The 57,671-nt window shown below is 60.9% G+C and carries 45 protein-coding genes and 1 pseudogene (1 of these 46 running past the window's edge); 16 read left to right on the forward strand and 30 right to left on the reverse strand.

Annotated features, from left to right (window positions below; genetic code table 11):
- From BFL40_RS25210 to BFL40_RS25220, 3 genes are all read right to left on the reverse strand, one after another.
- Positions 1 to 517 (reverse strand): N-acetylmuramoyl-L-alanine amidase (locus BFL40_RS25210; RefSeq protein WP_071486478.1); only part of this gene is annotated, 517 nt, incomplete at its 3' end.
- A 122-nt stretch (positions 518 to 639) separates the two neighbouring features.
- Positions 640 to 1,959: an ATP-binding protein gene (locus BFL40_RS25215; protein WP_071486479.1), complete on the reverse strand. Its 1,320-nt coding sequence runs from the start codon at positions 1,957 to 1,959 to the stop codon at positions 640 to 642.
- On the reverse strand, positions 1,959 to 2,654 hold the full coding sequence (locus BFL40_RS25220; protein WP_071486480.1) for a response regulator: 696 nt from the start codon (positions 2,652 to 2,654) through the stop codon (positions 1,959 to 1,961). Before BFL40_RS25220 ends, BFL40_RS25215 begins: the two co-directional genes overlap by 1 nt.
- 162 nt (positions 2,655 to 2,816) lie before the next feature.
- Here BFL40_RS25220 and dsbD point away from each other — a divergent pair, with 162 nt between their 5' ends.
- Genes dsbD through dsbG form a run of 3 tightly spaced genes read left to right on the forward strand, consistent with a single transcriptional unit; the run spans position 2,817 to position 6,132 of the window.
- Entirely contained in the window at positions 2,817 to 4,544 is a 1,728-nt protein-coding gene (gene dsbD / locus BFL40_RS25225; RefSeq protein WP_071486481.1) for a protein-disulfide reductase DsbD, read from the forward strand.
- Positions 4,544 to 5,395, forward strand: a complete 852-nt coding sequence (locus BFL40_RS25230; protein WP_071486482.1) for a TlpA disulfide reductase family protein — start codon at positions 4,544 to 4,546, stop codon at positions 5,393 to 5,395. Before dsbD ends, BFL40_RS25230 begins: the two co-directional genes overlap by 1 nt.
- A complete protein-coding gene (dsbG, locus tag BFL40_RS25235) occupies positions 5,371 to 6,132 on the forward strand; it encodes a thiol:disulfide interchange protein DsbG (RefSeq protein WP_071486483.1) in 762 nt (253 codons plus the stop codon). The genes BFL40_RS25230 and dsbG overlap by 25 nt, the downstream gene beginning before the upstream one ends.
- A 906-nt stretch (positions 6,133 to 7,038) precedes the next feature.
- Here dsbG and BFL40_RS25240 read toward each other — a convergent pair.
- Positions 7,039 to 19,947 carry a non-ribosomal peptide synthetase gene (locus BFL40_RS25240; RefSeq protein WP_071486484.1) on the reverse strand — a complete coding sequence of 4,303 codons (12,909 nt, stop codon included), beginning with the start codon at positions 19,945 to 19,947 and terminating at the stop codon, positions 7,039 to 7,041.
- Between the two features lie 64 nt (positions 19,948 to 20,011).
- On the reverse strand, positions 20,012 to 20,764 hold the full coding sequence (locus BFL40_RS25245; RefSeq protein ID WP_071486485.1) for a thioesterase II family protein: 753 nt from the start codon (positions 20,762 to 20,764) through the stop codon (positions 20,012 to 20,014).
- 303 nt (positions 20,765 to 21,067) lie between these two features.
- Between BFL40_RS25245 and BFL40_RS25250 the strand changes: the two genes are divergently transcribed.
- Positions 21,068 to 21,619, forward strand: coding sequence for an RNA polymerase factor sigma-70 (locus BFL40_RS25250; RefSeq protein ID WP_071486486.1), 552 nt, complete (start codon positions 21,068 to 21,070; stop codon positions 21,617 to 21,619).
- A gap of 43 nt (positions 21,620 to 21,662) precedes the next feature.
- Here the strand turns inward: BFL40_RS25250 and BFL40_RS25255 are convergent, their stop codons facing one another.
- The 3 genes from BFL40_RS25255 to BFL40_RS25265 all read right to left on the reverse strand — a co-directional run bounded on the left by BFL40_RS25255 (position 21,663) and on the right by BFL40_RS25265 (position 24,259).
- Complete coding sequence (locus tag BFL40_RS25255; RefSeq protein ID WP_071486487.1) at positions 21,663 to 22,676, reverse strand: GNAT family N-acetyltransferase; 1,014 nt, start codon at positions 22,674 to 22,676, stop codon at positions 21,663 to 21,665.
- 68 nt (positions 22,677 to 22,744) lie between these two features.
- Positions 22,745 to 23,542, reverse strand: a complete 798-nt coding sequence (locus tag BFL40_RS25260; RefSeq protein WP_074851575.1) for a substrate-binding periplasmic protein — start codon at positions 23,540 to 23,542, stop codon at positions 22,745 to 22,747.
- A 93-nt stretch (positions 23,543 to 23,635) separates the two neighbouring features.
- Entirely contained in the window at positions 23,636 to 24,259 is a 624-nt protein-coding gene (locus BFL40_RS25265) for a TetR/AcrR family transcriptional regulator (RefSeq protein ID WP_071486489.1), read from the reverse strand.
- Between the two features lie 154 nt (positions 24,260 to 24,413).
- On the opposite strand from BFL40_RS25265, the gene BFL40_RS25270 reads away from it, so the two are divergent.
- The 8 genes from BFL40_RS25270 to ppnP all read left to right on the forward strand — a co-directional run bounded on the left by BFL40_RS25270 (position 24,414) and on the right by ppnP (position 33,870).
- A complete protein-coding gene (locus BFL40_RS25270) occupies positions 24,414 to 26,192 on the forward strand; it encodes an acyclic terpene utilization AtuA family protein (RefSeq protein WP_071486490.1) in 1,779 nt (592 codons plus the stop codon).
- A 12-nt stretch (positions 26,193 to 26,204) separates the two neighbouring features.
- A complete protein-coding gene (locus BFL40_RS25275; RefSeq protein WP_071486491.1) occupies positions 26,205 to 27,077 on the forward strand; it encodes an SDR family oxidoreductase in 873 nt (290 codons plus the stop codon).
- A gap of 3 nt (positions 27,078 to 27,080) precedes the next feature.
- Positions 27,081 to 28,697 carry a geranyl-CoA carboxylase subunit beta gene (atuC, locus tag BFL40_RS25280; RefSeq protein WP_071486492.1) on the forward strand — a complete coding sequence of 539 codons (1,617 nt, stop codon included), beginning with the start codon at positions 27,081 to 27,083 and terminating at the stop codon, positions 28,695 to 28,697.
- Positions 28,698 to 28,746: 49 nt separating this feature from the next.
- On the forward strand, positions 28,747 to 29,904 hold the full coding sequence (atuD, locus tag BFL40_RS25285) for a citronellyl-CoA dehydrogenase (RefSeq protein ID WP_071486493.1): 1,158 nt from the start codon (positions 28,747 to 28,749) through the stop codon (positions 29,902 to 29,904).
- Positions 29,901 to 30,662, forward strand: a complete 762-nt coding sequence (locus tag BFL40_RS25290) for an enoyl-CoA hydratase/isomerase family protein (RefSeq protein ID WP_071486494.1) — start codon at positions 29,901 to 29,903, stop codon at positions 30,660 to 30,662. The genes atuD and BFL40_RS25290 overlap by 4 nt, the downstream gene beginning before the upstream one ends.
- 360 nt (positions 30,663 to 31,022) lie before the next feature.
- Positions 31,023 to 32,906, forward strand: a complete 1,884-nt coding sequence (locus tag BFL40_RS25295; RefSeq protein WP_071486495.1) for an acetyl-CoA carboxylase biotin carboxylase subunit — start codon at positions 31,023 to 31,025, stop codon at positions 32,904 to 32,906.
- 73 nt (positions 32,907 to 32,979) lie between these two features.
- Complete coding sequence (locus BFL40_RS25300) at positions 32,980 to 33,522, forward strand: 3'-5' exonuclease (protein WP_071486496.1); 543 nt, start codon at positions 32,980 to 32,982, stop codon at positions 33,520 to 33,522.
- 63 nt (positions 33,523 to 33,585) lie between these two features.
- Complete coding sequence (ppnP, locus tag BFL40_RS25305; RefSeq protein WP_010208796.1) at positions 33,586 to 33,870, forward strand: pyrimidine/purine nucleoside phosphorylase; 285 nt, start codon at positions 33,586 to 33,588, stop codon at positions 33,868 to 33,870.
- Between the two features lie 65 nt (positions 33,871 to 33,935).
- Here ppnP and BFL40_RS25310 read toward each other — a convergent pair whose 3' ends face one another.
- Together BFL40_RS25310 and BFL40_RS25315 are read right to left on the reverse strand one after the other, a co-directional pair.
- On the reverse strand, positions 33,936 to 34,742 hold the full coding sequence (locus tag BFL40_RS25310) for an MOSC domain-containing protein (RefSeq protein ID WP_071486497.1): 807 nt from the start codon (positions 34,740 to 34,742) through the stop codon (positions 33,936 to 33,938).
- 39 nt (positions 34,743 to 34,781) lie between these two features.
- Entirely contained in the window at positions 34,782 to 35,717 is a 936-nt protein-coding gene (locus BFL40_RS25315) for a chemotaxis protein CheV (RefSeq protein WP_017134971.1), read from the reverse strand.
- 553 nt (positions 35,718 to 36,270) lie between these two features.
- Here BFL40_RS25315 and BFL40_RS25320 point away from each other — a divergent pair.
- The 3 genes from BFL40_RS25320 (at position 36,271) to BFL40_RS25330 (ending at position 38,637) form a co-directional block, all read left to right on the forward strand.
- On the forward strand, positions 36,271 to 36,720 hold the full coding sequence (locus BFL40_RS25320; protein ID WP_174555571.1) for a hypothetical protein: 450 nt from the start codon (positions 36,271 to 36,273) through the stop codon (positions 36,718 to 36,720).
- 367 nt (positions 36,721 to 37,087) lie between these two features.
- A complete protein-coding gene (locus BFL40_RS25325) occupies positions 37,088 to 37,981 on the forward strand; it encodes a sensor histidine kinase (RefSeq protein ID WP_071486498.1) in 894 nt (297 codons plus the stop codon).
- Positions 37,978 to 38,637, forward strand: a complete 660-nt coding sequence (locus BFL40_RS25330) for a response regulator transcription factor (RefSeq protein ID WP_071486499.1) — start codon at positions 37,978 to 37,980, stop codon at positions 38,635 to 38,637. The genes BFL40_RS25325 and BFL40_RS25330 overlap by 4 nt, the downstream gene beginning before the upstream one ends.
- On the opposite strand, the gene yegS is transcribed toward BFL40_RS25330, so the two are convergent.
- From yegS to flhA, 17 genes are all read right to left on the reverse strand, one after another.
- A complete protein-coding gene (gene yegS, locus BFL40_RS25335) occupies positions 38,596 to 39,516 on the reverse strand; it encodes a lipid kinase YegS (protein ID WP_071486500.1) in 921 nt (306 codons plus the stop codon). The two genes, BFL40_RS25330 and yegS, sit on opposite strands and share 42 nt — an antisense overlap.
- 91 nt (positions 39,517 to 39,607) lie before the next feature.
- Positions 39,608 to 40,153 (reverse strand): hypothetical protein, encoded by a 546-nt coding sequence (locus tag BFL40_RS25340; protein WP_071486523.1) that lies wholly within the window; start codon positions 40,151 to 40,153, stop codon positions 39,608 to 39,610.
- A gap of 6 nt (positions 40,154 to 40,159) precedes the next feature.
- A complete protein-coding gene (locus tag BFL40_RS25345; RefSeq protein WP_071486501.1) occupies positions 40,160 to 40,513 on the reverse strand; it encodes a hypothetical protein in 354 nt (117 codons plus the stop codon).
- A gap of 541 nt (positions 40,514 to 41,054) precedes the next feature.
- Positions 41,055 to 41,447: a DUF2802 domain-containing protein gene (locus BFL40_RS25350; protein WP_071486502.1), complete on the reverse strand. Its 393-nt coding sequence runs from the start codon at positions 41,445 to 41,447 to the stop codon at positions 41,055 to 41,057.
- Positions 41,448 to 41,930, reverse strand: a complete 483-nt coding sequence (locus BFL40_RS25355) for a chemotaxis protein CheW (RefSeq protein WP_010564003.1) — start codon at positions 41,928 to 41,930, stop codon at positions 41,448 to 41,450. It lies immediately after the preceding gene.
- A gap of 80 nt (positions 41,931 to 42,010) precedes the next feature.
- Positions 42,011 to 42,823, reverse strand: coding sequence for a CheW domain-containing protein (locus BFL40_RS25360; protein ID WP_071486503.1), 813 nt, complete (start codon positions 42,821 to 42,823; stop codon positions 42,011 to 42,013).
- Positions 42,823 to 43,611, reverse strand: a complete 789-nt coding sequence (locus BFL40_RS25365; RefSeq protein ID WP_071486504.1) for a ParA family protein — start codon at positions 43,609 to 43,611, stop codon at positions 42,823 to 42,825. The genes BFL40_RS25360 and BFL40_RS25365 overlap by 1 nt, the downstream gene beginning before the upstream one ends.
- Before the next feature lie 51 nt (positions 43,612 to 43,662).
- Positions 43,663 to 44,550: a flagellar motor protein MotD gene (motD, locus tag BFL40_RS25370; protein WP_071486505.1), complete on the reverse strand. Its 888-nt coding sequence runs from the start codon at positions 44,548 to 44,550 to the stop codon at positions 43,663 to 43,665.
- A gap of 31 nt (positions 44,551 to 44,581) precedes the next feature.
- Positions 44,582 to 45,322: a flagellar motor protein gene (locus BFL40_RS25375; RefSeq protein ID WP_071486506.1), complete on the reverse strand. Its 741-nt coding sequence runs from the start codon at positions 45,320 to 45,322 to the stop codon at positions 44,582 to 44,584.
- Entirely contained in the window at positions 45,322 to 46,458 is a 1,137-nt protein-coding gene (locus tag BFL40_RS25380; protein WP_071486507.1) for a protein-glutamate methylesterase/protein-glutamine glutaminase, read from the reverse strand. The genes BFL40_RS25375 and BFL40_RS25380 overlap by 1 nt, the downstream gene beginning before the upstream one ends.
- Positions 46,459 to 46,507: 49 nt before the next feature.
- The gene (locus tag BFL40_RS25385; protein WP_071486508.1) at positions 46,508 to 48,697 is read right to left on the reverse strand and encodes a chemotaxis protein CheA; all 2,190 of its coding nucleotides are present in this window, start codon (positions 48,695 to 48,697) and stop codon (positions 46,508 to 46,510) included.
- An 11-nt stretch (positions 48,698 to 48,708) separates the two neighbouring features.
- Positions 48,709 to 49,497 carry a protein phosphatase CheZ gene (locus BFL40_RS25390; RefSeq protein ID WP_025855886.1) on the reverse strand — a complete coding sequence of 263 codons (789 nt, stop codon included), beginning with the start codon at positions 49,495 to 49,497 and terminating at the stop codon, positions 48,709 to 48,711.
- 18 nt (positions 49,498 to 49,515) lie between these two features.
- Positions 49,516 to 49,890: a chemotaxis response regulator CheY gene (locus BFL40_RS25395; protein WP_003192908.1), complete on the reverse strand. Its 375-nt coding sequence runs from the start codon at positions 49,888 to 49,890 to the stop codon at positions 49,516 to 49,518.
- A gap of 172 nt (positions 49,891 to 50,062) precedes the next feature.
- Positions 50,063 to 50,803 (reverse strand): RNA polymerase sigma factor FliA, encoded by a 741-nt coding sequence (gene fliA, locus BFL40_RS25400; RefSeq protein ID WP_065909829.1) that lies wholly within the window; start codon positions 50,801 to 50,803, stop codon positions 50,063 to 50,065.
- Complete coding sequence (fleN, locus tag BFL40_RS25405) at positions 50,800 to 51,633, reverse strand: flagellar synthesis regulator FleN (protein ID WP_003192912.1); 834 nt, start codon at positions 51,631 to 51,633, stop codon at positions 50,800 to 50,802. Before fleN ends, fliA begins: the two co-directional genes overlap by 4 nt.
- A 106-nt stretch (positions 51,634 to 51,739) precedes the next feature.
- Entirely contained in the window at positions 51,740 to 53,056 is a 1,317-nt protein-coding gene (gene flhF / locus BFL40_RS25410; RefSeq protein ID WP_071486509.1) for a flagellar biosynthesis GTPase FlhF, read from the reverse strand.
- A gap of 11 nt (positions 53,057 to 53,067) precedes the next feature.
- Complete coding sequence (gene flhA / locus BFL40_RS25415) at positions 53,068 to 55,182, reverse strand: flagellar biosynthesis protein FlhA (protein WP_218176657.1); 2,115 nt, start codon at positions 55,180 to 55,182, stop codon at positions 53,068 to 53,070.
- A 224-nt stretch (positions 55,183 to 55,406) separates the two neighbouring features.
- On the opposite strand from flhA, the pseudogene BFL40_RS34380 reads away from it, so the two are divergent.
- Positions 55,407 to 55,592: pseudogene (locus tag BFL40_RS34380) on the forward strand (DUF6124 family protein); the annotation flags it as partial.
- Positions 55,593 to 55,625: 33 nt separating this feature from the next.
- On the opposite strand, the gene BFL40_RS25425 reads toward BFL40_RS34380, so the two are convergent.
- The 3 genes from BFL40_RS25425 to fliR form a co-directional block, all read right to left on the reverse strand.
- Positions 55,626 to 55,826, reverse strand: a complete 201-nt coding sequence (locus BFL40_RS25425; RefSeq protein ID WP_071486512.1) for a DNA-binding protein — start codon at positions 55,824 to 55,826, stop codon at positions 55,626 to 55,628.
- A gap of 160 nt (positions 55,827 to 55,986) precedes the next feature.
- On the reverse strand, positions 55,987 to 57,123 hold the full coding sequence (gene flhB, locus BFL40_RS25430) for a flagellar biosynthesis protein FlhB (RefSeq protein WP_071486513.1): 1,137 nt from the start codon (positions 57,121 to 57,123) through the stop codon (positions 55,987 to 55,989).
- Positions 57,124 to 57,126: 3 nt separating this feature from the next.
- Positions 57,127 to 57,671, reverse strand: the 3' portion of a protein-coding gene (gene fliR / locus BFL40_RS25435) for a flagellar biosynthetic protein FliR (RefSeq protein WP_071486514.1). It continues 241 nt past the right edge of the window; only the last 545 of its 786 coding nucleotides appear in the window; the start codon falls outside the window, past its right edge; the stop codon is at positions 57,127 to 57,129.

Genomic DNA, 57,671 nt, shown 5'->3' on the forward strand with positions numbered 1-57,671 from the left:
CCCCCGCCTCATACAAACACCGCCACGGCAGCCGAGGCCCTGGATCACTCTTACGCCAATACGCCACGTCCGAATGCCCAAGGATGTCAGTCGGCCCAATCTGCGGGTATCGCCCCAGAACGTCGCGAACCAACGCGATCAATACATCGACCTGTTCCGCACCGTACGCCGGAAAGGTAAACACGCCCCCATCATCCCGCGCCAGATTGACGATCTCGACGCCAATCGACCGGCTATTGAGATTATCCCGCCCAGCCCAATGACTCACCCCGGCATGCCAGGCACGCTTGCCCTCTTCCACAAGTCGAAACACCCGCAGTTCGTCATAACCAGCAGCGCGATAGCTGGGCTCATCAAGATCAGGCAACAGATAGTGCGCACTGACGCCATCCTGAGTCAGGGCACGCAGGGATGACGCAAAAGGCGCCGCGGTGTAATGCAGGATCACCTGCTGCACAGGCTCGCCATTACGCTCGTTAAAGCCCTTGGCAGAAAAACTGGTATCGATCACCAACATAAAAGCTGTCCTTTTCAATACAGGCCGAGTCATTCGGCCCGTTCAAGCGCAAAAAATTACCGCCATCCTGAAGGGTTAAACTTCAGGAGGGCGGTAACTATTTGCCACCTGAGAAAAGGTGATCAGCGCCGCAGCGGCATCCCAAGATCGACCCGCAAACCATCCGGCTGGCTGTCGAATTTCAACGAACAAGAGCAGCGCTGGACGATCGCCTGCACAATCGCCAGTCCCAGGCCACAGCCCTCGCTGCTGCCATTGCGCCAGAAGCGTTGGGTCAGGTGTTGCAGGTCCTCACTGGAAATCTGCTTGCCGTGGTCACGCACACGGAACACCACATTGTCGGCGGCGGTCATCACGCTGAGCTCCACCCGGGTATCCGCCGGGGTGTGGCGCAAGGCGTTGTCCAGCAGGTTGCGCAGAGCCGCAACAGCCAGGCCAACCGGCATTTCCACCGGGGTGGCTGTGAGGTTATCCGCCAGAATCAGGTCGATACGTGAGTTGTCGCCGGCATTGGCATCCTGGATTGCCAATAGCGCGACTTCTTCAGCGCTGGAGTGCATACCGTCGTCGAACGACAGGTTGCCCTCCACCCGCGCCAGCAGCAGCAATTGTTCCAGGGTACGGTGCAGGCGGTCAGCACCTTCCTCGGCATGGGCCAGGGACTGGTCGCGCGCAGCGCCGTCGGTCATGCGTGCCACTTGCAGGTGGGTCTTGATCGCCGTCAATGGGCTGCGCAGTTCATGAGCAGCATCGCCAGTGAGGCGGCGCTCACGCTCAATGGTCTTGGCGATGCGCTGCAAGAGTTGGTTCTGGGTGTCGAGCAGTGGTTTCAGCTCGCTGGGCAATGGGTGAATCTGCAACGGTTCGAGGGAGTCGGCACTGCGGCGCATCAACGCATCGCGCATACGGTTGAGCGGCACCAGGCTCTGGCCGATACCCAGCCATAGCAGGCACAGGCAACCCAGCAGGGCCACGCCCACCGGCACCGACGCCGCCAGCAAGATCGACAGGTTCAGCGCTTCACGCTCCACCTGGCGGTCGGCGGTGGTGATCAGCAAATCGCCACGGGACAAGGTGAAACTGCGCCAGCCCACGCCGTCGATGACCTGGTCACGAAAACCACTCTTGCGCGACTCCAGGCCTTCGTCCGGGGTCATGTGGCTGCGCGCCAGGATCTCCCCACGCAAGGAGCTGACCTGGCAGGCCATGCCTCCCGGCACATTCAGTTGTTCGGTGCGCAAATGCGTACCACCGCTCACACTCGCCAGGCCCGGCATCTGCTCAGTCAGCCCCGCGACCATGCGTGCCGACGCAACCAGGCGTTGGTCGAGGGAGAACATCATCTGGTTACGTAGATCGTTAAGCATCCAGGTCGCCGCCAGGACCCAGATCAACACAAAAGCGGCGCCCAGTTTGAACGTCAGGCGCAGGCGCAGGCTCATCACGAAGCGTCCTCTCCATCATCAACCAGGCCACCATCAGCGGTACCCAGGCGATAGCCGAGGCCGCGCACGGTCTCGACAATGCCGTTGCCCAATTTTCTCCGCAGATGGTGGATGTGCACGTTCAGGGCGTTGCTTTCCAGTTCGTCGTTAAAACCGTAGACGCTGTCCTTGAGCTGTTCGCTGGACAGAACCCGGCCCTTGTTATGCAACAGGGCTTGCAACAGCGCTTGCTCGCGACGGGACAGGTCTACCGGCTGGCCGGCCAGGAAGGTCTCGCGGCTGCTGGGGTCGTAGGCCAAGCGGCCGTGTTCGATCAGGTTGACGCTGCGCCCCGCCACCCGCCGCAGCAGGGTTTGCAGGCGTGCGGCGAGTTCGCGCAGGTCGAAGGGCTTGAGCAGGTAGTCATCGGCGCCGGCTTGCAGGCCGTCGACGCGGTTGGTCACTGAATCCCGCGCGGTCAGGATCAGCACTGGGATTTCCAGGCCTAGGCTGCGCTGTTGCTGCAGCAGCTTGAGGCCGTCTTCGTCGGGCAAACCGAGGTCGAGCACCATGATGTCGAACGTGGCCGCCTTGAGCATCGCGCGCGCGGCAGCGGCCGTGCCCACGCGCTCAACGGTAAAACCCTGGGCGGTGAGACCGGCCACGATGCCGCTGGCGATCAGTTCATCGTCTTCACAGACCAGTACGTGCATGGTTAACCCTTAATGAAAGATGGGGGAATTAAAGGTGCAACGGATTAAGCGCAGATTATGCCGCTAAAACATGCACACACCCTCTAGAATAGCCGCGGTTAATCATCGGTTAATCAACACCACACATTGTGTGCCTAACTTGCATCGAACTAAGGCTGGACCATGCGGTATCTGTTTACCTTTCTGCTGGTGTTGTTCGCAGGGTTTGCCCAGGCCGCGCCGGGCAATCCATTCGAAACCAAACCCGATTTCCTCCCGGTGGGCAAAGCCTTCACCTTTACCTCCGAGCGTCTTGAAAGTGGCGAGACCCAGCTGTATTGGCAGATTGCCGACGGATATTACCTGTACCAGCAGCGCATGAAGTTCGACGGCCTGGCCGAAAAGCCGGTATTACCGCAGGGTGAAGCCCATAGCGATGAGTTTTTCGGCGAGCAGCAAGTCTATCGCCAAGGCCTGGAAGTGAAGATCCCAGCCGGTGTCACCGGCCAGGTCAAGCTGGGCTGGCAGGGTTGTGCGGATGCGGGCCTGTGCTACCCGCCGCAGTCGATCACCGTGGACCTGGGTGGTAACCCGGCCGTTGCGGCTACCGCGCAAGCCCAGGACCAAAGCCTGGCCAGCGGCCTGCAACAACGCAGCTTGGGCTGGAGCCTGCTGGTGTTCTTTGGCTTGGGCCTATTGTTGGCATTTGCGCCGTGCTCATTGCCGATGTTGCCGATTCTCGCAGGCCTGGTAGTGGGCAGTGGCGCCAGCCCGCGTCGCGGTTTTGCCCTGGCCAGCAGCTATGTGGTGTGCATGGCCCTGGTGTATGCGGCGCTCGGCGTGTTGGCCGCGTTGCTCGGCGGCAACCTTGCCGCGCTGCTACAAACACCCTGGATTCTGGGCAGTTTTGCCGCGCTGTTTGTAATCCTCTCCCTGCCGATGTTCGGTTTCTTTGAACTGCAACTACCGGCCTTCCTGCGTGACCGCCTGGACAACGTCAGCCGTCAGCAAAGCGGCGGCAGCCTGGTGGGTGCCGGGGTTCTTGGCGCGCTGTCCGGCCTGTTGGTCGGCCCGTGCATGACCGCGCCCCTGGCCGGTGCGCTGCTCTACATCGCTCAAAGCGGTAACGCGCTGCACGGTGGTTTGATCCTGTTCGCGATGGGCATCGGCATCGGCATTCCGCTGTTGCTGCTGGTCACTGTGGGCAACCGCTTCCTGCCTAAACCGGGCACCTGGATGAACGTACTCAAGGGCATCTTCGGTTTCCTGTTCCTGGGCACCGCCGTACTGATGATTCGCCCGGTGGTAGATGAAACCCTGTGGATCGGCCTGTGGGGCGCATTGGCGCTGTTGATGGCCTACTGCGGCTGGACGCTGGCCCGCGAATACGGCCTGGCGGCCAAGGTGTTTGGCGCCGGTTCCCTGGTGTTGGGGTTATGGGGCGCGGTGCTGGTGGTGGGCGCGGCCGGAGGCAGCGACGACCTGTGGCAACCGCTGAAGGTTTACAGCGGCTCGCGGGTTGCAGCGGCACCGAGCGCCCACGACGCCTTCATGACCATCAACGATCCAGCCGTGCTGCAAAGCCAGCTCGACAGCGCCAAGGCCCAGGGCCAATGGGTGCTGGTGGACTACTACGCCGACTGGTGCGTGTCGTGCAAGATCATGGAAAAACAGGTGTTCGGCAAACCCGAAGTGCTGGACGCCTTGAAGGACGTGCGCCTATTGCGCCTGGACGTCACCGCCGACAACGCCGCCAGCCGCGAACTGCTCGGCCGCTACAAAGTGCCGGGGCCACCGAGCTTCGTGTGGATCGGCCCGGACGGCGAAGAACGCCGTGCCCAACGTATCACCGGCGAAGTGGATGCCGCCGCTTTCCTGCAACGCTGGACGCAAACCCGGGACGCGCGCTGATGCTAACCCTGACCATCGGTACCTTCGCCATCGCCCTGAATCACATCCTGCTGATCGGCGCGCTGATTCTCGCCACCCTGGTGGGCTGGCGTGTGGCCAAGCGTGGCGGTGAAAACCCGGAATCGGTGCTGTTCAGCCTGTTCCTGCTGGGCATGCTGGTGGCACGTATCAGCTTTGTGTTGATGTATTGGAGCGATTACCGCCACGACCCGCTGCAGATGGTCGATTTGCGCGACGGCGGTTTTCTCGCCTGGCCCGGCGTGATCGCGCTGGTGCTGGGTGCGCTGTTGTACGGCTGGCGTCGCCCAGCCCTGCGCACACCGCTGAGCGCCGGGGTAATTACCGGGCTGGTGTTCTGGGGGCTGACCAGCTTGTCCCTGAGTCTGTATGACAAGGGCGCGCAACTGCCGGATATCACGCTGCGCAATGCTAATGGCGACGTGGTGCAACTGGCCGATTTCAAAGGCGGCCCGCTGGTGATTAACCTCTGGGCCACCTGGTGCCCACCGTGCCGCCGGGAAATGCCGGTGCTGGAGCGTGCGCAACACCAACGGCCCGACGTGACCTTCCTGTTCGTCAACCAGGCCGAAAGCATGCAAAGCGTCAGCACCTTCCTCGCCACCCAGGGCCTGACCCTCGACAACGTACTGTTTGACGCCAGCGGGCGCCTCGGCCAGGCCGTGGGCTCCATGGCTTTACCGACGACGCTGTTCTACAGCGCCGATGGACGCCTGATCAACAGCCACTTGGGCGAGTTGTCCCAAGCCAGCCTGGCCCGTGCCATGGAACCCTTCGACATCGCCCCTGCCGCCACAAGGAAACCGACATGCCTCGCCTCCGCCACCTGCTGACCCTGCTGCCACTTGCCCTGGCGGCCACCCTGGCCCAGGCCGAAGACTGGCCGGCACCGATCAAACAGATCGAGGCCAAAGGCGCCAAGATTCTTGGCAAATTCGACGCGCCCAGTGGCCTCACTGGCTATGCCGCGCAGTACCAGAACCGTGGCATGGCCCTGTACCTGACGGCCGATGGCAAAAGCGTGCTCGCCGGTAACCTGTACGACGCCCAAGGCAATGACCTGAGCAGCGCGCCCCTGGAAAAACTGGTGTACGCGCCGATGGCCAAGGAAGTCTGGGCCAAGATGGAACACAGCAACTGGATTCAAGACGGCGACAAAAACGCCCCGCGCACCGTCTACCTGTTCAGCGACCCCAACTGCCCGTACTGCAACATGTTCTGGGAGCAGGCGCGGCCGTGGGTGAAGGCCGGCAAGGTGCAATTGCGCCACATCATGGTCGGCATTATTCGCGAAGACAGCCCAGGCAAATCTGCCGCACTGTTTGCCGCCCAAGACCCACAGAAAGCCCTGGAAGAACACGAAGCCGCCGGTAAAGGCAGCAAATTGCAGGCGCTGGACAAGATCCCGGCGGACATCGAGGCCAAGCTCGATGCCAATATGAAATTGATGGATGAGCTGGAGTTGTCGGCGACACCGGCGATTTTCTATCTGGATGACAAGGGTGGGTTGCAGCAACAGCAAGGGGCGCCGTCGCCGGAGAAGCTGGCCAAAATTCTCGGGCCTAAGTAAGCGGCGCCTGGCCGGGCGTCATCACGATTAGCATAGGCGTCTGTTGTGGCGGGGCTGCTGGGTACATATCCGTTATTTGGGTAACGGCCGCGTATGGTTCCGCTCTTACAGCGGGTCACTTTTGGAAAAGAGCCCGGAATGCCGGCCCAGCCAAAAGTAACCAAAAGGGCTCTTGCCCCACTACTCGGCACCTCGCTGTGGCTCGGTGTGCCCGCACTCCGGCACGGCTGCGCGGGTCGCCGCGATGGGCCATCCCTGGCCCAGCGCGGCTAAACCGGCATCCTTGCCGGTTTACCCGCTCCACCGTGCCTACTTGCGGCCAGCGTGGTTTAACGGGGCGCCTAAGATCAAGATCAAAATCAACAGCACGGCGGCCTGAAAGCCGACCTGAGTGGTGTAGATCAAAAGCGGTAAAACATGTGCGCGAGCAAGCCCGCTTCCACATTTTTAATTTCCATACATCAGGGAAACTGCAACCCGCCCTGCTTCTGATCTGGCTTTTGCTCCACACCACTCAGGTCGGCTTTCAGGCCGCCGTGCTCTGCTTTTGATCTGCTGTTGATCTTGATCTCAGGCGCCCCATTAACCACGCTGGCCGCACGCAGGCTTGAATCCGTGGGTAACCCGGCAGGACGCCGGGTTAGCCGCGCTGGGCCAAGGATGGCCCATCGCGGCGGCCCACGGATTCAAGCCGGAGTGCGGGCACACCGAGCCTAGGCGAGGTGCCGAGTGGTGGGGCAAGAGCCCTTTGCTTACTTTGGGCTGGGCCGGCATTCCGGCTTTTCCAAAGTGAGTCGCTGTAAGAGCGAAACCATAGTCAGCCGTTACCCAAACAACGGATATGTACTCAAAAAATGGCCAACCCGAAAAACCTATGCTGCGATGAAGCCCTAACAGGCGTAAAGGTCAAAGCCCCTCCAACTCCGCCATCAAATCACTCAACCGATCCACCTTCTCGGCACTGATCTCATTCACCGCCAACCCGTCGATATACTCGGCCAACTCCGCCACCGTGCTGCACTCGAACATCGCCCGCAGCGGCACGTCCCGTTGCAAGGCTTTCTGCACGCGGGAGGCAATCTGCGTGGCCAGCAACGAGTGCCCGCCCAGCTCGAAGAAGTTGTCCTCTACACCTACTCGTTCAACCTTGAGCACTTCAGCCCAAATGGCAGCCAAGGTAGTTTCCAGCTCATTACGCGGCGCCAGGTAATCCTGGCTGTGCAACTGGCCGATCTCCAGCGTCGGTAGAGCCTTGCGGTCGAGTTTGCCGTTGGCGTTCAGCGGCAGGCGGTCAAGCCATAGCCAGTGCAGCGGCACCATGTATTCCGGCAGTTCGGCACGCAGGCGCTGCTTGATGCGGTCCAGGCGATCGCTCGGGTTGAGTGCCTCATCCGCCGCCACCAAGTAACCCACCAGATGCTTGCCATTGACGCCTTCCTGCACACCAACAGCCGCATCACGCACTTCCGGCTGTTCATGCAGGCGCGCTTCGATTTCACCCAGTTCGATGCGGTAGCCGCGGATCTTCACCTGGTGGTCAATGCGCCCGACGTACTCCAACACGCCATCGCTGCGCCTACGCGCAAGGTCGCCGGTGCGGTAGAGACGCTCGCCCGGTGTGCCAAATGGGTTCGGCACAAACACCTGGGCAGTACGCAACGGATCGCTGACATAACCACGACCCACGCCGGTACCGGCCACGCACAACTCACCGACCGCACCTTGCGGCACCAACTCCAGCGCGCCATCCAACAGGTACAACCGGTTGTTGTCGGTCGGCGTGCCGATTGGCAAGTAAGTGCCACGGGTAGACGCCAAGTCGACGCGGAAGAACGCCACGTCATCCGAACACTCCGCCGGGCCATAGGCGTTGACCAGGCCGATTTCCGGGTAACGCAACAACCATTGGTGCGCCAGTTCCGGCGGCATCGCTTCACCGGTCGGCAGCATCCAGCGCAAGCCGTCCAGGCTGATGCGCTCCTGGGCGAGCATGCCCTGGATCAGCGATGGCACACTTTCCAGCACGCTAATGCCTTGGGCCTGCACATGCGCCAACAAGCCCTGCGGATCATGGGCAATAGTGTTCGGCACAATATCCACCCGTGCGCCAAACAATGGCGCAGCCAGGAACTGCCACACCGAAATATCGAAGCTTTGCGAGGCGGTCTGGGCGATGACATCCGCGTCACTCAATTGCAGGTAAGGCACCTTGCTCAACTGGTTATTGAGCATGCCGCGCTGTTCGACCATCACACCTTTGGGCAAACCGGTGGAGCCCGAGGTGTAGATCACATACGCGAGGTTATCCGGGCCGCTGTAGATGCCGGGGTTTTCATCCGACTGCGCCAACGCTTCCCACACCAACAACTTCGGCCGTGCGACGCAGGCGAACTCTTCCAGCAGTTCCAGCGCCTGCTCGTGACAGGCCTCGGTGCACACCAGCAACGGTGTACGACTCAGGTCGATGATGCGGCTCAGACGTTGGCTCGGCAGGCCCGGGTCCAGCGGTAAGTAACCGGCACCAGCCTTGAAGCTGCCGATCATCATGCCCAGCAGGTCGAGGTTACGCTCGGCCAGCAAAGCAACGGGTTGATCCAGACCAACACCCGCCTGAATCAACGCGTGACCGAGGCGGTTACTGCGACGGTTCAGTTCGGCATAGCTCCATTGCTGGTCGAGGCAACTGGCGACAATGCGTTGCGGGTGCGCGGCCACCTGGGCTTCGAACAGCTCGATATAGCTGCGCGCCAGCGGGTAGTCATGTTCGCTCTGATTACAGCCTTCCACCAGGAATTCGCGCTCCTGCTCGCCAATCAGCGGCAGGTCGGCCATGTCGCCATGGAAGCCCTGCACCAGCGCCAGCAACAGGCGTTTGAACTCGCCGAGCATGCCTTGCACGGTGGTTTCGTCGAAGTAGCGTTGGTCGTAGGACAGGTGCAAACCGAGGTCATCGCCGGGGTAGCACACGGCAGTCAACGGGAAGTTGGTGTGGGTGCGGCCGGAATCCGAAGTGGCATTCAGGCTTTGCGCGCGGTCCAGCACCGAGACTTCCACCGGGGCGTTTTCAAACACGAACAGGCTGTCGAACAGCGGCTGGCCTTTGGGCAGTTCGCTGTGCTCCTGGATTGTCACCAGCGGCAGGTATTCGTACTCGCGCAGTTGCATATTGCTGTCGAGCAGGCCGCTCAACCATTGGCGCACGCTGCAACGCTGGTCGTCCTCGGGCAGTTTCACCCGTAGCGCAATACTGTTGATAAACAGGCCGACGGTGCGTTGCATCTCCGGCATTTCCACCGGGCGCCCGGCCACGGTGACACCGAACAGCACGTCGCGATCCCCGCTCAAGCGGCGCAGCACCAGAGCCCATGCTGCTTGGGCGAAGGTGTTGACGGTCAGTTGATGGGCCTGGGCCAGCTCACGCAGTTGCGCACCGTCGCGAGCATCGAGTCGGGTGTAGCAATCGCCCACCACCATGCCACCGCTGTGGCCCGCGTGTTCCCGCAGGAACGGTCGGTCACTCGGGATCGGCGTGGTGCGCTCGAAACCTTGCAGGTTCTGCTGCCACCACTGGCGCGCTTCAGCGAGGTTCTGGCGTTGCAGCCAGGCGATGTAATCGCGGTAGCGCGGTGGCGTGGCCAATTGCGCATCGCGGCCTTCGCCAAGGGCCATGTAGATATCGAAGAAATCATTCATCAGCAGCGAACGGCACCAGGCATCGATCAGGATGTGGTGGTTGCTCATCATGAACCAGTAGCGCGCTTCGCCGACGCGGATCAGGCGCAGGTGGAACGGGGCTTGGTTAAGCAAATCGAAACCGGCTTCGCGCTCCTGCTTGAGCAAGGCTTGCAGACGCGGTTCTTGCTCGGTTTCCGAATCGGCGCTCCAGTCCAGGTATTCAATCGGCGTGCTGCCTGGCTTGTGGATCACTTGCAGCATGTCTTCGCCGACGTTCCAGCAGAACGAGGCGCGCAAGGCTTCATGACGGGCGATCACGGCTTGCCAGGCCTGAGCAAAACGCTCAGGGTCCAGCGCGCTGTTGATGCGGTAGCGGTCCTGCATGTAGTAGAGGCCAGTGCCCGGTTCAAGCAGGGTGTGCAGCAACAAACCTTCTTGCATCGGCGTCAGCGGATACACGTCTTCGATGGCGCCGGCCGGAACCGGCAACGCATCCAGTTGCGGCTGGGTCAGGTGCGCCAAGGGGAAGTCGGACGGCGTGAGTCCACCAGCGTCGTCCTTCAGGCAATGCGCGATCAGGCTTTGCAATTCGGCGAGGTAGGCGTCCGCCAGTTCGCGAATGGTCTGTTGATCGTGGCGTTCGCGGCTGAAGGTCCAGCGCAGCACCAGTTCACCGCCGTACACCTGACTGTCGACGCTCAGCCCGTTGGGCAGCGGCGCATCCGGGTCATGGGCGATGCCTGCGGATTCGTCCAGCGGATGGAACAGCGCATCGGCGCCAAAGCTCTGATCGAACTGGCCAAGGTAGTTGAAGGTAATTTCGGCGGTCGGCAGTGCGGCCATGGCTTGCTTGATCTGGTCTTCCGCCAGGTAGCGCAGCACGCCATAACCCAACCCTTTGTGCGGCACGCCACGCAGTTGCTCCTTGATCGCCTTGATCGAAGCACCCTGCTCCACCTGCGGGGTCAGCCGCAGCGGGTACGCACTGGTGAACCAGCCGACACTGCGGGTCAGGTCGATTTCATCGAACAGGGTTTCGCGGCCATGGCCTTCGAGTTGGATCATCGCCGAGTCGTGACCACTCCAGCGGCACAACACGCGGGCCAAGGCAGTTAGCAGCAAGTCATTGACCTGGGTGCGATAGGCGCTTGGGGCCTGTTGCAGCAACTGGCGAGTGTGTTCGACATCCAGGCGCACGCTGACGGTGTCGGCATCGCGATTACGCAGCGAACCTTGTGGCCGATCCACCGGCAACTCCACCGGCGGACCAGCCAGTTGATCCTGCCAGACACTCAACTCCTCGCGCAGGGACTCGCTGCCCGCATACGCCTGCAAGCGTGCCGCCCAGTCCCGTAGCGCGCTGGTCTTGGCGGGCAGGCTGACAGACTGCCCCTCGCTCAATTGGCGGTAAACGGTTTGCAAATCTTCAAGCAACACACGCCACGACACGCCGTCCACCACCAGGTGGTGGATCGCAATCAACAAGCGTTGTTGACCTTGCGGGCCGTCCACCAGCAACGCGCGCAGCAGCGGGCCGTTGGCCAGGTCGAGGCTACGTTGCGTTTCGCTGAACAGCGCGGTGCACTGCTCCATATCGCGCACTTGTGCCTGCATCAACACGCCGCCTAGCGGCACGGCCAAATGCTCGGCATGCCATTGGGCATCACGCGGGGTGAAGCTCAGACGCAGGGCATCATGGTGTTCCAGCACCGCCAGCAGCGCTTGCTCCAAGCGATAGGGTTCCAGCAGTTGCAGCGGTTTGAGCAGCAACGCCTGGTTCCAATGCTGACGATTTGGGATTTCGGTATCGAAGAACCAATGCTGGATCGGCGTGAGACCCGAGCTACCAGTGAGCACGCCTTGTTCGGCGCTGACCTGCTCGGAACGGGTAGCGACGGCGGCCAGGGTTTGCACGGTCTGGTGCTGGAACAGGTCGCGAGGGCTGAAATGAATGCCTGCCTGCCGAGCGCGGCTGACGACCTGGATCGACAGGATCGAGTCGCCGCCCAGTTCAAAGAAGTTATCGTCCAGCCCGACTTTCTGCACGTTCAACACCGCGCACCAGATCGCAGCCAACGTTTGCTCCAGCTCGTTGCGGGGTGCCACGTACTGTTGGCGATTGGACTCGGGGTCAGGCTGCGGCAGCGCACGACGGTCGAGTTTGCCGTTGGCGGTCAGCGGCATGCTGTCCAGCACGATCAAATGGGCGGGCACCATGTAGTCCGGCAGTTGTGCCTTGAGGTGAGCCTTCAGGGCTTCGCGCAAAGTGCCGTGGTCTTCGTCGCTGACCAAGTACGCCACCAGCTGTTTGCCACTCGGCGAATCCAGCGCCAGCACTACCGCTTCGCGCACGGCCGCATGCTCCAGCAGGCGGGTTTCGATCTCGCCCAACTCAATACGGAAACCGCGAATTTTCACTTGATGGTCGATACGCCCCAAGTATTCCACCAGGCCATCGGCGCGCTGACGCACCAAGTCGCCAGTGCGATACAAACGGCCGCCATTCGTGGCAAACGGATCGGCGACAAAGCGCTCTGCCGTCATGCCCGGGCGCCTGTGATAACCCTGGGCCAGACCCGCCCCGCCGACATACAACTCGCCGGTCGCACCTTGCGGCACCAAGGCCAGATCGGCGTCGAAAATGTAAGCCACACGGTCACCGATGATGCTGCCGATCGGCACACTGCCGGCGCCCTCTTCCAATTGCTCCGGTGCCAAGCTGGCCAGCGGCATCACCACGGTTTCGGTCGGGCCATAGGCGTTGAAAAACACCTCAGGCTGGAACGCCGCACGAATGCGCTGCAGGTGTTCGCCGGTCAGGGCCTCGCCGCCGGTGATGCACATGCGCACCGGCAAGGTCTGGTGCTGGGTCGCCAGCCACTGCGCCAACTGGCTGCCGTAGCTGGGCGTGAAGCCCAGGATGTTGATGCGATGGGTGCGAATCAGCCCGCAGATTTCTTCGGCATCCCACTGGCCTTGGGCACGCAATACCACCTGCGCACCGCTGAGCAATGGCACCAGCAAACGCTCGGTGGCGGCGTCGAAGTTGATCGAATAGAAGTGCAGCTCGCAATCATCCGCACGCATGCCGAAACGCTCGATCACGGCCTGGCAATGCATGGCGATTTCGCCGTGGGACACCACCACGCCCTTCGGCTTACCGGTAGAGCCCGAGGTGTAAATCAGGTACGCCTGGTGTTGCGGCAGGCTGATCAATGGCAACGCGTCGACCGGGTAATTGGCGAGCACCGGCAGGTCGTCTTCCAGGCACCAGCAAGCCACAGTCACAGGCAATTCGCCGAGGGCTTCGAACATCGCCGCGTCACTGAGCAGCAGGCCGATGCCGCTGTCTTCGATCATGTAGTGCAGGCGGTCCAGCGGGTATTCCGGGTCCAGCGGCACATAGGCGCCGCCAGCTTTAAGGATCGCCAACAGGCCAATCACCATCTCCAAAGAACGCGGCAGCGCCAAGCCGACGCGCACCTGCGGCCCTACACCGCGCTCACGCAGCATCCAGGCCAGGCGATTGGCGCGGGCGTCCAGTTCACGGTAGCTGAGGGTCTCACCGGCAAAGGTTAACGCTGGGGCATCAGCGCGCGCGGTTGCCTGCTGGCTGAAGAGTTGATGAATGCACTGATCAAGACGGTGCACACCCGCCTCAATACCCAGGCTGTCTTGCAATGCGCGTTGCTCGTTAGCCGTCAGCAACGGCAACTCACTGAGGCGCTGTTGCGGGTCGGCGATCAACGCTTCCAGCAGGTTGCGCCAATGCTCGGCCATGCGCGCGATGCGCGGTTCATCGAACAAATCGGTGCTGTAAGTCAGGCAGCAACCCAGGCGATGGTCGAGGTCGGTGACTTCCAGGTTGAGGTCGAATTTGGTCGCACGCGCATCGTTGGCCAGGTACTCGACGGTCATACCCGCGAGTTGGCGGCTCTGTTGGAACTCCCAGCGCTGCACGTTGCACATCACTTGAAACAGCGGGTTATACGCCGCGCTGCGCGGCGGTTGCAGTGCCTCGACCAGATGGTCGAACGGCAGGTCTTGGTGAGACTGGCCTTCGATCACGGTGTGGCGCACGTGCTCGAACAGCTCAGCGACATTCATTTGCCCATTGAGCTGGCAACGCAGCACCTGGGTGTTGAGGAACGCGCCGATCAGCCCTTCGCTTTCCGGACGAATACGGTTGGCCACGGGGGCGCCGATGCGCAGGTCAGTCTGGCCGCTGTAGCGGTAGAGCAACACAGCCAGGGTGGCGGTCATGGTCATGAACAACGTGAGGCCGCGTTCGGCATTGAAGGCGCGCACGCGGGCGGCCAACTCATCGCTCAGGTCGAAACGGTACAGCTCGCCTTGGTGGCTTTGCACCGGTGGCCGTGGACGGTCGCCGGGCAGCTCCAGCAGTGGATGCTCATGCCCAAGCTGTGCAGTCCAGTAATCCAGCTGGCGCTGGCGCTCGCCAGATTCCAGCCACTGGCGTTGCCACACGCTGTAGTCGAGGTATTGCACCGCCAGCGGCGCCAGCGGCGAGTCGCGGTCGTCGATAAAGGCTTCGTACAGCGCACTGAGTTCACGGGCAAAGATGTCCATGGCCCAGCCTTCGGTGACGATATGGTGCAGGGTCAGCACCAGGTAGTGTTCCTGCTCGCCAGCCTTGACCAGGCAGGCGCGCAACAGCGGCCCGGTTTCGAGGTTGAAAGGCGTGTGGGCTTCATGATCGGCCAGTTGCTGCAAACGCTGTTGACGCTCAACGTCGCTCAGCGCCGAGACATCCTGCCAGTCCATGCGCAGACCGGTTTGTGGCGCGACCTTCTGATAGGCCACGCCGTCGACACTTGGGAAGGTAGTGCGCAGGGTTTCGTGGCGCATGATCAAGGCTTGCAACGCCGCCTCGAAACGCCCCACATCCAACACGCCACGCAGGCGTGCCATGCCGCCGACGTTGTAGGCCGGGCTGTCCGGCTCCATCTGCCAGAGGAACCACATGCGCTGCTGGGAATAGGACAACGGCACCGGTTGGCTGCGGTCGACCTTGGCGATTGCGGTTTGCTGGTTACGCTGGCCAGACGCCTGGATCAAACCCACTTGCTCGGCAAAAGCGCCCAGCTCGCTGGCTTCGAACAAGGTGCGCAACGGCAACTCGACATCACAGGCCTGGCGGGTGCGGGAGATGATTTGCGTGGCCAGCAACGAGTGCCCGCCCAAGGCGAAGAAATCATCGCGCAAGCCAATACGCGGCAGGCCGAGGACTTCGCGCCAGATAGCGGCAATTTGCAGTTGCAACGGTGATTCAGGCTCGACGTGTTCACGTACTTGCCACACAGGCTCCGGCAGCGCACGTCGATCAACTTTGCCGCTGGGACTCAGGGGCATGGCATCCAGACGCATCAAGAGTGCGGGCACCATGTACTCCGGCAGCTCGGCGGCCAGTGCGGTTTTTACGTCCTGTTCGTCCAGCTCGGTGTGGGCCGTGTAGTAGCCGATCAACTGCGCATCACGCACCAGCACCACGGCTTGGGCGATGCCGTCCAGGGCCAGCATGCGCGCTTCAATTTCTTCCGGTTCCACACGGAAGCCACGCAGTTTGACTTGCTGATCGAGACGACCGAGGTATTCGATCACACCGTCGGTGCCCCAGCGCACGCGGTCACCGGTGCGGTACAAGCGTGCGCCCGCCTCGCCCAGTGGGTCGGCGATAAAGCGTTCAGCCGTCAGTCCGGCACGGCCGAGGTAACCCCGTGCCAGGCCAATGCCGCTGATGCACAGTTCACCCGGCACACCCGCCGGTAACGGGTTGAGCTGATCATCGAGCACGCGGCAAATCACATTGCCCAGCGGCCGGCCAATCGGTGAGCGCTCGCCATCCTCGGCCTTGCAGTGCCAATGAGTGACGTTGATCGCGGTTTCAGTCGGGCCATAACGGTTATGCAACTGCACTGCCGGCAACTGCGCCAACACGCGGTTGCGCAGCTCAGCGGGCAAGGCTTCGCCACCGGAGAACAGGCGACGCAAGCTGGTGCATTCGGCTACCAGCGGTTCGTCGATAAACAGCTGCAACAACGGCGGCACAAAGTGCAACGTGGTCACACCATGCTCCTGCACAAGCTGGGCGATGCGATGCGGATCACGATGTTCGCCAGGGCCTGCCAGCACCAGGCGGCAACCGGTGATCAACGGCCAAAAACATTCCCACACCGACACGTCGAAACTGATCGGCGCCTTTTGCATCAGCACATCGGTTTCGTTCAGTTGGTAAGTGGCCTGCATCCACTGCAAGCGCTCGGCCAGCGCCGCATGGGTATTACCCACGCCTTTAGGCTGGCCGGTGGAGCCGGAGGTGTAAATCACGTAGGCGAGGTTGTCGCCATTGAGGTGCAGTCCCGGAGCCTGGGTCGGCCAGTTGTCGAGGTGCAGGCTGTCCATCGCGATGACGCAGATGCCTTCAGCCGTCGGCAGTTGCTCCAGCATCGAGGTCTGGGTCAGCAGCAGTTGCACGCCGCTGTCCTTAAGCATGTAGGCCAGGCGGTCGGCGGGGTAATCCGGGTCCAGCGGCACATAGGCGCCACCGGCCTTGATGATCGCCAGCAAGCCGATCAGCAGGTGTGGCGAACGCTCGGCGGCGATGGCCACGCACACATCCGGGCCGACGCCTTTATCGCGCAAATAGTGAGCCAGGCGATTGGCCTGGGTGTGCAATTGGGCGAAGGTCAGGCTGCCGTCCTGCCAGACCAGCGCGGTGTTGTCCGAGGTCTGCTGGTTGAGCAGCTCCGGCAACCATTGCTGTGCGGGTGCACAAGGCGCTTCGCTCCACTGGCGCTGCTCATCGTGGAGCATCAGCTTGAGGTCGCCGATGGCTTGCTTCGGTTGTTCACAGACCGCCTGCAGCAGGTTGATGAAGTGCTCGGCCAGACGCTGGATGGTCGCAGCGTCAAACAACTCATCGGCGTAGTCGAACGACAGGCTCAAGCGCCCGTTGCGGTCTTCTTCGGAATGCAGTTGCAGGTCGAACTTGGCTTCGCGGCTGTGCCAAGGCAGCTCATCGGCGAGTATGCCCGGCAAGCGACGCAAGGCACTCAAATCACGTTGCTGGTGGTTGAACATGACCTGGAACAGGCCTTGTTCGCGGGCCTGCGGGAAGGCTTCCAGCAGTTGTTCGAACGGCAGATCCTGATGCGCCTGAGCGCCCAATGCCGCTTGGCGAGTGGTAGCCAACAGCTCATTGAATGACAGGCGCCCGTCCAGCTCGGCGCGCAGCACCAAGGTGTTGATGAAGAAGCCGATCAGGCCCTGGGTTTCCTGGCGCGGACGGTTGGCATTCGGCACGCCAATGCGGATATCGCGCTGGCCGCTGTAGCGATAAAGCAGGCTTTGGAAGGCCGCCAACAAGAGCATGAACGGCGTGGATTCGTTGGCCTGGGCGGTTTGGCGAATCGCTTCGCTGAGGCTCGCGCCCAGCCGCATGCTGTGGCGCGAGGCGCTGTTGAGGTGATGTGCCGAGCGCGGGTGATCGGTAGCCAGGCTCAGGGTCGGATGCTCCTCCCCCAACTGGGCTTTCCAATACGCCAGTTGGCGCTGGCCTTCACCTTCAGCCAACCACTGGCGCTGCCAACTGCCGTAGTCGGCGTATTGCAATGCCAATGGCGGCAGCTCCAGGGTTTGGCCCTGGGAGGCGGCGGCGTACAGGCGTGAGAATTCGTCGATCAGGATATTCAGCGACCAGCCGTCGGCGATGATGTGGTGCAGCGTCACCAGCAGTTGGTGATCTTCATCGTCCAGGCGTACGAGGGTCACCCACAGCAGCGGGCCTTTTTCCAGGTCGAACTGGGTGCGCGCTTCGTCTTCACGGATCTGTTGCGCACGGGCTTCACGCTCGGCACTGGGCAAGTCGCTGAGGTCGATGACTTGCAGGTCGAATTCGGTGTTTGCATCCACGCGCTGGAAGGCCTGCCCATCACGCTCGTAAAAGCGCGTGCGCAGGGCTTCATGACGCTGGATCAATTGCTGAAAACTGGCCCGTACCGCGTCTTCGTGTAACTCGCCACGCAGGCGCAGGGCTCCGGGAATGGTGTAGGCGCTGCTGTGTGGGTCGAGCTGCCAGGTGATCCAGAGACGGTTTTGTGCCAGCGATTGTGGCAGGTCGTCCTGACGCGACAGGGTGTGGATCACGCCTTGAGCGATGCCGCCATCTTGCTGCAATTGCGCCACGTTGGCGGCGAAGGCTGACAGCGTCGGCGCTTCAAACAGCATGCGCAGGTTCAGCTCCACACCCAGGGTTTCACGCAAACGCGCGACGACCTGAGTGGCGGTGATGGAATTGCCGCCGAGCAGGAAGAAGTGGTCATCGGCCGCAACCGTCGCGACGTGCAACTGCTCGCACCAGATCGCGGCAATCTGGTTTTGCAGCTCGGACGTAAGCGAGGCATCGCTCGCCTGCGCTTGCAGACCAGGGAACTGCGCATAGCTGTCGAGGCTGCCATCCGCCTGGCGAATGGCGCACGCCGCGCGCTGCACCTTGCCGCTGGAGGTCTTTGGCAATGCGCCAGGGTTGAGCAACACCACCACGCTCGGGGCTTGTTGATAGGCCTCGGCCACGGCTTGTCGGATCGCCTTGATCAGCGCTTCGGGAGGCAGGATTTTCTGCACGCTGCGACTGATTTCCGCGGCGATGCCGATACCTTCCAGGCCCTGGTCATTCACCGCAAACGCCGCGACCCGGCCCTTGCGCACCACTTCCACTTCGCGCTCGATGGTCTGTTCGATGTCCTGGGGGTAGAGGTTGTGGCCGCGTACGATCAGCAGGTCTTTCAGGCGGCCGGTGATGTACACCTCGCCCTCGCGGATAAAACCCAGATCGCCGGTGCGCAGCCAGGTGCGGCCCGCGTGCTGCACGAAGGTCTTGGCAGTGGCCTCGGGGTTGCGCCAGTAGCCGTGGGCGATGCTCGGGCCGGTGGCCCATAGCTCACCGACGCTGTTGTCGGTCAACTCTAAAAGCGTGTGCGGGTCGGCAATCAACACCGCGTGTTCCGGCTGGCTGGTGCCGCAACTCATGATCGCACTGCCCTGCCCAGGCTCGGCGCGATTGGCTGCCAGCGCTTGTTCGTCCACCCGCAACGCCGGGATGCCATGGCCACGGGTGCCGCCGGCAACAAACAGGGTCGCCTCGGCCAGGCCGTAGGAGGCGAAGAAATTGTTTGAGGTGAAACCGCAAGCGGTGAACTTTTCGGCGAAGCGTTCCAAGGTATCGAGGCGGATCGGTTCGGAGCCCGAATACGCCACGCGCCATTTGCTCAAATCCAGGCGTTCCAGGGCAGATTCACTGACCCGTTCACTGCACAAGCGGTAGGCGAAATCCGGGCCACCGCTGATGGTGCCACCGTATTCACTGATCGCCTCCAGCCAGCGCAACGGCCGACCGAGGAAGTACGCCGGCGACATCAACACACACGGCACGCCGCTGAAGATCGGTTGCAGCAGGCCGCCGATCAGGCCCATGTCGTGATACAGCGGCAACCAGCTGACGATCACATCGTCCGGGTTGAGGTCGATACCAAAACCACGACGAATCAGCACTTCGTTGGCCACCAGGTTGCCGTGGCTGACTTGCACGCCTTTGGGCAGTGCGGTGGAGCCGGAGGTGTATTGCAGGAAGGCGATGTCGTCGGGGTGCAGATCGGGGGCGATCCAGCCATCGGCGCTCTGGGCACCCAGGGTGTCGACGCTCAATACCGGCGGCGCGTTTTCGATCTGCGCCAGGCCATCGCCAAGGCTGGCGATGGTCAGCAGCAAGCGTGGCTCAGCGTCGGCAATGATCGACAGCAAACGCTCCTGGTGATGACGGCGCGTGGACTCCGGCGGATAGGCCGGTACCGCGATCACCCCGGCGTACAGGCAACCAAAGAACGCCGCGACGTAATCCGGGCCACTGGGAAACAACAGCACGGCACGGTCGCCCAACTCAGCATTGGCCTGTAAGGCAGCGGCGATAGTGCGAGCGCGTTGGTCCAGGTCACGGTAGCTGAGGACGACGCTGTGTTCGGCGGATTCGGCCAGGAAGCGCAGAGCCACCTGGTCCGGGGTCTGCGCGGCGCGACGCTGAAGGGACTGGACCAAAGTGCGGGGAAGTTCGAAGGCGTCCATCATGGGGTTCCTGCCTGAAATCGGCTTACGGGAAAATCGGCTTACGTGAGAATCGAGAGCGGGAGCTTTAGCTGACGGCCAATTGCCGCGCCGCGCCATTGCGCCAGCGGGCCATATGCTCGTCGGCATAGCGCCGCAGGCAGCGCAACACGGCGCTTTCGTGCTGCACGAGGAAGAAATGGTGACCGTCGAACATGTCCAGGGAGAAGCCGCTGGCGGCGTCGGCCTGCCAGTCGAGCAACTGATCGGCGCGCACGCTGTCTTGTTTGCCGCCAAACACGTGGATCGGCATGCCGAGCGGCTCGCGCTCGCCATAGGTGAAACTGCCGCACAGCAGGAAGTCGGCGCGCAGGATCGGCAGCATCAACTGCATCAACTCGGGGTTGGTCAGGGCTTCCTCGGCAGTGCCCTGCAGTTCGCGCAGGCGGGCGATCAGTTGTTCGTCGGTCTTTTCAACGGCGTACTCGCTGACATCACGGCGCGCCGGTCCCGCCGTGCCGGAGGCAAATAACGCCAATGGTTCAGGTACGCCGCGCTCCCGCAGGGCGTGAGCCAACTCGAATGCCAACAAGCCGCCAAGGCTGTGGCCGAACAAGGCATACGGGCCGTTCAGGTCATGACTGATCTCACCTGCCAATTGCTCAGCCAAGGCCTTGATATCGCGCTGCAACGGCTCGTCCATGCGCATGCCGCGCCCCGGCAGTTCCAGCGGGCACACCTGCAACCAGTCCGGTAAAGCCCGGCGCCAACGCGCATACACCATGGCGCTGGCGCCCGAATAGGGCAGGCAAAACAGGCGCAGTCGAGTCGGCGTACTCATCGCTTGAGGACTCCACACTGAAACACGCTGTGTGCACGATAAAAACCCATTTCGCCCTCCTGCGGGTGCTGGTTCCATGGCCGTTTTACTAACGGACCTGTCACCCATGAGAACGGACGGAGGCGGCAAATAATTAGTCGTGGGGGACGAGCGAGACGTGGATCACAGGTTACAAGGAGGCATAAGATTAGTTCGTCTTCTCATTTGACAATCATTATCATTAAGCATAATTTGTTGCCCGATGTGTAGGAGGCCTCAGCAAGGACGCCCTCCCCCAACCTCTTTTGCAACAAGGTGAATTCCATGACGGAACAAGTATCCACAGGCAGGTGCGACTCACCACTTCTCCAGGCATTCGTCGACAATCGAATGATTCTGGTGAAGATCGCGGCACGTATTACCGGCTGTCGCTCCCGCGCTGAAGACGTGGTGCAGGACGCCTACTTCCGATTGCAATCGGCGCCGACGATCACGTCATCGTTCAAGGCCCAGCTCAGTTATCTGTTCCAAATCGTGCGTAACCTGGCGATCGATCACTACCGCAAGCAGGCCCTGGAGCTCAAATACTCCGGGACGGAAGAGGAAGGCTTGAATGTGGTCATTCACGGCGCTTCACCGGAAACCTCGCACATCAACTTCAGCACCCTGGAAAACATTGCCGACGCCTTGACGGAGTTGCCCCAGCGCACCCGCTACGCGTTCGAGATGTATCGCCTGCACGGCGTGCCGCAAAAGGACATCGCCAAGGAACTGGGCGTGTCGCCGACCCTGGTGAATTTCATGATTCGCGATGCACTGGTACATTGCCGCAAGGTGTCGGGCAGCCACAGCGATACGTTTGCGCGTCGGGTCTGACCGCAGGCTGATCGTTCCCAAGGTGGGAACGATCAGCGGCGTGTCACACTAATCCACAGCGCTCAAAAAACCGCTCCCGCCCCAGAATCATCAGCGCTGCGCGCTTGTGGGGGAAGTCGAACTCCTTCTCGCAGTGAAAGCACTGGTTCTGCATATGGCCGATCATCTTCGCGTTGTCGGCGCGGGGCTCAGCCACCACACGCTGGGTGCGCGGGTCGTCCAGAAACAAATAGTGCACCAGCGCCGATAACCAGCTGGCAACCTTGTGTGGACCACGGTGATGCTCCTCCCCGACCAGCATGTGAATGCCACGGTCATAATCACCGGCGTCGTAGAACGGCGCGATCCGGTCCTCCTTGGCCCAATAGGCTTCGAAGTAGGCGAAGGGTTCATCGTCAAAACAGCCGATCAGCGTCAGGGCATGCGGGTCGGCTTCCAGTTTGTCCAGGTATTCGCGATGCTGCTCCAGGCTGCCGCTTTCCTGCCAGAAATTCGCCACTCGGGTGCTGTTCTGCCAACGATTGAAGCGGGCCAGGTCGACATCAATCTCGACGGTGCGCAGGGAAATCCACGCACCCAGGCGTGCATCAAAGCGGCGGTAGACTTCACCACGCGGCTTCGGTGCGCGGGCTGGATGGCGCTTGCCGCCGCTGATGATCATCTGCTGCGGGTAGCTACCGTTGAGGGGTTGCCCAAGCCATGGCTGGGGCAATTGCCAGAACAGGGTCCGTTCACAGCGAAACTGCCCCGTCACCTCGGTGGCCACCAACAGCCCGCTGCGCAGCGCATCCTCAGGCACATGTTCCAGGTGCCAAACCACACGCTGGCGAGCGGGCTCTTTGACGAACAACCAGTAACAGGCGCACCACAAAGCGCGGGCGGGCGCTACGCTGTTGGCGTCCTGCAGATGCACGTGCAACTCATCACCCCGCTCAAGGCGCAAGCGAATCAGCGGCTGGCCTTCAAGGGTCAGGCTCAGGCGGCTATCGGTTTCATCGGCATTCAGGGCAGGCCCGACCGGCAACGGCAAGACGGACAAATCATTCAGACTGGACATAGTGGCGGCTCACGGTAATCGTCGACAGATGAAGAAGTGACGTGAGCAACGCAGGAAAATTTAGCCGATCAAGGCGCTGTAGAGACCGACAGGACATCAATTCGATAGGGCTCGAAGATTTTCATCATCTGGCCGCTATCCCGCAGCCCCTTGAGCAATTGGGCAAACGCCTCGCTGGTTATCGGCGCCTTCGGCCTCAGCAACGCATAGTGGTGATAGACCTGGTCGACGCGCTGGGACACCAGGAACTCCCCAGCCATCTCCGCGTTGCGCGCCATGAAATCACTCAGGTAGGAACGGGTCACCAGGGCGATATCGGCACGCCCACGCGCGACCATCAACAGGTTGCTGTCATGGGAATAGGTCAGCGTGGCGTTGAAGTGTTCGGCCATGTACTTGGGGTCGGAGTTGAAGTTGGCGAACGCGTAGTGATAGCCGCTGAACACCGCAAGACGCTTGCCGCCAAGATCAGTGAAATAGCTTTGATCGCGGCCCGGCTCACGCTGGGCGACGAAGACTTCGGCGTCTTCCAGGCCCATGTCGACACTGGTGTGGGGAATGCTCTGCCAACCCCAGTCGGGGTTTTCGAAGATCGCCATGTCGACCCGGCCTTGCTCGAAATCACGAAAGCGACGCGGGATGGAGGTAGGCACCAGCACAAATTGGTAGTCGGTTTGCGAGGCGTTCAGGGCTTCCACCAATTGCGGAAGCAAACCGGTGTCGGCACCTTGTTCAGGGCGTACGGTATAGGGCGGAAAATGCGCGGCACCGATCCTCACCAACTGCGCAGCCGAAGCCGGCATCCACCACGCTGTGCCCAGTGCCCATAAAGTAAGTCCTGCAGCCAGCCGCCATGGCGAAAACATCAAGGCACACACCGTTTAACACTCTGATGGCAATAAGCTAGGCGTTTTTGTCTGGCGAGACAACTTTCCATCGGCAAATTAATAGCTTGCGCCTCAATCGGCCTTCAGAACCATCAGCAGGGCTTCTTCGGCCAATTGCTCCAGCGTCAGGCTGCCCTGGGCGCGGAACCAGGTGGTGGTCCAGGACAAGGCGCCGGTCAGGAAGCGTCGAGTGATAAACACGTCACCCTTGATGTAACCCGCGGCCTTGGCCTCGCCCAGCACCTGCAACCAGATGTCTTCATACACATCCCGCAGCGCCAGTACGTGGGCCTGGCCGTCGACCGACAGCGAGCGCCACTCGTACACCAACACCGCCATCGCCTCGCCGCTGCCTCCCATGATCGACTGCAATTCGCAGCGAATCAGCGCCAGCACACGCTCGCGTACGTTGCTCGCCTCCTCAAGTGAGGCGCGCATCAGCGCGGTGTTGTAGTGGATGGTTTCCTCCATCACCGCCCGCAGGATCTCGTCCTTGCTCTTGAAGTGATGAAAGATGCTGCCGGACTGGATGCCCACCGCGCCGGCCAAATCACGCACGGTGGTGCGCTCGAAGCCCTTGTTACGAAACAGGTGAGCCGCGGTTTGCAGCAACTTGCCCCGGGCACTGTCGGGATCGGTCAATTGGCCGCCGTCGACCATGGTGCGCATCACCCGCAGGGCTTTTTGCTCATCCATGCCTCTCTCCTTCACTTCTACTGACGTCTTGGGCGGCAATTTAGGCCGTGGCCGTCACCCAAGCAAGCGCTTGGGCAAAACTTGTGTCCAGAGTTTACAAACCAAGCGCTTGCTTGGTAGTCTCGATGCCAGCCATTCGGGGGAAGGATTTCTCATGAGCAAGACGGTTCGTATCGGCTGCGCCAGCGCCTTCTGGGGCGACACCTGCACCGCCGCCGCCCAACTGGTGCACGGCGGCGCACTGGATTACCTGGTGTTCGACTACCTGGCGGAAGTCACGATGTCGATCCTCGCCGGTGCGCGAATGAAAGATCCCCAGGCCGGCTACGCCACGGATTTCGTCGAAGTGCTCACGCCGCTGCTGGCCGATATCCAACACCAGGGCATCCGTGTGATCAGCAACGCGGGCGGCATCAACCCTCTCGCCTGCGCCGCCGCCCTGCAAGCGGCCTGCGACAAAGTGCAGATCCCGCTGAAAATCGCCGTGCTGTTGGGAGACGATCTGCAACCGCAGCTCAAGCAACTGCACGGCGTTACCGATATGTTCAACGGCACGCCTTTGCCACCGGTTTGCGTGTCTGCCAATGCCTACCTCGGTGCGCCCGGCATTGCCGCTGCGCTGAAACTAGGCGCCGATATCGTCATCACCGGCCGTGTGGTCGACAGTGCAGTGGTCAGCGCGGCGCTGGTGCATGAGTTCGAATGGTCATGGCAGGACTACGATCACCTCGCCCAAGCTGCACTGGCCGGGCATATCATCGAATGCGGCGCACAGTGCACCGGTGGCAACTTCACCGATTGGCGTGACGTGCCGGACTACGAGCACATTGGTTTTCCCATTGTTGAAGTCAGCACCGACGGCCAGTTCACCGTTAGCAAGGTCGATGGCACTGGCGGGCTGATCAGCGAGCTCAGTGTGGCCGAACAACTGCTGTATGAAATCGGCGACCCCCGCGCCTATTTACTGCCGGATGTAATCTGCGATTTCAGCCAGGTCAAATTGCAACAGCAAGGCAAAAATTGCGTGCGCCTGCACGGCGCCAAAGGCTCGCCGCCCACCGCTCAATACAAAGTCAGCGCGACCTACCCCGATGGGTTCCGTTGCACCGCCAGTTGCCTGATCGCCGGGATCGACGCCGTGGCCAAGGCCGATCGGGTCAGCCAGGCGATCATCAACAAGACCTCGGAACTGTTCAGCCAGCGCGGCTGGGCGCCTTACACCGAAGTGAATATTGAACTGCTCGGCAGCGAAGCCACCTACGGCGCCCACGCCAGACGCCAGGATTGTCGCGAGGTGGTGGTCAAACTCGCGGTGCGGCATCCGAGCAAACAGGCACTGGTGCTGTTCGCCCGCGAGATCGCCCAGGCGGCCACCGGCATGGCACCAGGCCTGACCGGGATCGTCGGCGGGCGGCCGACGGTGTATCCGTTGATTCGGCTGTTTTCGTTCCTGATCGATAAATCAGCCTGTGAGGGGGTGATCGACTTCCAAGGCGAGCGCCACGTCTGCGCGCTGCCAATCGCCAGTGCACTCGCCACACCCGCAGCGCCGATTGATCCGCCCAAACCCCAAGGCCGCGCTGACGCCAATGTACCCTTGGTGAAACTGGCCGTGGCACGCTCCGGCGACAAAGGTAATCACAGCAATATCGGGGTGATCGCCCGCCACCCCGACTACCTGCCGTGGATTGCCGAAGCGCTGACACCCGAGGTCATCGTCGACTGGATGGGCCACGTGCTCGACCCTCTGCATGGCCGCGTCGAGCGCTGGTATTTGCCCGGCAGCCACAGCCTGAATTTCCTGCTGGAAAACGCCCTCGGCGGTGGTGGTATCGCCAGCCTGCGCATCGACCCGCAAGGCAAGGCTTTCGCCCAGCAACTGCTGGAAACCCCCATCGCCGTACCGCAACACATCGCCGACTTACTCACCTAAAGGAGTGTTGCCGTGGCCTTCGACTCGATCTTCAAATCCGACCTTTTTCAGGGGCAGACCGTGATTGTCACGGGTGGCGGCAGTGGTATTGGCCGTTGCACCGCCCATGAACTGGCAGCCCTTGGCGCCCGCGTAATCCTGGTTGGGCGCAAGCCGGAAAAGCTGCAGAAGGTCGCGGCGGAAATCGCCGAAGACGGCGGCACCGCCCATTGGCAAGCCTGTGATATTCGCGATGAAGAGGCGGTGAAGGCACTCGTCACACAGATAATCCACGAACACGGCCCGGTCCACGGCCTGGTGAATAACGCCGGCGGCCAATATCCCTCGCCGCTGGCCTCGATCAATCAAAAAGGCTTTGAAACCGTGCTGCGCACCAACTTGGTCGGCGGTTTCCTGATGGCGCGGGAAGTGTTCAACCAGTCGATGAGCAAACACGGCGGCGCTATCGTCAACATGCTCGCCGACATGTGGGGCGGCATGCCCGGCATGGGCCACTCGGGCGCAGCACGGTCGGGCATGGACAACTTCACCAAGACCGCCGCGTTCGAATGGGGCTATGCCGGTGTGCGGGTCAACGCCGTGGCGCCGGGCTGGATTGCCTCCAGTGGCATGGACACCTACGAAGGCGCGTTCAAGGCCGTGATCCCGACCCTGCGCGAACACGTGCCGCTCAAGCGCATCGGCACCGAGTCGGAAGTCAGTGCGGCCATCGTCTTTCTGCTCAGCCCTGCTGCCGCCTTCGTCAGCGGCAGTACCCTGCGCATCGACGGCGCCGCCAGCCTGGGCAGCCGCGCCTGGCCGCTGCACAAGGCGCAACCACCGAGCGAGCCGTTCAATGGTTTCCACCGCGCGTATTTGCCGGATGTACTCAAGGTGGAGCAATAAACCATGCCGGTGATTGAAACGCTGATCGACGCCCACAGCCCGCAGTTCGCGCAAAACCGAGAAGCGATGCTGGCAAGCATCCAGCAACTGCGCCAGCTTGAGCAGAACCTGCTGAGCAAGGCGCAGGAAGCCAAGCCCAAATTCGACAAGCGCGGCCAACTGCTGCCCCGCGAACGCCTCAACCTGCTGCTGGACCCCGGTGCACCGTTCCTGGAGCTGGCGAGCCTGGCCGGCTACAAACTCCACGACGACAAAGACGGCAGCGCGGCCGGTGGCGGGCTGATTGCCGGCATCGGTTACGTCAGCGGTGTACGCATGCTGGTGGTGGCCAATAACAGCGCGATCAAGGGTGGGACCATTTCCCCCACCGGCCTGAAAAAATCCCTGCGCCTGCAACAGATCGCCATGGAAAACAAACTGCCGGTGGTGACCCTCGCTGAGAGCGGCGGCGCCAATCTCAATTACGCGGCGGAGATTTTCGTCGAAGGCGCACGCAGCTTCGCCAACCAAGCGCGCATGTCGGCCATGGGCTTGCCGCAGATCACCGTGGTGCACGGCTCGGCCACGGCGGGTGGGGCGTATCAGCCGGGGCTTTCAGATTACGTGGTGGTGGTGCGCGGCAAGGCCAAGCTGTTCCTCGCCGGGCCACCGTTGCTCAAAGCCGCCACCGGCGAAATCGCCACCGATGAAGCCTTGGGCGGCGCCGAAATGCACGCACAAACCGCCGGCACTGCCGAATACCTGGCGGAAGACGACGCAGACGGTGTGCGTATCGTGCGCGAAATAGTCAACCTACTGCCTTGGGATGATCGCCTGCCGCCTGTCCAGAAACGCGCTTATGCTGAGCCGTTGTACCCCATCGAGGAACTGCTGGGATTGATCCCCGTTGATCCGAAAAAGCCCTACGACGTGCGCGAAATCCTCGCGCGTCTGGCGGACGGTTCACACTTTCTTGAATTCAAAGGCGAGTTCGACGCGCACACCGTCTGCGGCCACCTGCACATCCAAGGTCGCGCCGTCGGTGTGATCGGCAATAACGGCCCCATCACGCCTAAGGGCGCGAGCAAGGCCGCGCAGTTTATCCAGCTGTGTGACCAGAGCCGCACGCCGCTGCTGTTCCTGCACAACACCACCGGTTTCATGGTGGGTACCGAATCGGAGCAACAGGGCGTGATCAAGCACGGCGCGAAGATGATCCAGGCGGTGGCCAATGCGCGGGTGCCTAAACTCACGATTGTGGTCGGCGGCTCCTACGGCGCCGGCAACTATGCAATGTGCGGTCGTGGCCTGGACCCACGTTTTATCTTTGCCTGGCCCAACAGCCGCACGGCGGTGATGGGCGGCGCACAGGCGGGCAAGGTGTTGCGAATCGTCACCGAGGCCAAGCAACTCAAAGACGGCTTGGTGCCCGATCCCAAGGTGTTGGACATGCTGGAACAGGTCACCGCGCAGAAGCTCGATAGCCAGTCCACTGCGCTGTATGGCAGCGCCAATCTATGGGACGACGGGCTGATTGACCCTCGCGACACCCGCACGCTGCTGGGGTTTGTGCTGGATATCTGCCATGAGGCCGAAGTGCGGCAATTGCAGCCGAACAGCTTTGGTGTGGCGCGCTTCTGAATTTCGCCCGTGACGCTCCGCGTCGCGATAAAAAGGGAGAACAATAAAAATGATCTTTACCCAGGAACACCAGGAACTGCGCCGCACCGTCCGTGCCTTCGTCGACCGCGAGATCAACCCCCACGTCGATGAATGGGAAAAAGCCGGGCGCTTTCCCATCCACGAAATCTTCCGTAAGGCCGGCGACCTCGGCCTGCTGGGCATTTCCAAGCCCGAACAATTCGGTGGCATGGGCCTGGACTACAGCTACTCGATTGTCGCCGCCGAAGAATTCGGCACCATTCACTGCGGCGGCATCCCCATGTCCATCGGCGTGCAGACTGACATGTGCACCCCCGCCCTCGCCCGCTTCGGCTCCGATGAACTGCGCGACGAATTCCTGCGCCCGGCCATCAGCGGCGAGCAAGTGGGCTGCATCGGCGTCTCGGAAACCGGCGCCGGCTCCGACGTGGCCGGGCTGAAAACCCATGCGCGCAAGGACGGCGATGACTACGTGATCAACGGCAGCAAAATGTGGATCACCAACTCACCCAGTGCCGACTTTATCTGCCTGCTGGCCAACACCTCCGACGACAAGCCGCATATCAACAAGTCACTGATCATGGTGCCGATGAACACCCCTGGCATCAGCGTCAGCCCGCCCCTGGAAAAGCTCGGCATGCACAGCTCCGAGACCGCCCAGGTGTTCTTTGACGGCGTGCGCGTGCCGCAACGCAACCGCATCGGCCACGAAGGCGCAGGCTTCATGATGCAGATGCTGCAATTCCAGGAAGAACGCCTGTTTGGCGCGGCCAATATGATCAAGGGCCTGGAGTACTGCATCGACAGCACCGTCGACTACTGCAAGGAACGCCAGACGTTCGGCAAGGCACTGATCGACAATCAGGTCATCCACTTTCGCCTGGCCGAACTGGCCACCGAAATCGAGTGCCTGCGCGCGTTGGTCTACCAGGCCACCGAGCAGTACATCAAAGGCCAGGACGTGACGCGCCTGGCGTCGATGGCCAAGCTCAAGGCCGGACGTTTGGGCCGCGAAGTCAGCGACAGTTGCCTGCAATATTGGGGCGGCATGGGCTTTATGTGGGACAACCCGGTGGCCCGCGCTTATCGCGACGTGCGGCTGGTGTCGATTGGCGGCGGTGCCGACGAGATCATGCTGGGGATTATCTGCAAACTGATGGGCACATTGCCCGGTAAAAAATCATGAACACCCTGTTGCTGGAACCGCATAACGGGGTGCTGCACATCACCCTCAACCGCCCTGAAAACCGCAATGCCATGAGCCTGGAGATGGTCAACGAGCTGCGCGCGGTACTGGCTGGGTTGGATAGCCAGGTGCGCGCGCTGGTGATCAGTGGCGCGGGGGGGCATTTCTGTGCGGGGGCGGATGTGAAGGACATGGTCACCGCGGGTGATCAGATGCAGGCGTTGAATCGGGCGTTTGGCACGTTGTTGCAAGAGGTTGAAGCGGTGCCGCAGGTGGTGATTGTGGTGCTGCAAGGCGCGGTGTTGGGGGGTGGGTTTGGGTTGGCGTGTGTGAGTGATATTGCGATTGCCGATCACCAAGCGCAGTTCGGGTTGCCGGAGACGAGCCTGGGGTTGTTGCCGGCGCAGATTGCGCCGTTTGTGGTGAAACGTATCGGGTTGACCCAGGCAAGGCGGTTGGCGCTGACGGCGGCGCGGTTTGATGGGGTTGAGGCTGGGCGGTTGGGGGTGGTGCATTTTGTCGAGGCCGATTCACAGGCGTTGGCGGAGCGGCTGGATGAGGTGTTGGGGCAGGTGTTGCGGTGTGCACCGGGGGCTAATGGGCGGACCAAAGCCCTGTTGCTGGCCAGTGTGGATGAACCGCTTGGAGTGGTGTTGGATCGGGGGGCACAGTGGTTTGCTGAGGCGGTGGCAGGGGATGAAGGGGTTGAGGGGACTCGGGCGTTTTTGCAGAAGCGTAAGGCGGGGTGGGTTCGATGAACTGGGGGCATATCCGTTTTTTTGGTCGTGGCCGATATGGGTTCCGCTCTTACAGCGGGTCACTTTTGAACAGCGCAAAAGTAACCTGTGGTGAGCGGGCTTGTCCCGCGTTGGGTTGCGAAGCGACCCCAAAAGGAAGAATGCGGTGAGTCAGGCACTCTTCGGCTGCTGGTTTTGGGGCTGCTTCGCAACCCAACGCGGGACAAGCCCGCTCGCCACAGGGACAGTGTTCGCCCTTAACTGGTTGGTATCAGCCAGATATGGCCAGTTTTTCAAAGACCTTGAAAGGGCTGGCTGTAAAAACGGAACCCATATCAGCCACGACCAAAAAAAACGGATATGTACCCGAGGACCAAACCAATGCCGCACTTCACCAAAATCCTAATCGCCAACCGCGGTGAAATCGCCTGCCGCATCCAACGAACTGCCCAGGCATTGGGCTACAGAACCGTGGCGGTCTACAGCGACGCCGACGCCGAGTCCCTGCACGTCCAAATGGCCGATGAAGCCGTACCTATCGGTCCCGCCCCCGTCCACCAGTCGTACCTGAACATCACAGCCATCCTCCAAGCAGCCAAACTCACAGGCGCCGACGCCATCCACCCCGGCTACGGCTTCCTCTCGGAAAATGCCGATTTCGCCCACGCCTGCCAGCAGGCCAATATCACCTTCATCGGCCCCAGCCCCGAAGCCATCAACCTGATGGGCAGCAAACGCCTCTCCAAACTCGCCATGCTTGAAGCCGGTGTCCCCTGCATCACCGGTTACCAGGGCAGCCAGCAAGACGACGTGACCTTACAACAGCAAGCCAACCGCATCGGCTACCCCCTGATGATCAAAGCCAGTGCCGGTGGCGGCGGCCGAGGCATGCGCCTGGTCCACACCCCCGATACCCTGCTGGACAACCTCCACACCGCACGCTCCGAAGCAAAAAATGCCTTCGGCAGCGACGAACTGATCCTCGAACAAGCCCTGATCGACCCACGCCACGTAGAAATCCAACTCTTCGGCGACAGCCACGGCAACCTCATCTACCTCGGTGAACGCGACTGCTCAATCCAGCGTCGCCATCAAAAAGTCATCGAAGAAGCCCCCTGCCCCGTCATGACCAACGAAATGCGCCAAGCCATGGGCGAAGCCGCCCTCAAGGCTGGCCGCGCGGTCAATTACGTCGGCGCCGGCACCGTGGAGTTCCTGCTCGACCACCGCGGCAATTTCTATTTCCTGGAAATGAACACCCGCCTGCAAGTGGAACACCCCGTCACAGAGCTGATCACCGGCCTCGACCTGGTGAATTGGCAGTTGCAAATCGCCGCCGGCCAGCCCCTGCCGCTCAAACAGGCAGACGTGACCCTGACCGGCCACGCCATGGAAGTGCGCCTGTACGCTGAAGACCCGGCCCAGGGTTTTCTGCCGCAAACCGGTGATGTGCTGCGCTGGGAGCCCGCAGCGGGCGTGCGGATTGACCACGGCATACTCGAAGGCCAACGCATCAGCCCGTTCTATGACGCGATGCTGGGCAAGATCATCGCCCACGGCGCCACGCGCGAAGAGGCCCGGCGCAAACTGCTACGGGCGGTGGAGGACACCGTGCTGCTGGGCGTGACCACCAACCAGCGGTTGCTGGCCGATATGCTCAAGCATCCGGACTTTATCGCTGGCGATTTCAGCACCGGCTTTATCGCCGAGCACTTCAACCAACTCCCGCCTCAGAAAGCGTCAAAAGAACAACTCACCCTGGCCGCCGCACTGTTTTATCAACACAGCGCCAACCAGCATCCACAAGGCTTGGCGGGATGGAGTAACAACGCCGGTGCCCCTTGGACCTATCGCCTGGAGGTCAACGGCGAAATCCACAACATCAGCGCTGCCCCCCTGCAACTCACCACCGACGGCCGCCACGCCACGTTGGTACTCAACGGCATCCGCCAGCGTATCGCCTACCACCTCGACGGCACTCAGCTATGGCTGTCAGGCCTCACCGTGACCAACCGTACCCAGCAAGTCGCCAACCGACGGGCCGAAGCCAGCACCGGCACGGTCAAGGCGCCGATGGACGGCGCCATCGTCGACGTACGTGTGAGCGCCGGTGAAGCCGTCACCAAAGGCCAACTGTTGCTGGTCCTCGAAGCCATGAAAATGGAGCACCCGCTGACGGCTGGCATCGACGGCGTGATCAAGGACGTACAAGTGATCGCAGGCGATCAGGTACGCAATCGCCAGATTTTACTGGAGATCGAATAACCCCTAGGCGGAACTACAAGGCTTGGCTACGCTCTATCCCCATCAGGAAAGGATGAGTACGGGAACCTGCGCGATGCCTCATTGGCTGATTATTGACCTTGAAGCCACAACGGATGAAGGCGGCTGGCCCGTGACGGAGATGGAAGTCATCGAGATCGGCGCCAGCCTGGTGAACCGTCAGGGGCGCGAGCTGGATCACTTCCAGCGCTTTGTGCGGCCGTTGCGCCGCCCATTGCTGACGCCTTTCTGCCGCCAATTGACCCACATCACCCAGGCCAACATCGACGGCGCTGCCCCGATAACCGAGGTGTGGCCGCTATTTGAGCGTTGGCTGGGCCAACATCAAGCGCGCCTGGAGGGCTGGGCCAGTTGGGGGGATTACGATCGCGCGCAGCTTGAACTCGAATGGCAGCGCCACGGTTTGACCAGCGCGCTGGCCCAGACGCCCCATGTGAACCTCAAGCAACGCTTCGCCAAAGCCCGGCGCCTGGATAAGCCCTTGGGGCTCAACGGCGCCCTGCAATTGGCGGGGATGCAGTTCAATGGCCAGCAGCATCGAGCGCTGGAGGATGCGCGCAACACCGCACGCCTGCTGCCGTTGATTTTGCCGGTCTAGGCAGCTCCCTTGGCCTTGGGCATACTGGCCGACCTTTTCAGACCCTTTTCCGAGGATTCACCCATGTTTAAAGTCAACGAGTACTTCGACGGCACCGTCAAGTCGATCGCTTTCGGCACCGCAGAAGGTCCGGCGACGATTGGCGTGATGGCTCCGGGTGAATACGAATTCGGCACCGCCCAGCGTGAAATCATGCACGTGGTGTCCGGCGCCCTGACCGTCAAACTGCCGGATGCCAGCGAGTGGGAAACCTTCGCCGCCGGCAGCCAGTTCAACGTTCCGGCCAACAGCAAGTTCCAACTGAAGGTCGCCGTTGATACGGCTTACCTGTGCGAATACCGCGGCTAAGCGTTCGACCGGTCAAAAAAATGCCCGTCTCGCAAGAAACGGGCATTTTTTATAGGCGCGGGAAACTACTCAAGGACAGTCACCGGCATGCCCACTTCCAGGCTTCCTGCGCCATCGTTGACCAGGTTCTGACCAAACATCACATCACCATCCTGCTCGCGGTAGGTTTTGAGGGTAGCAAGGGGTTCGCGGTCGGCACTGCGTTCGCCGCTGGCCGGGTCGATGGTGGTGAGGATGCAGCGGGAACAGGACTTGACCACGCGAAACTCCACCTCGCCGATACGCACGCGTTTCCAACCATCTTCGGCAAAGGCCTCGCTGCCTTCGATGACCAGGTTGGGGCGAAAACGCAGCATTTCCATGGGACGACCGATGCGCTGGGACAAGTCGTCCAAGGACGCCTGACCGATCAGCAACAAGGGAAACCCATCGGCAAACCCGACGCGGTCGTCATCCTTGCCATACCCCGCCTCAGTGCTGCGCGCACGCTCCACCGGCACTTGCACCAGGCGCGTCGGCTTACCGATAAAGTCGCTGACCCAAGCGGCGGCGGCATCCCCGGCATCCGGCACACGCAAGGTGTCGCGCCAGATGGTCACACCGCGCAATTGGGCGTCGCTACCAGGCAGTGCCACATCCAGCGGCGCATGACCTGGGGAACTCAGGGTCAAGCCACCAGCGCCATTCCACAGCGCTGACAGTTGGCTCATCTTCGCCACCGCCCGCTGCGTGAGGAACCGCCCGCTGGCTTCGTCCACCAGCATCCAACGTCGATCGCCGTCCAGCCCAAGTTTATCCAGACCGATGTGCTGCAAAATTTCGGCCTTGCCGGACTTCAAGGGGTAACGGTACAGCGCGCTGAGACGAAGCATGGGCCTGCTTTCCTGAGGGACAAAGATGTCACCCTAAGGTCAAGCCGGCACTTCGTCCAGCATCAGTCGTTGGCGAACAACATCCACCAGCTTGTCGGGCTGGAATTTGGACAGGAAGTTATCGCAGCCGACCTTCTTCACCATCGAATCGTTGAAGCTGCCTGACAGCGAGGTGTGCAGCACCACGTAGAGGCCACGCAGGCGCGGGTCGTTGCGGATTTCGGTGGTCAGGCGGTAACCGTCCATCTCGGGCATTTCGGCGTCGGTGAAGATCATCAGCAGCTTGTCGGTCATCACCTGGCCGCTGTCGGCCCAGGCCTTGAGCATGTTCAGTGCCTTGAGGCCGTCGCTGGCGATGTGCATCTTGACCCCCAGTTGCCCAAGGGTATCGCGCAGTTGCGACAGCGCCACGTTGGAGTCGTCCACCAACAGCACTTCGCGGCCACGGGCGCGTTCTAGAACCGGGTCTTCGAGTTTTTCTCGGGAAACTTTGGCGTTATAAGGCACGATCTCGGCGAGGACTTTTTCCACGTCGATGATTTCCACCAACTGATCATCGACCTTGCTGATCGCGGTGAGGTAATGCTGACGCCCAGCGCTTGCCGGCGGCGGAAGTATGGCCTCCCAGTTCATGTTGACGATGCGGTCGACGCCGCCCACCAGGAACGCCTGCACCGAGCGGTTGTACTCGGTGACGATAATCGTGCTGTTGGGCCCCGGCACCAGCGGACGCATGCCGATGGCCTGGGACAAATCGATCACTGGCAGGGTCTGGCCACGCAGGTTGACCACGCCGCACACAAAGGGGTGGCGCTGGGGCATCAGGGTCAACTTGGGCAGTTGCAAGACTTCCTGCACCTTGAACACGTTGATCGCAAACAGCTGTCGCCCGGCCAGGCGAAACATAAGAATCTCCAGGCGATTCTCACCCACCAGTTGCGTGCGTTGATCTACCGTGTCGAGAATGCCGGCCATTAAAAGCTCCTGATGTGCGTGGGTTTCACGCTGATAGATTGTGCAGCTCAGTTAAGGCTTGTTATCGGCGGCAAGCACCAGACCTTGACCCCGTTAAAATGCCACGTAAATTCATTGATGTCACACTGACATCATGCTTTACTGCGATGGCCTCTCCAGACGGCAATACCGCAACGTCGCGCGACATTCAAATCGACGCGAGGTTCCGCCCTGTAAGGGATTCCCCTATACACAATCAGGCCCAACCTGATATTCGCAATATCTAATAGCCATTAATGTGACACCATTCTCATTGCATGAATGGAGTCAGGCTTTTGTATGCCATCCCAAGCCCTCGGCCCACGGGCCTTCCAGGCAGTTACGTGTCGGCAACTGAAGTTGTGCAATCGCACCTGAAAACGAGGGCCACCCGCGGCGTTCGTGATCATTCAAATAAAGGTCCTACTGAGATTTCAGAAGTGGGCTACAGATTTCAGTCATATTTCAGCTGTAGTTTTACGCCATTCACCCGGTGCGGCATCTCATCACCCGACCTTATGTTGCGGAGACTTGCATGATGAATAGCGCAAATGAATGGCAAACTGCACTTCCCGACTTTCTGCTCGAAGCCGAAATGCTCTTGGCCAAGTCACAAGAGTGCTTGAACCACCTGCATTTGATTCGTAACGACAGCGATGCCATCGACTGCATGAAAGCCAGCCTGGCCAAACTGGCTGAAAAGGCCGAAGGCCTGGCGCTGCAGGCGATCTGCGAGTTCTCCCGGCATATTCAGTACCTGATTGCCAATGCCGTGAGCCCCATGCAATTGCATGACCAAGCCCTGAATGCCTTGCATGACTGCCTGACGCTACTGGCTTGGCAACTGGAGCTCATCGACACTCGGACCGGAGAACTGGGCCTGGATGAAAGCGAGCAAACTACGTTGATTGCGACGGTCACGTTGCAGATCCCACAAAAAGACTTCGGTAATAAACCGCAGCAGCGTGTGCATCACGCATCCTGAGTGTTGACCAGGTCGTATTTAATAGCCAAGTTATCTAAAAACGACCATCACTCTTAAACCGCTGATAGCGACTTTCGGACGAAACATATCAATTAGCCATCAGTGCGACCACGTTACAAACCAACTTAATTAGTACAACTGCCGACTCTTTGAACTCTGGGATTACCGCCCAGGGCTTTCGCTTGGTTAATAAGCCTGACAGACGAGGCGCCAGGCGACCAACGGTAATAGTGGTGGTACTATGCCCCGCTCGAAGTGACTCAACTTCATCATGTATAAAAACGATTCGGCACCGCATTCCAAACAGAGCCCAGTCAGCCGCCGTGACCGGTCTTCCCGCAGCGAACCTTCACTGGCTCCATCCGCTATGTACGTCAACCTCAAGTCACTCATCGCAAGGTCCGTGTCCCGCAGCAATGCACGCCGCATGGTCCTTGCCCTGTGCCTTTGCTCGTTGCTGGTCAGCCTGTGGGCCTACACACGTTCCGCGCCCTTGCTGTTATTGATCCTGTTGCTCAACCTGGCCACGTTGGTGGTGGTGGGTGTGCAGCAGTGGAACTCGCGCAAATCGATAAAATTCCAGCCACAGGAGCTGGCCGATCGCCTGTTGCAAGTCCAGGAAAACGAGCGCCATCGCCTCAGCCGCGAACTGCATGACGACATCGGCCAACTGCTGACCGCCGCCAAACTGCAAAGCGAATGGCTCAAGCGCCGCCTGCCTGAAGACCTGCAAAGCCAATGCACGGTGCTGTGCAACACCCTGAATGAAACCCTGGCCAAAGTGCGCGACGTGTCCGCCATCCTCAACCCTCGGCAACTGGCCAGCCTGGGCCTGGAAGCAAGCCTTCGCGCGCACCTGCTCAAGACCCTGGAAAACACGCCGATTCACTGGAGCCTGGAATGCCAACAGCGGCTGACCGGTATCCCCGAAGAAATGGCCGTGGCGGCCTATCGCATTACCCAGGAAGCAGTCACCAACATGCTGCGCCATGCCCAGGCGCACAATTTGCTAGTGCGCCTGCAACGCCTGCCCGAAGGTCTGTCGCTGATGATCCGCGATGACGGCCTGGGTTTTTCGCCCGCCATCAACCCAGGCCTGGAAGGTCAACGGGGCATGGCCGGCATGTCCGAGCGGATAGATCAGCTTGGCGGTTCATTATCCGTCAGTAGCCAACCCGGCAAAGGTACGCGGATCGACGCGCTTTTTCCCTGGGCGCCCCGCGCCCTCGAACGGGCCAGTTCCCCTAAGGTTCTCGAGTGACCTGCAATTTACTCCTGGTGGATGACCACGCACTGATTCGGGCCGGCGTACGCGCGCTGATCCAGGATATTCCTGGCTACAGCGTGATCGGCGAAGCCAGCGATGGCGCGCAGTTGCTGGAAAAATTCAGCACCCTGCAGCCGGATATCGTGCTGCTGGACCTGTCGATGAAGCACACCGGTGGCCTGGACGCCTTGCAGCAACTCAAAGCCGCCTACCCCAAGAGCAAAGTGCTGATCCTGTCGATGCACACCGACCCGGAGCTGATCATGCGTGCGCTCGAATCCGGCGCCCATGGTTACTTGCTCAAGGACACCACCGCCAATGAGCTGGAACACGCCCTGCTGGCCTTGAGCAACAACGAGCGCTACCTGAGCCCCGCCATTGCCCACACGGTGATCAATCAGGCGCTGATCCGCAGCCAGGGCCCCACCGGCCCCGTCGCCCACAGCCATAACCTCACGGCACGCCAGCTGGAAATCCTGCGCTTGATCGTGCGCGGCAAATCCACGCGGGAAATCGCCCACGGCTTGGGCTTGAGCATCAAGACCGTGGAGGCCCATCGCTCGCAGATCATGAAGCGCCTGCAAATCTTCGACGTGGCAGGCCTGGTGTTATTCGCCGTTCGCGAGCAGATCATCAGCCTGGACGACTAAAGGCGAGCCCACCGGCAGGTGCACGCGCAGCGCTTTGGGGCGCGCGCAAAAGCGCAGGTCATCACCCTTCAACGGTTCACCATCCAGGTTGATGTACAACCCTTCAGCCACTTTGATCTCGACCCACGGCAGGCGCGCCCGCACAAACATAGTGTCCAGGCCCCAGCCATCGCTCATCAGGTTGAGCAACGTGCCAACCACTTCCTGCGGCGCCGGCAGGATGCTGATATCCAGCAAGCCATCATCGACCAACGCGCCAGGGCACAGCACATGCCCACCGCCCGCCTGGCGACCGTTGCCGATACCGAGCGCAAGCAAATCACCTTTCCAATGAAAACCTGGCCCTTCCAGCTCGGCATAAGCCGCCTTCAATTCGCTGAAACGCGTCAGGCCGGTGAACAGATAAGCGGCGCCACCCAGGACCTTTTTCAGGTCTTCAGAGGTGTTGGCGGTGACTTGGCTACCAAAGCCGCCGGTAGCCATATTGAGAAATATCTGCCCACCCGCTTGGCCGAGGTCAATCGCCTTGGGCGGTACATCCAACAGTGCCAATGCTTGTGCAGGCTCCAACGGCACACCTGCGGCGCGAGCGAAATCATTCGCGGTGCCCAGGGGCATCAGCACCAGACTGGCGTCGGTCTTGGCCAACGCCATGGCCTCAGCCACATCGCGCAAGGTGCCGTCGCCGCCACCGGCAATGATGTGGGTGTAGCCGTCGGCCAATGCTTCGGTGACCAAGCGCTGGGCGTCTGCGCCCTCCCAAGTCACCCGCACCGCCAGCTCCCAACCCTGCTCACGCCGGGCCTGCACGGCGGCGCGCACGTCCTCATTGAGGGCTTGCTTGCCGTGGAGGATCAACAGTGCCTTGGGGGTCGTCATGGGGGGGGTTCTCCTGGGTTCAATGGTTCCTGAAGGATGTGGACCTTTGGCGAAGCGAAAAAAGCCATGAAGGCTGGAAATTAACTAACCGCTAAAAGTTATCCATCGCATTGCACATCGACACCTTGCCCCTGGGCACAGGTTCCACCGCCACCCATTGCTTGCCGTCCGCCGGCAGCTCATGCAGTTGGATGGAACAGTTGGCATAGATAGTCGCCTGCACCCTGTAATCCACCCCAGGCCGAGGCACAAAAGTCATGCTGCTGAAGCATTGCCGGGAATACTGCAATTGCCCCAGGTAATGCAACGCGATCGGTGTGTTCGCCGGCACCACCAGCTCCGTGGTCACCCCACCGTTCAACGAATAAATCGGCCCAGGCATACCCAGATTTTCGCCGTTGTGATCGGGGAATCCGGATTTGGTCGACGCCATCACCCCGGCACCCGGCACATTCCAGTCCAGGCAATCACGCCCCGGCACCGCACGCACCAAGCCGTCGGTGATCAAGCGCACGCGAGCGGTCTCGCCTGACTGCGGCGGGACGTAGCCGGTGGAGAGGGAGCGGATGTTCGCCACTTGGCCACACCCTGTCAGCAGCACCAGCAACGCGGCGGGGACAGCACGCAAAATGGTCATCAGCATTCAACTCGCCGGGGAAGAAAGGGCGGCTTGCGGCTGGCGGCAATTCTGGTTCACCGACAAATGTGGCGCCGGCTCATAGCTCACACGCTGCAAGCCATCGGCACCCTGGAAGAGGAAGTATTTGGTGCGACAATCCTTGAACATCGCCGAGTAACCTTCAGCCCGAAACCCTTGGCCGTCGACCTGCTTGGTCACGGCATTGTTGCGGCTCACCACGGCGAGTACCTGCGCATAGCTGTCGCCCATCTTGACCCCGGGCTCGCCGGTGACGGTCATCGACGAGGCGCAACCACCCAACCCTGCCGCCGCCAGAACCAGTGCGGTGCCGTACAGTCCATTGCGTAGATCTTTCATTCCCTATTTCCTTTTAGTGATGGGTTACCGGCGGTCTTCGCATACGGGTGATTCGCCAATGCGGCCGAGCTTGCACAGGTCCAGGTTATCTTTGCGTTTACAGCCCGCGGCGGTGGCTGAACGGGGGGTACAGCCCGCGAGAAGAATAGCGCCCATGAGGGTGCGGATGGCGACACAAGACGGCCGCAAACCAGACGGTTTTGTTCCAACGAGCGCGTGGAAAGACATTTCAAATCCTTGTGAGTAAAACTTCCTACCTGCGCAGGTTTGGTCATCACAAAGACGAAAAAGTGCCCAGCAGATGCAAAGCATCTGTGGCACGCCCCACAAAGTGATCTGCATAAGATCACAAGCAGAGCGAGGCGACCTGGCAGCCGACCTGATTTGGGAAGCCAATCGCGGTCAAATGTGGGAACTGGCTTGCCGGATCGCCGCACCGCGGCGATGACATCAGCTGATGTGGACTTGATGCACCGAGTCGCTTGCATCGCAGGCAAGCCAGCTCCCACAAGGAAATCAGCCTGCATCCGGCAAACCGAAATCAGTTCTTGTGCAACTTACTCATCAACTGCGCCTCAGCCTGGGTCAACCCACACGACTGCGTCAGCTCATCCACGGTCGCGCCCATGCCCACCAACTTCGCCGCCTGAGCAAACGACAGGCTCGAGGGATCGCGCTGTTCAATCTGCGCCAACTTGTCCGGCAAAGGGCCAAGAATAGCGCGCAGTTCATGCACCTCATCCCCGACCTTCACCGCACTCTGCTGGAAGTGATCAACGCGCTTGACCAGGTCCAGAATGCGCCGGTCACGCACGGTGTCGCGCTCAGCCTGTTGCACGGCCAATTCCCGTTGCTGGCGCATATAGCGCAGCAGGAATGCCAAGGTCCCAGCCCACAACAGGGCCAGGACAATCACCGCCGCCTCAAGGAACAATCAGATGCTCTCCAGTTCCGACCACTCTTCTTCGCTCATCATCTTGTCCAGCTCAACCAGAATCAGCAGCTCGCCGTTCTTGTTGCACACGCCCTGGATAAACTTGGCGGACTCTTCGTTACCCACGTTCGGCGCGGTTTCCACTTCCGACTGGCGCAGGTAAACCACTTCGGCCACGCTGTCGACCATGATCCCGACCACTTGCTTGTCGGCTTCGATGATCACGATACGCGTGTTGTCGTTGACTTCAGTCGGCACCAGGCCAAAACGCTGGCGGGTGTCGATCACCGTCACCACGTTGCCGCGCAGGTTGATGATGCCCAGCACGTAGCTTGGGGCACCCGGTACCGGGGCGATCTCGGTGTAGCGCAGCACTTCCTGCACGCGCATTACGTTGATGCCATAGGACTCGTTGTCGAGTTTGAAGGTAACCCATTGCAGGATCGGATCATCCAAACCTTGTGCGGACGCTGACTTGTTCATACCCCTGACCCCTTCAAATGCCGTATGACACGGCGTGTGTGCTTGTTTGGCCGCGCTGGCGCACGGCCCTTATTGTTCAATCAACTGCGTTTGTTACCCGGCATCGACTTGACGGCACCACTGGCGATCAGCTCGGCCAACTCGGCGACGTCGAGCAACGCGCACATGTGTTCGATCACGGTGCCCGCCAGCCAAGGCCGTTGGCCCCGGTGGCTGCGCCATTTGATTTCGTTCGGGTCCAGGCGCAACGAGCGGCTGACTTGATGCACCGCCAGCCCCCACTCATAGCCCTGCACCGAGATCACGTATTGCAAGCCTTGGCGGAAGTCGTCGCGGTAGCGGTCGGGCATCACCCAACGCGCGGTGTCCAGCACCTTGAGGTTACCGGCCTGGCTGGGCAGGATGCCGAGAAACCACTCCGGCTGCCCGAACAGTGGCGTCAGTTCCTGGCCCTCCAGGGAGTAGATCGAGCCCAGGCACACCAGCGGCACCGCCAGGGTCAACCCGGCGACGTCGAACAACAGGCATTCGAACGGCTCGGCAGCCCAAGATGGGCGGCCATCACCCGTGACTGGCGGCGGCGTGATGCTCGGCGGCAGGTGGACTTCAACAACCGGCTCGACCACGACGGGCGCAACAGGTGCCACCACCACTGGAGCAACACGCACTACAACCGGGGCAAGCACGGCCACCGGTGCGACGTGCGCATCCCGGGCCTGCTCTTCCAGTACGGCCATCTGGAACTCATCCAGCGTACTCTCAGGCTCGACAGCCGCCTCCAGCACCAGAATCGGTTCCGGCAGTTCTTCCTCGGTCGCATCCTGCAGCAAGGCATCCAAATAGGATTCCAGCGCCAGTTGCGGCCGGGTCTTGAGTTCAACGGGACGGTTCATCACGCTACCTGCGCCACAAGCTGCTGAGACAACAGATGCTTGAGCAACGCGCGGTAGGCCAGCACGCCACGGCTTTTGCTGTCGAACTGCGAAGGGGTGAGGCCCGCGCGGCTGGCGTCACGCAGGCGCGTGTCCACCGGGATATAGCCTTGCCAGATGGTGTCCGGATAAGCATCGCGCAGTACACGCAGAGTACCGAGGGACGCCTGGGTACGGCGGTCGAACAACGTCGGCACGATGCTGAACGGCAGCGCCTGTTTGCGCGAGCGGTTGATCATCGCCAGGGTGCTGACCATGCGCTCCAGACCTTTGACCGCCAAGTGCTCGGTCTGCACCGGGATCACCAGTTGCTGGCTGGCCGCCAAGGCGTTGACCATCAGCACGCCAAGCAACGGCGGGCTGTCGATAATCGCGTAGTCGAAGTCCTGCCACAGTTGCGCCAGGGTCTTGGCGATCACCAGGCCCAAGCCGCTCTGCCCCGGCGACTGGCGTTCCAGGGTAGCCAGGGCGGTGCTGGACGGCAGCAGGGAAATGCTCTCATTGCTGGTGGGCAACAACAGTTGCCCGGGCAGGTCGGCAGGCACGCTACCTTTGTGCAGGAACAGGTCGTAGCAGCTGTGTTCCAGCGCATCCGGGTCATAGCCGAAATAGCTGGTCATGGAGCCATGGGGGTCCAGGTCGACCACCACCACACGCTTGCCCGCCTCAGCCAGCAAACCGGCTAAGGCGATGGAGGTGGTGGTCTTGCCGACCCCACCTTTTTGATTGGCAACTGCCCAGACTCTCATTCGGTTGGTTCCTCCCGGTGGGCACAGGCGCGACCGAGACAGTGCATAGGGTTATTGAGCCAGTGACGGAGAATTGACGCTGCCCTGTCGAACCGGCGGTTTAACAACGGGCGGTGCAGTTTGTGTGCCAGCCCGCTTCAATGCCGCATCCGGTGTTGCATTGGCGGTGCCGGTACCGGTCAGGCTGCGGCGTACATCCAAGTTGCGTGACACCACCAGCACCACGCGGCGGTTACGCGCGCGGCCTTCGGCCGTGGCGTTGTTGGCCACCGGCTGGAACTCACCATAGCCTACCGACGCCAGGCGACCAGGGTTCACACCCTGCATTGCCAGCATCCGCACAATACTCGAGGCACGAGCCGACGACAGTTCCCAGTTGGTCGGGTACTGCGCGGTGCTGATTGGAAAATTGTCGGTAAATCCTTCGACGTGAATCGGGTTTTCAAACGGCCGGAGGATCGCCGCCACCTTGTCGATAATGGTGAACGCCTGATCGCTCGGCAACGCGTCGGCACTGGCAAACAGCAGGCTGGAGTTAAGCTCGATCTCCACCCACAACTCATTGCCGCGCACGGTCATCTGGTTGGAACTGATCAGGTCGCCAAACGCGGCGCTGATGTCGTCGGCGATGCTTTTCAGCGGGTCGCTGGTGCCACCGATACCGGCAGCGACTTCATCGCTGTCGTTGACCAGCGGCTTGGCCGGGGTCACGGTCTTGGGCCGCTCTTCGCCAATGGGGATCGGCTTGAGCGCACGGTCGGTGTCGTTGAACACACCGATCAGCGCCTGGGAAATGACTTTGTACTTGCCTTCGTTGATCGACGAGATCGAGTACATCACCACAAAAAACGCGAACAGCAAGGTGATGAAATCCGCGTAGGACACCAGCCAGCGTTCGTGGTTGACGTGTTCTTCGGGCTCGCGACGACGGCGACTCACTGGCAGTTCCCTCCTACAGAAAGCATTCCCATCAATCCATGAAGCCCTGGAGCTTCAATTCGATGGAGCGCGGGTTCTCACCCTCGGCAATCGACAGAATGCCCTCTAGCAACATCTCGCGGTAACGCGACTGGCGCATGGCGATCGACTTGAGCTTGCTGGCCACCGGCAACAGCACCAAGTTGGCACTGGCCACGCCGTAGATGGTGGCGACAAACGCCACGGCAATACCACTGCCCAACTGCGACGGGTCGGCGAGGTTGCCCATCACGTGGATCAGGCCCATCACCGCACCGATGATGCCGATGGTCGGCGCGTAGCCGCCCATGCTTTCAAAAACCTTGGCGGCGTTGATGTCGCGGCTTTCCTGGGTGTAGAAATCCACCTCGAGAATGCTGCGGATCGCCTCCGGTTCAGCGCCGTCCACCAACAATTGCAGGCCTTTGCGCGCATAGCTGTCGGGCTCGGCATCGGCCACGCCCTCCAGGCCCAGAAGGCCCTCCTTGCGCGCGGTAAGGCTCCAGTTGACCACGCGGTCGATGCCGCCTGGCAGGTCAACGCGCGGCGGGAAAATGATCCACACCAGGATCTGCATGGCACGTTTGAACGAACTCATCGGCGACTGCAACAACGCTGCGCCCACCGTACCGCCGATCACGATCAACGCCGCCGGCCCGTTGGCCAAAGCGCCGAGGTGACCGCCTTCGAGGTAGTTGCCGCCGATAATCGCGACAACCGCCATGGTGATGCCGATCAGGCTCAATACATCCATCAGAGACAGGCCTCCACCAGATGCTTGCCGATGTCGTCCAGGCTGTAGACGGCGTCCGCCAGGTCAGCCTTGACGATCGCCATGGGCATGCCATAGATCACGCAGCTCGCTTCGTCCTGGGCCCAGATCGCGCTGCCGCCCTGCTTGAGCAGGCGCGCGCCTTCGCGGCCGTCGGCCCCCATGCCGGTGAGCACCACCGCCAGAACTTTGTCACCATAGGACTTGGCCGCCGAACCAAAGGTGATATCCACACAGGGCTTGTAGTTGAGGCGCTCATCGCCCGGCAGGATTTTGATCGCACCACGGCCATCGACCATCATCTGCTTGCCGCCCGGGGCCAGCAGCGCCAGGCCAGGGCGCAGGATGTCACCATCCTCGGCCTCCTTGACGCTGATGCGACACAGCTTGTCCAAGCGCTCGGCGAAGGCCTTGGTGAACGCAGCAGGCATGTGCTGCACCAATACGATCGGCGCCGGGAAGTTGGCCGGCAGTTGGGTCAACACCCGCTGCAAGGCCACCGGACCGCCGGTAGACGTACCGATAGCGACCAACTTGTAGGCCTTGCGCTTGGGCGCAGGCGAATGCGCGCTCGGTGCCGCAGGAGCACGAACCGGTGCCACCGCAGGTCGAGTGACTGGCGCTGGTGCAGGTGCAGGGCGACCAAATGCTGTCGTCGGCGTCGCTGGCGCAGCAACCGGTGTCGGCACTGGGGCTGGCGTGCTGAACAGGCTGCGACGGTTGCTGCGGGAAATGCTGTGCACCTTCTCACACAGCATCTGTTTGACCTTCTCGGGGTTGCGCGAGATGTCTTCGAAATTCTTCGGCAGGAAGTCCACCGCACCGGCGTCCAGCGCATCCAGGGTTACCCTGGCGCCTTCATGGGTCAGCGAGGAGAACATCAACACCGGGGTCGGGCAGCGCTGCATGATGTGCCGAACGGCCGTAATGCCATCCATCATCGGCATCTCGTAGTCCATGGTGATCACGTCCGGCTTCAACGCAATGGCCTGATCAATCGCCTCTTTGCCGTTAGTGGCCGTGCCGACCACCTGGATCGTTGGATCGGCGGAAAGAATTTCCGAGACGCGGCGGCGGAAGAAACCCGAATCGTCCACCACCAGGACCTTGACTGCCATAAACACTCCGTTAGGCGGGGCGGGCAATACCGCCCAAGCCCCACCAGAATCAAATACGCCGAGCGGCGTAACGCTTGAGCATGCTCGGAACATCGAGAATCAGCGCGATCCGACCGTCACCGGTAATGGTCGCACCCGACATGCCCGGGGTTCCCTGCAGCATTTTGCCCAAAGGCTTGATGACCACCTCTTCCTGACCCACCAGTTGGTCGACCACAAAGCCGATCCGCTGGGTGCCCACAGAGAGAATCACCACATGGCCTTCGCGCTGCTCTTCATGCTTGGCCGATGCCACCAGCCAGCGCTTGAGGTAAAACAGTGGCAACGCCTTGTCGCGCACGATCACCACTTCCTGGCCGTCCACCACGTTGGTGCGCGACAGGTCGAGGTGGAAAATTTCATTGACGTTGACCAGCGGGAAGGCGAAAGCCTGGTTGCCCAGCATCACCATCAGGGTCGGCATGATCGCCAAGGTCAGCGGCACCTTGATGACGATTTTCGAGCCCTGGCCCTTGGTCGAGTAAATGTTGATCGAGCCGTTGAGCTGGCTGATCTTGGTCTTCACCACGTCCATGCCCACGCCACGGCCCGACACGTCGGAAATCTCGGTCTTGGTGGAGAAGCCCGGGGCAAAGATCAGGTTGTAGCACTCGGTGTCGGTCAGACGGTCGGCGGCATCTTTGTCCATCACGCCGCGCTTGACCGCGATGTTACGCAACACCGCCGGGTCCATACCTTTGCCGTCATCGGTGATCGACAGCAGGATGTGGTCGCCTTCTTGCTCCGCCGCCAGAATCACCTTGCCGTTGCGGGACTTACCCGAGGCTTCGCGTTCTTCCGGGGTTTCAACACCGTGGTCGACAGCGTTGCGCACCAAGTGGACCAGCGGGTCGGCCAGGGCCTCGACAAGGTTTTTGTCGAGGTCGGTTTCTTCACCCACCAGTTCCAGGTTGATCTCTTTCTTGAGCTGGCGTGCCAGGTCGCGAACCAGGCGCGGGAAGCGGCCGAAGACTTTCTTGATCGGCTGCATCCGCGTTTTCATCACGGCGGTTTGCAGGTCGGCAGTGACCACATCAAGGTTCGACACGGCCTTCTGCATGGCTTCGTCGCCACTGTTCAGGCCCAGGCGCACCAGTCGGTTACGCACCAGCACCAATTCGCCGACCATGTTCATGATGTCGTCCAGGCGTGCGGTATCAACGCGCACCGTGGTTTCGGCTTCACTGGCAGGCTTTTCAGCAACAGGGGCCGCGGCGGCACGCGCCGGGGCTGGCGCTGCGGCAGGTACAGGTGCGGGCTTCGCTGCGGGGGCTGCGGCTTTAGCGGCAACCGGGGCAGCCGTCGCCACGGCGGCGGCCGGGGCCACTTCGGTGAACTTGCCTTTGCCGTGTAACTCATCCAACAGGGCTTCGAATTCGTGATCGGAAATCAACCCGTCGCCGGCAGGCTCTGCACTGGCGGCAGATGCTGCAGAGGTCGCTGCGACTTCCGGCAAGGCTTCGGCCACAAACGTGCCTTTGCCATGTAACTGATCAAGCAAGGCTTCGAATTCATCGTCGGTAATGTCGGTGTTGGCGGAAGCGGCAGGCCCTTGCGACGCAGCGGCAGGTGCCACGGCATCGGCGGCGAACTGACCTTTGCCATGCAACTGGTCGAGCAGCGACTCGAACTCAGCGTCGGTAATGTCTTCGCTGGTCGGTACCGCTGCCGCAGCAGCCGGCGCTTCAGCCTCGGCCTTAACGGCGCTGAGGGAGTTCAGCAGTTGTTCGAACTCGCTGTCCGTCACGTCCGGTTCAGCTTCCACCACCGGCTCAGGCGCCGCTTGAACCACCGGCGCAGCCGAGGTGTCAGCAGGCTCTGCCAGGCGCGTCAGGGCGGCCAGCAGTTCCGGGGTGGCAGCCGTGATCGGTGCACGTTCGCGCACTTCGCTGAACATGCCGTTGACCGCATCCAGTGCTTCGAGAATCACGTCCATAAGTTCCGAGTCGACGTGCCGCTCACCCTTGCGCAGGATGTCGAACACGTTCTCGGCGATGTGACAGCATTCCACCAGCTCATGGAGCTGGAGGAAGCCGGCGCCCCCTTTTACAGTGTGAAAACCGCGAAAAATTGCATTGAGCAGGTTCGCATCATCCGGTCGGCTTTCCAGCTCGACCAGTTGTTCGGACAGTTGCTCTAAAATTTCGCCGGCCTCTACAAGGAAATCCTGAAGGATTTCTTCATCGGCGCCGAAGCTCATGTGGGTGCTCCTTAGAAGCCTAAACTGGATAACAGGTCATCTACGTCATCCTGACCTGACACAACGTCTTCACGTTTATCGGCATGAATCTGCGGACCTTCACCCTTGGCGAGATGTTTTTGTGGATCTTTTTCCGAGAGGATCGCTTCGCGGTCATGTTCGATGCCGGCAAAACGATCAACTTGGCCGGCCATGAGCACCAATTTAAGCAAGTTACTTTCTACTTCGGTGACCAGTTGAGTCACACGCTTGATCACTTGACCGGTGAGGTCCTGGTAATCCTGGGCCAGTAGAATGTCATTGAGGTTGCTGGAAACCGTGCGGTTTTCCTGCTCGCTGCGCGACAGGAACCCTTCGACCCGACGTGCCAGCTCACGAAACTCTTCAGCCCCCACTTCCCGGCGCATGAAGCGGCCCCAGTCAACACTCAGAGCCTGGGCTTCAGTGGCCATACCGTTGACCAAAGGCGTGGCGTTTTCCACCAGGTCCATGGTGCGATTGGCCGCCGCCTCAGTCAGCCTGACCACATAGGACAGGCGTTCGGTGGCATCGGTGATTTGCGAAATCTCTTCGGCCTGGGGCATGTGCGGGTCAATCTGGAAATTGACGATTGCACTGTGCAGCTCGCGCGTGAGCTTGCCCACTTCCTGGTACAGGCCGCGGTCACGGGTCTGGTTGAGCTCATGGATTAACTGCACCGCGTCGCCGAACTGGCCTTTTTCAAGGCTGTCGACCAACTGGTGAGCATGCTTTTTCAGGGTCGACTCAAAGTCTCCCTGTGACGTTTCTTTATGCTCCATAGCTCCCCCGCGATGGCATTAGCCGTGGATGCGTTCGAAGATTTTTTCGATCTTCTCTTTCAAGGCCAGTGCAGTGAATGGCTTGACCACGTAACCGTTTACCCCAGCTTGGGCGGCTTCGATGATCTGCTCACGCTTGGCTTCGGCAGTCACCATCAGCACGGGAAGGCTGCGCAGTTTTTCATCCGCGCGTACATGGCGCAGCAAATCGATACCGGTCATGCCCGGCATGTTCCAGTCGGTTACCAGAAAGTCGATGCTTCCGCTGTTGAGGATCGGAATCGCCGTAAGGCCGTCATCCGCCTCGACCGTGTTGGTGAACCCAAGGTCACGCAACAGGTTTTTTATGATCCGCCGCATCGTTGAGAAGTCATCAACGATGAGGATTTTCATGTTCTTGTCCAATTCGACCTCCAAGCAGTCTTAAACGCGCCCAGCACCTGGACGCGCCATTTCAATCAACAGGCGTTACACAAAAAAGGACTGCCAGGGGCACCACGAAACGAATCCGCGAAAGGTGTTTCACCTCTCGCCTAGTTGCGCAGCAGTGTCCCCACACTGCCTGTCAGCGCGCGCGCCACTCTCCCAATCGCCCCCGCAAGCGGGCTGCGCACTGGCTGTGCAGCTGGCTGACACGCGATTCGCTGACCCCCAGGACCTCACCGATTTCCTTGAGGTTCAGCTCTTCGTCGTAGTACAGCGCCAACACCAGTCGCTCACGCTCCGGCAAATTGGCAATCGCGTCCGCCAACGCGCCCTGGAAACGTTCATCTTCCAGGTCACGCGACGGCTCGAGATGAGCACTCGCGCCGTCCTCGTGCAGCCCTTCGTGCTCGCCGTCCTGTAAAAGGTCGTCGAAACTGAACAGGCGGCTGCCCAAGGTATCGTTCAAAATCCCGTAGTAATCATCGAGACTCAATTGGAGTTCGGCCGCAACTTCATGATCTTTAGCGTCACGACCGGTTTTTGCTTCAATTGCGCGAATTGCATCACTGACCATTCGCGTGTTGCGGTGTACCGAACGCGGCGCCCAATCCCCTTTACGCACTTCATCGAGCATCGCGCCACGGATACGGATACCCGCATACGTCTCGAAACTCGCACCCTTGCTCGCGTCGTATTTAGTCGACACTTCGAGCAGGCCGATCATGCCGGCCTGGATCAGGTCTTCAACCTGCACGCTGGCGGGCAGGCGTGCCAGCAAGTGGTAGGCAATGCGCTTGACCAGGGGCGCATAGCGCTCGATCAATTCGCCCTGACTGTCACGTGCCGACTTTTTGTAAAGGTTGTAGCCGCTGGATGTCATAGCACCGGTCCTGCGCTCGTCTGATGCACCAATCGCTCGACGAAAAACTCCAGATGCCCCCGCGGGTTGGCGGGCAACGGCCAGGTATCGACCTTCTGGGCAATAGCCTTGAACGCCAGTGCGCACTTCGAACGAGGGAACGCTTCGTAGACCGCACGCTGCTTTTGCACGGCCTTGCGCACACACTCGTCATAAGGAACTGCGCCGACGTATTGTAAGGCGACATCGAGGAAGCGATCCGTGACCTTGGTCAACTTGGCGAACAGGTTGCGCCCTTCCTGCGGGCTTTGGGCCATGTTGGCCAACACGCGGAATCGGTTCATGCCGTAATCGCGGTTCAGCAGTTTGATCAAGGCATAAGCGTCGGTGATCGAGGTGGGTTCATCGCAGACCACCAGCAGGACTTCTTGCGCGGCGCGCACGAAGCTGACCACGGACTCGCCGATCCCGGCGGCGGTGTCGATCACCAGCACGTCGAGGTTGTCGCCGATATCACTGAACGCCTGAATCAGGCCTGCATGCTGCGCCGGGCTCAGGTGCACCATGCTTTGGGTGCCCGAGGCGGCCGGCACGATGCGAATTCCACCGGGGCCCTGGAGCAGCACATCGCGCAGCTCACAGCGACCCTCGATCACATCGGCAAGGGTATGTTTGGGTGTCAGCCCCAGCAGAACGTCGACGTTCGCCAGGCCCAGGTCTGCATCCAGCAGCATGACGCGACGGCCAAGCTCTGCCAGGGCCAGGGACAAATTCACTGACACGTTAGTTTTCCCGACGCCACCTTTGCCGCCGGTCACCGCGATCACCTGTACGGGATGCATGCTGCCCATTTTATTTCTTTACCTTGTCTTGCTTAGACGCAGGCTACATGGCTTGGCCGCGTGAATCGCTTGCAGACCAACGATGTAGATACTTTTCACGGTGTTCATCCTGCCCTCAACCCACCCGTTTTGCCGGGTGGTGGTAAAGGTCGGCGAACATATCGGCCATCGCTTCCTCGCTAGGCTCTTCTTGCATTTGCACGCTGACAGCACGGCTGACCAACTGATGACGGCGCGGCAGATGTAAATCATCCGGGATCCGCGGCCCGTCGGTCAGGTAGGCGACCGGTAACTCATGACTGATTGCCAGGCTCAACACTTCGCCCAGGTTCGCCGTTTCATCCAGTTTAGTCAGGATGCAACCGGCCAGCCCGCAACGTTTGTAGCTGTGATACGCCGCGGTGAGCACCTGCTTCTGGCTGGTGGTGGCCAGCACCAAGTAATTTTTCGCCTTGATGCCACGCCCGGCCAGGCTTTCCAATTGCATGCGCAATGCCGGGTCGCTGGCTTGCAGGCCGGCGGTGTCGATCAGCACTACGCGCTTGCGCAGCAGCGGATCAAGGGCATTGGCCAGGGACTGACCCGGGTCGACGTGAGTCACCGATACATTGAGAATCCGGCCCAGGGTCTTGAGTTGCTCCTGAGCACCAATACGGTAGCTGTCCATGCTCACCAGCGCGATGTTCTGTGCGCCGTACTTGAGCACATAACGTGCGGCCAGCTTGGCCAGCGTGGTGGTCTTGCCCATGCCGGCAGGGCCGACCATGGCGATCACACCGCCCTCTTCCAGAGGCTCGATTTCCGGGGTGGCAATCATGCGTGCCAAGTGGGCCAGCAACATGCGCCAGGCCTGGCGAGGCTCTTCGACTTCAGCGGTCAGCGCCAGCAGGTCGCGGGACAACGGCCCGGACAGACCGATACGTTGCAGGCGACGCCACAGGTTGGCCTGTTGCGGCTTGCTGCCTTGCAGTTGCGTCCAGGCAAGCGACCCAAGCTGCACTTCCAGCAGCTCACGCAGGCCGTTAAGTTCAAAGCGCATCGAATCGAACACACGCTGGTCGACAGCAGCAGCCGGGGCTGGCGCTGCGGGACGCGACGGTTCTTTGAAGGTTGGCTCCACCAATGGTTCGGCAGCGGTCAGCGGCAGGCCGGCGAACAGCTGGCGATTGGTGGTGGCATCGCTGTCGCCACGCATGCTCAGCTCGGCCTGGGCCGAGACAATGCGCGAGGCGGTCTTGCGCAGCTCGTCTTCGAGCTCCATGTTCGGCACGCGCGGCGCCAATGCCGAGGGGGTGTAATCCAGGGCAGCCGTCAGCTCAACACCGCCGGCAATACGACGGTTACCGATAATCGCAGCGTCGGCGCCCAGCTCATCACGAACCAGTTTCATGGCCTGACGCATATCGGCGGCGAAAAAACGCTTAACTTGCATAACCCACTACCTCAGCCGTTGGGCCCTACTGTCGCGACAATAGTCACTTGCTTGTTGTCAGGAATTTCCTGATAAGCCAAAACGTGCAAATTCGGAACTGCCAGGCGTCCAAACCGCGACAACATCGCTCGAACCGGGCCTGCCACCAGCAGAATCACCGGGTGGCCCTGCATTTCCTGACGCTGTGCGGCTTCGATCAACGAACGCTGCAGTTTTTCAGCCATGCTTGGCTCCAGCAGAACGCCCTCTTCCTGGCCTTGCCCTGCCTTCTGAATACTATTGAGCAATATTTGTTCCAACCTTGGCTCCAAGGTGATCACAGGCAGCTCAGACTCAACGCCTACAATGCTTTGCACGATTGCGCGCGACAATCCGACGCGCACCGCGGCCACCAGTGCGGCAGTATCTTGACTCTTGGCGGCATTGTTGGCGATAGCCTCGGCAATGCTGCGGATGTCGCGTACCGGCACCTGTTCGGCGAGCAAGGCTTGCAGCACCTTGAGCAACTGCGACAACGACAACACACCCGGCACCAACTCTTCGGCCAATTTTGGCGACGCTTTGGCCAACAATCCCATCAATTGCTGGACCTCCTCGTGGCCGATCAGCTCGTGGGAATGCTTGTAGAGAATCTGGTTGAGGTGGGTGGCAACCACGGTGCTGGCGTCTACCACGGTGTAACCCAGGGACTGCGCCTGGCTGCGCTGGCTGACTTCGATCCACACCGCGTCGAGGCCAAAAGCCGGATCTTTGGCGGTTATGCCATTGAGCGTGCCGAACACCTGGCCGGGGTTGATCGCCAACTCACGGTCCGGGTAGATCTCGGCTTCGGCCAGGATCACGCCCATCAGGGTCAGGCGGTAAGCGCTGGGGGCCAGGTCGAGGTTGTCACGGATATGCACAGTCGGCATCAAAAAGCCCAGGTCCTGCGACAACTTCTTGCGCACACCCTTGATCCGCGCGAGCAATTGGCCGCCCTGGTTGCGGTCCACCAGCGGAATCAGACGGTAGCCCACTTCCAGGCCGATCATATCGATCGGGGTCACGTCATCCCAGCCAAGCTCCTTGGTTTCCTGGGCTCGGGCCGGGGATGGCAGCAGCTCTTGCTGGCGGGCAATTTCTTGCTGAGCCAGGACCTTGACCTGGTTTTGTTTGCGCCAGAACAGATACGCACCACCCGCCGCCATGGCCGCCATGCTCAGGAACGAAATATGGGGCATGCCCGGCACGATGCCCATGATCGCCATGATGCCCGCTGCCACAGCCAGCGCTTTGGGAGAGGCGAACATCTGGCGGCTGATCTGCTTGCCCATGTCTTCGGAGCCCGAAGCACGGGTCACCATGATGGCCGCCGCTGTAGATAACAACAGTGATGGCAATTGCGCCACTAAACCGTCACCGATGGTCAGCAAGGCGTAAACCCTGCCCGCATCGCCGAAGGTCATGCCGTGTTGGAAGATACCAACCGCCATGCCGCCGATCAGGTTGATGAACAGAATCAGCAGGCCGGCAATGGCGTCACCGCGCACAAATTTACTGGCGCCGTCCATGGAGCCGTAGAACTCGGCTTCTTGGGCCACTTCCAGGCGGCGCGCCTTGGCTTGGCCCTGATCGATCAGGCCGGCGTTGAGGTCGGCGTCGATGGCCATCTGTTTGCCGGGCATCGCGTCGAGGGTAAACCGCGCACTCACCTCGGAAATCCGCCCGGCGCCTTTGGTCACCACCACGAAGTTAATGATCATCAGGATCGCGAACACCACGATACCGACCACGTAGTTACCGCCAATCACCACTTCACCGAAGGCCTGGATCACCTTACCGGCAGCGGCGTGGCCGTCCTGGCCGTGGAGCATGACCACACGGGTGGACGCCACGTTCAGCGCCAGCCGCAGCAAGGTGGCAATCAGCAGAATCGTCGGGAATACCGCGAAATCCAGCGGCCGCAGGGCGTATACGCACACCAGCAGCACGACGACGGACAGGGCAATGTTGAAGGTAAAGAACACGTCCAGCAGGAACGGCGGCATCGGCAACATCATCATTGCCAGCATCACCAGCAACAGCAGCGGCACACCCAGATTGCCTCGCGAGAGGTCAGTCAGAGTGCCACGGGCCGTGCTGAGCATTTGAGAGCGATCCACCAGTATTCCTCGTGTCCTTGAAGCAAACTTTTGACGCCGGGAGGCGTGCTGGAGGCGGGGTTGCAAGAAGCCTTCCAACTTTTGTTTCAGGAAGACGATCATTCCCACGCTCTGAGTGGGAATGCCGCCTGGGACGCACCGCGTTCCGACCGTGGAAGGGTGACGCAGAGCGTCACGGGATGCATTCCCACGCGGGAGTGTGGGAACGATCTGAAACACTCGCCTCCGCCCACGCCCTGACCTGCGACTTCGCCTTTGAGCTGGAAGGATCGCGACGGGAAGGCGCATTGGGAATTGCACAGCTGATTGAGGTGGCGCGATTGTTGGCTGAGCGAGTGCTGGATGACAGTGAGCCGTCATCCGAAGCAGAGCCAGGCAACCTTCAGACCGACTGAACACACTTTTGGCCTGTGTACGTACGCAAGCCGCTAGATGACCTTGATATAAAGCGCAAAAACGCCTCTGGGACGATGGATTCTGGCGAACTGCACGCGCAGGCCCTTTTCAAGCCAGACCCCAGCCGAACTTTTGAGGTCCAAACGCACGGGTTCACACTCGCCATCCAGCGCGATCACCCCTTCGCCGGTCTTGCGGCTATAAGACTTGATCGTGCCGGTTACCGCTTCCATTGCCGACCCCTCTGCATCTCTTAACGACTTACGCGCAGTGCTTGGCGCTATAAAACCGCGAGAGTGCAGCACTGGCTACTGTCAAAGTTGACAGGTAGCGTGCATGGCCAGACGAATGGCACGATGTCAATTTAGCAGCCCAAAGATTGACTGGCTTGCGTCAGGAATCGCGGCGCAATTCCGGCGGAATCGGCAGGTCCTTGAGCGGATCCGGGCGCTTGCCTTTGCCCGCGCGGTACTGGCGGATCTGATAGACATAGGCCAACACCTGCGCCACCGCCAAATACAGGCCGGCAGGGATTTCCTGGTCCAGATCAGTGGAGTAGAAGATCGAACGCGCCAGCTCCGGCGACTCCAGCAGCAGGATGTCGTTGGCCACGGCGATTTCGCGGATTTTCAGCGCGGTAAAGTCACTGCCCTTGGCCAGCAACATCGGCGCGCCGCCCTTCTCCGGGTCGTACTTGAGCGCCACGGCGTAGTGCGTCGGGTTGGTGATGACCACGTCGGCGTCGGGCACCGCCGCCATCATCTTGCGCTGGGACATCTCGCGTTGCAGTTGGCGAATGCGTTGCTTGACCTCGGGACGGCCTTCCTGATCCTTGTGCTCGTCACGCACTTCCTGCTTGGTCATCAGCAGTTTTTTGTGGCTTTCCCACAGCTGGATCGGCGCATCCACCGCCGCGATGATGATCAGCCCGCAGGCCATCCACAACGCACTCCAACCCACCACTTGCACGCTGTGAATAATCGCCGATTCCAGCGGCTCATGGGCAATGCGCAGTAAGTCGTCGATGTCGGAAGACAACACCGTCAGCGCCACAAACAGAATCAGGATAAATTTCGCCAGCGCCTTGAGCAGTTCCACCAGCGCCTTGCCGGAGAACATCCGCTTGAGCCCCGGCCCAGGGTTCATCCGACTGAACTTGGGCGCCATGCTGCCAGCTGCAAACAGCCAGCCGCCAAGGGACACAGGCCCAATCAGCGCCGCCAGCAACAAAGTGATCAGCACCGGCTGCACCGCCAGGATTGCGATTTTCCCCGAGTGCAGCAGGTACGCGCCCATAGCGCCGGGACTCAGTAGCACCTCACGCGGCAGGGAAAAGTTGAGTTTCATCAACTCCATCAGGTCCAGCGCCAAGCCGCCGCCGTAAATCAGTAGGCCACCGGCGCCGGCCAGCATCACAGCCAGGGTGTTGAGCTCTTTGGAGCGAGCAATCTCACCCTTTTCCCTGGAGTCCTTTTTACGTTTCTCCGTGGGGTCTTCTGTTTTGTCCTGGCCACTCTCGCTCTCGGCCATGGCTCAGCGCGCCCGTGCCAGATCGCGTAAGAACTGCAAGGCATCGGTCGCCAGCGGTTGATACTGATTGAGAATATCGGCCATGCCGATCCAGAAAATCCCCATGCCCAACACCAGCGTCAGGGGGAAACCAATCGAGAAGATATTCAGCTGCGGCGCCGCGCGGGTCATCACGCCGAAGGCAATGTTGACCACCAACAGCGCGGTAATCGCTGGCAACACCAGCAACAGCGAGGCACCCAACACCCAACTGAGGCGCCCTACCAGTTCCCAGAAATGATTGACCACCAACCCCGAGCCCACCGGCAAGGTGGTGAAGCTTTCGGTCATGACCTCGAACACCACCAAATGGCCGTTCATGGCCAGGAACAGCAAGGTCACCAGCATGGTCAGGAACTGCCCGATCACCGCCACCGACACGCCGTTGGTGGGGTCGACCATGGACGCGAAGCCCATACCCATCTGGATCGAGATGATTTGCCCAGCGATGACGAAGGCCTGAAAGAACAGCGTCAGGGAGAAACCCAACAACGCGCCGATCAGAATCT

Origin of the sequence: Pseudomonas costantinii, assembly GCF_001870435.1 — a bacterium.
Lineage (GTDB): Bacteria > Pseudomonadota > Gammaproteobacteria > Pseudomonadales > Pseudomonadaceae > Aquipseudomonas > Aquipseudomonas costantinii.

Bases quoted from the DNA above. Each gene is read 5' to 3' on its own strand.
- BFL40_RS25215 (WP_071486479.1), bottom strand. From the start codon at position 1,959: ATGAGCCTGCGCCTGCGCCTGACGTTCAAACTGGGCGCCGCTTTTGTG.
- BFL40_RS25220 (WP_071486480.1), bottom strand. From the start codon at position 2,654: ATGCACGTACTGGTCTGTGAAGACGATGAACTGATCGCCAGCGGCATC.
- dsbD (WP_071486481.1), top strand. From the start codon at position 2,817: ATGCGGTATCTGTTTACCTTTCTGCTGGTGTTGTTCGCAGGGTTTGCC.
- BFL40_RS25230 (WP_071486482.1), top strand. From the start codon at position 4,544: ATGCTAACCCTGACCATCGGTACCTTCGCCATCGCCCTGAATCACATC.
- dsbG (WP_071486483.1), top strand. From the start codon at position 5,371: ATGCCTCGCCTCCGCCACCTGCTGACCCTGCTGCCACTTGCCCTGGCG.
- BFL40_RS25240 (WP_071486484.1), bottom strand. From the start codon at position 19,947: ATGATGGACGCCTTCGAACTTCCCCGCACTTTGGTCCAGTCCCTTCAG.
- BFL40_RS25245 (WP_071486485.1), bottom strand. From the start codon at position 20,764: ATGAGTACGCCGACTCGACTGCGCCTGTTTTGCCTGCCCTATTCGGGC.
- BFL40_RS25250 (WP_071486486.1), top strand. From the start codon at position 21,068: ATGACGGAACAAGTATCCACAGGCAGGTGCGACTCACCACTTCTCCAG.
- BFL40_RS25255 (WP_071486487.1), bottom strand. From the start codon at position 22,676: ATGTCCAGTCTGAATGATTTGTCCGTCTTGCCGTTGCCGGTCGGGCCT.
- BFL40_RS25260 (WP_074851575.1), bottom strand. From the start codon at position 23,542: ATGTTTTCGCCATGGCGGCTGGCTGCAGGACTTACTTTATGGGCACTG.
- BFL40_RS25265 (WP_071486489.1), bottom strand. From the start codon at position 24,259: ATGGATGAGCAAAAAGCCCTGCGGGTGATGCGCACCATGGTCGACGGC.
- BFL40_RS25270 (WP_071486490.1), top strand. From the start codon at position 24,414: ATGAGCAAGACGGTTCGTATCGGCTGCGCCAGCGCCTTCTGGGGCGAC.
- atuC (WP_071486492.1), top strand. From the start codon at position 27,081: ATGCCGGTGATTGAAACGCTGATCGACGCCCACAGCCCGCAGTTCGCG.
- atuD (WP_071486493.1), top strand. From the start codon at position 28,747: ATGATCTTTACCCAGGAACACCAGGAACTGCGCCGCACCGTCCGTGCC.
- BFL40_RS25290 (WP_071486494.1), top strand. From the start codon at position 29,901: ATGAACACCCTGTTGCTGGAACCGCATAACGGGGTGCTGCACATCACC.
- BFL40_RS25295 (WP_071486495.1), top strand. From the start codon at position 31,023: ATGCCGCACTTCACCAAAATCCTAATCGCCAACCGCGGTGAAATCGCC.
- BFL40_RS25300 (WP_071486496.1), top strand. From the start codon at position 32,980: ATGCCTCATTGGCTGATTATTGACCTTGAAGCCACAACGGATGAAGGC.
- ppnP (WP_010208796.1), top strand. From the start codon at position 33,586: ATGTTTAAAGTCAACGAGTACTTCGACGGCACCGTCAAGTCGATCGCT.
- BFL40_RS25310 (WP_071486497.1), bottom strand. From the start codon at position 34,742: ATGCTTCGTCTCAGCGCGCTGTACCGTTACCCCTTGAAGTCCGGCAAG.
- BFL40_RS25315 (WP_017134971.1), bottom strand. From the start codon at position 35,717: ATGGCCGGCATTCTCGACACGGTAGATCAACGCACGCAACTGGTGGGT.
- BFL40_RS25320 (WP_174555571.1), top strand. From the start codon at position 36,271: ATGATGAATAGCGCAAATGAATGGCAAACTGCACTTCCCGACTTTCTG.
- BFL40_RS25325 (WP_071486498.1), top strand. From the start codon at position 37,088: ATGTACGTCAACCTCAAGTCACTCATCGCAAGGTCCGTGTCCCGCAGC.
- yegS (WP_071486500.1), bottom strand. From the start codon at position 39,516: ATGACGACCCCCAAGGCACTGTTGATCCTCCACGGCAAGCAAGCCCTC.
- BFL40_RS25340 (WP_071486523.1), bottom strand. From the start codon at position 40,153: ATGACCATTTTGCGTGCTGTCCCCGCCGCGTTGCTGGTGCTGCTGACA.
- BFL40_RS25345 (WP_071486501.1), bottom strand. From the start codon at position 40,513: ATGAAAGATCTACGCAATGGACTGTACGGCACCGCACTGGTTCTGGCG.
- BFL40_RS25355 (WP_010564003.1), bottom strand. From the start codon at position 41,930: ATGAACAAGTCAGCGTCCGCACAAGGTTTGGATGATCCGATCCTGCAA.
- BFL40_RS25360 (WP_071486503.1), bottom strand. From the start codon at position 42,823: ATGAACCGTCCCGTTGAACTCAAGACCCGGCCGCAACTGGCGCTGGAA.
- BFL40_RS25365 (WP_071486504.1), bottom strand. From the start codon at position 43,611: ATGAGAGTCTGGGCAGTTGCCAATCAAAAAGGTGGGGTCGGCAAGACC.
- BFL40_RS25375 (WP_071486506.1), bottom strand. From the start codon at position 45,322: ATGGATGTATTGAGCCTGATCGGCATCACCATGGCGGTTGTCGCGATT.
- BFL40_RS25380 (WP_071486507.1), bottom strand. From the start codon at position 46,458: ATGGCAGTCAAGGTCCTGGTGGTGGACGATTCGGGTTTCTTCCGCCGC.
- BFL40_RS25385 (WP_071486508.1), bottom strand. From the start codon at position 48,697: ATGAGCTTCGGCGCCGATGAAGAAATCCTTCAGGATTTCCTTGTAGAG.
- BFL40_RS25390 (WP_025855886.1), bottom strand. From the start codon at position 49,497: ATGGAGCATAAAGAAACGTCACAGGGAGACTTTGAGTCGACCCTGAAA.
- BFL40_RS25395 (WP_003192908.1), bottom strand. From the start codon at position 49,890: ATGAAAATCCTCATCGTTGATGACTTCTCAACGATGCGGCGGATCATA.
- fliA (WP_065909829.1), bottom strand. From the start codon at position 50,803: ATGACATCCAGCGGCTACAACCTTTACAAAAAGTCGGCACGTGACAGT.
- fleN (WP_003192912.1), bottom strand. From the start codon at position 51,633: ATGGGCAGCATGCATCCCGTACAGGTGATCGCGGTGACCGGCGGCAAA.
- flhF (WP_071486509.1), bottom strand. From the start codon at position 53,056: ATGCAAGTTAAGCGTTTTTTCGCCGCCGATATGCGTCAGGCCATGAAA.
- flhA (WP_218176657.1), bottom strand. From the start codon at position 55,182: ATGCTCAGCACGGCCCGTGGCACTCTGACTGACCTCTCGCGAGGCAAT.
- BFL40_RS25425 (WP_071486512.1), bottom strand. From the start codon at position 55,826: ATGGAAGCGGTAACCGGCACGATCAAGTCTTATAGCCGCAAGACCGGC.
- flhB (WP_071486513.1), bottom strand. From the start codon at position 57,123: ATGGCCGAGAGCGAGAGTGGCCAGGACAAAACAGAAGACCCCACGGAG.